Origin of the sequence: Luteococcus sp., from assembly GCF_043424415.1 — a bacterium.
Lineage (GTDB): Bacteria > Actinomycetota > Actinomycetes > Propionibacteriales > Propionibacteriaceae > Luteococcus.
This window is the reverse complement of the sequence record NZ_JBHWOO010000021.1, coordinates 1-45,891: the sequence shown is the minus strand read 5'-3', so window position 1 is coordinate 45,891 and position 45,891 is coordinate 1. Positions and strand designations below refer to the sequence as shown.

Genomic DNA, 45,891 nt, shown 5'->3' with positions numbered 1-45,891 from the left:
GTAGTGATCCAAAGCGATTCTGGACGGCCTTCTAGATCTAGGCGCTGTTCGTCCTTGGGACTTCCGTAAGGGCCTCGGTTACTTCCTGCGCACTCAGGACGATTATTCCGACGTGTTTCAACTCAAGCGATTCGCGTCAGTGCATGCGGATTGGAAGCCATACGTGGCTCACATCCTAGGTTTTGACGCTCAGCTAATCTCTGACTTCTACGAGCGAGAGGCGCGGATCGATACCCTTCGCGCGGATGAGAAGACGATTCAGTCCGAACTCGGGGGTTCCATTGAGGATCTTGGTCGAATCGAAGGGCTTTTGCTGCTCAAGCGACAGCAGGCAGAGAAGCAGCAGGTGAAGCTTGACAGTTTTGACTTTCGGGACCAAGACAAGGCAAAGACCAAGGATCTTGTCGACCAAATCGATCAGGAAATCGCCGATCTAAACGCCGAACGATACACGCTTATGTACAACAGGAAGAAGATACTGTCTTCCCTGGATGATGGCGAGATGGCGTTTGACCCGGAGCGTGCCGCGCGTCTCTTCGAGGAAGCTGGCGTGTTGTTCGACGGGCAGATTAAGCGTGACTACGAACAGTTGATCGCCTTCAATGCTGCGATTACTGAAGAGCGTCGTGGCTACCTGCTAGAGGAGAAAGCGGAAGTTGAGTCTCGGCTCAAGGAAGTCGGGACAGAGCTCAATCGACTCGGCAAAAGCAGATCCGAGACTCTGTCTTTCTTGAGCGACACCGACGTTGTGCGCAAGTACAAGGAAGCCTCAGATGAACTAGTCGAGCTACGTTCCGACGTCATCTCCCTGACCCGGCAACGCGAGCACCTCCAGACCCTCCAAAGGCTACGATCCGAGATCCGCGATGCTGTTGAAGAGAAGACGCACTTAGAGTCTGCCTTGGAAAGGGAGTTCGAGGAGAAGAACAGTCCAGGTACCGACAGCGTTTATAGGACTATCCGTCTGCTCTTTGACGAGATAATTGAGGAGGTGCTTGATCAGAATGCACTGCTCACGGTTTCGCTGAATCAGCAGTATCATCCGGAGTTCGAAGCCGAGATTCTTGATGAATCAGGAAATGCCACGAGCGCGCAACGGGGCCACACATATAAGAAGCTTCTGTGCATTGCGTTCGACCTGGCAGTGCTTAGGGCGCACCTCGGTAAAGGCTTCCCCGCATTTGTGTTCCACGATGGGGTGTTCGAGTCGCTGGATAAGCGCAAGAAGTCAAACCTTGTTGATGTGATGCGAGAATACTCAAATCTTGGGATACAGCAAATCGTCACGCTTATGGATACCGACATGCCCCCTGACGTCGACGGCACGCCAGTCTTCTCCGAGGACGAGATTGTGCTTAGGCTTCACGACGAAGGAACTGAAGGTCGGCTCTTCAGACTCCGGTCGTGGTAACGCGAAGCGTCACTAGCTACCTACCCGCCGGGTTCGCGGTTCAAAGCGTCAATTCCGGCCGGAGAATAGAAGTGTCGACTAGGCCTGCTTCTGAGGTTCCGCGTGCTGGTCGAGTTTGAGCCACGAGGTCCTTGGTGTGCGTCCACACCGTCATCCGATGCACTTCGAATCGCCGACAGATCGAAACCACGCTCTCGCCGTTCGCGCGGGCAGTTCGGATAGCGTCCACTTGGCTCTCCGTCAGGGGTGTTCTAGCTCGTCTCTTAGGGTTCGCGACCACCCCTGGTTCGTCGTCAGCGGCAGCTCCCGGCTCTTCGCAGACGCTGACTCTCGCCTGATTCCAAGCGGAACTTAGCCGTTCGAACCGATGCCAGGTGTTCGGTTTGAGTCCACCCGCGTCCACAACCGACGAGGGCCACGGCAGCTGCCGGGGCCCTCGTGATGTCTGCGTGGTCGTCTTCCCTTCCAGGGACTCGCTGGACCCATCGCCCGAAGCGAAAGCACTTCGGTTCGGCCGCGCCTGGCTGGCAGGCTGGAGGTATGGCTATCAAGGACAATGATGCGACCGAGCTGCACGACGAGAACGGCCAGATCGACGACCTGGACCGTGACCTCGACGGCACCGAGGACCCGGAGCACCTCGACGAGATGGCCGACGCCAACCGTCCCTACGGCGAGGTGACCGCCCAGGACCTGGGCACCCAGGACCTGGTGGACGACGGCGCCGATGCCGCCAGCGCCAGCATCAGTGACGACGAGGTCGTCGAGCACCGCGTCGCTGGCGTCGTGCCCGTCGACGAGGAGATCGTCTTCGACGAGCCCCGCAGCAGCGAGTCCCTGGAGGACCGCATCCAGCAGGAGGTCCCGGACCCGGCCACGGACATCGTGCCGCCGGACGCCGGGCGTCGCGCCTGACCCACGGCGCCCCGCGGCACGGGGAAGGGCTCAGGCCTCGCCGGCGCGCCACCACGGGGGAGCGGGGGCCTCGATCGTCGGCAGTGGCGAGTCCACCTGGCCGAAGCGGCCCTCCCGCTCGCGGTCGCGCCAGGCACGATAGGCCTCGTCGATCTCCTGGCGGTTGCGGGCGACGAAGTTCCACCACATCGAGATCGGCTCGGGCATGGGGGTACCGCCGATCAGAACCAGACGGGCCGGCTCGATGGTTTCGATGCGCACCTCGCCGCCCAGCACCACCAGGACGGTCGCCTCCCCGGTCTGGCGGCCGTCGGCGCGCAGGTCGAGCCGGGGCAGTTCGGTGAGGTGCTCGAAGGCGGCGCCACCACGACGGGTTCGTTCGGGCAGCGCCACCCACAGTCGGATGCCCTCCAGGCGTCCGCGATAGTGGCCGGTGGCCTCCTCCGAATGGGTGACGCCATCGCCAGAGGTCATCAGGTTGAGCTGTCCGGGACGCACCACCTGCTCCGAGCCGAGGCTGTCTCGGTGGAGCACCTGGCCGTCGAGCAACCAGGTGACGGTCTGCAGGCCGATGTGCGGGTGCGGGCCAACGTCGATGCTTGCACCCTCGGTGACGTCGGCGGGCCCATGTGGTCGGCGAAGCACCAGTGCCCTACCGTGCGAAGTCCCGACGGGGCAGGGCCCGGCGGATCGCCCCCCTGGCCAGCTGGGTGGAGTGCGCGTCGCTGATCTCCATCTCCACGCGCATCGCCCAGGTCCGTGCGTCATCCGCGGCAGGGATGGGACCGGGTGGGTTAGACTGACCTGCCGAAGTTCGGCAGAGGTCTTTCGAAAGGCAAGTACGTGGTCTCCACCAATGATCTGAAGAATGGCATGGTGCTCGACCTGGACGGCCAGCTCTGGCAGGTCACCTGGTTCCAGCACCACAAGCCCGGCAAGGGCAACACCGTCGTGCGGTCGAAGCTGAAGCACGTCCTGAGCGGCAAGGTCGTCGACAAGACCTTCAATTCCGACACCAAGGTGGACACCGCCACCGTCGACCGTCGTGACATGCAGTACCTGTACAAGGACGGCGACGACTTCGTCTTCATGGACAACACCTCCTACGAGCAGATGACCATCCCGGCTGCCGTCGTCGGTGAGGCGGCGGACTACCTGCTGGAGAACACGGTCGCGACCGTCGCCATCCACGAGGAGAACCCGCTCTACATCGACATGCCCGCCAGCGTCGAGCTCGAGGTCACCTACACCGAGCCCGGCCTGCAGGGTGACCGCTCCACCGGTGGCACCAAGCCCGCCACCCTGGAGACCGGCAAGCAGGTCAACGTCCCGCTGTTCATCACCACCGGCGAGAAGATCAAGGTCGACACCCGCACCGGCGAGTACCTCTCGCGCGTGTCCAACTGATGAGTCCAGTCTCCAGGGACGAGGAGTTGGTCGGGGAGCCCGTGCCCGGGCGCCCCGACCTGCTCAAGATCAGCCGCGAGCCCGTTCCCGTGGTGCCCGACCCGCGCCACAGCAGCCGCACCAAGGCACGCAAACAGGCCCTCGACATCTTGTTCGAGGCCGAGCTGCGTGACCGCGACCTGCTGGTGACACTCGACGAGCACATCGTCGTGGGCAATCCCGCGGTGCGGGAGTTCGCGCGGGAGATCGTGCGTGGCATCGACGAGCACATGGGTGAGGTGGACCAGCGCATCGCCGAGGCCTGCAGCGCCGAGTGGACGATGGAGCGCATGCCCCGCGTCGACCGCAACCTGTGCCGTATCGCCGTGTGGGAGATCGACCACTCCGAGACCGCCGACGAGGCGGTCATCGCCGAGGCAGTCGCCCTGGCCACGGAGTTCTCCACCGACGACTCCGCGAGCTTCGTCAACGGGCTGCTGGCCCAGGTGGTGCGCACCAAGCACTGACGCCTTCCAGCACGCTCCACCAGTGCCCGTCGCGAACCATTCCTGGCGGGCACCGGTGGTCCGGGGCAGCCAGCCCGTCCGCGCACGCTCACGCGGTGGGGGCGGCGGTACTGAGCTGATAGTGTTCCTCCGATCCACTCACCCGCTAGGCCTTGCCCGGCTCGGGCAGGGGAGGATGGCCATGACCTCGTCCCAGTTCGGCTCCCATTCGTCGGTTCCGGCGATCCTGGTTCTTGAGGATGGCCGCAGTTTCCGCGGCACTTCCTTCGGAGCCACCGGTACCACCTTTGGTGAAGCGGTCTTCTCCACGGGGATGAGTGGCTACCAGGAGACGCTCACCGATCCGAGTTACCACCGCCAGGTGGTCGTCGCCACCGCCCCGCACGTGGGCAACACCGGCTGGAATGACGAGGACGACGAGTCCGAGCAGATCTGGGTGGCCGGCTATGTGGCCCGCGACCCCGCCCGGTTGGCCTCCAACTGGCGCAGCAGCCGCAGCCTCGATGAGGAACTGGTGAAGCAGGGCATCGTCGGCATCAGCGAGATCGACACCCGTGCCCTGACCCGCCACCTGCGTGAGCGGGGCGCGATGCGCGTGGCGATCAGCACCGAGGTGCTCGACGCCGAGGCCCTGCGTCAGCAGGTGCTCGACCAGCCCGAGATGAGTGGCGCCGACCTGGTCGGCGACGTCACCACCCGCGAGACCGTCGTGGTGCCCGCCAAGGGCGAGAAGCGCTTCACCGTCGCCGCCCTCGACCTGGGCATCAAGTCGAACACCCCGCGACGGATGGCCGAGCGCGGCATCGAGGTGCACGTGATGCCCGCCACGAGCACCCTGGCCGACATCCAGGCAATCCAGCCCAATGGCGTCTTCTTCTCCAACGGCCCCGGAGACCCGGCCACCGCCGAACACGCCACCGCCCTATTGCGCGAGGTGCTGGCTGCCCGGCTGCCCTACTTCGGCATCTGCTTCGGCAACCAGATCTTCGGCCGTGCACTGGGCTTCGGCACCTACAAGCTCAAGTACGGCCACCGCGGAATCAACCAGCCGGTGATGGATCGCACCACCGGCAAGGTGGAGATCACCGCCCACAACCACGGCTTCGCGGTCGACGCCCCGAAGGACGGCGCCACCAGCACCGACTTCGGCAGTGCCACCGTCAGCCACGTCTGCCTCAACGACGATGTCGTCGAGGGCCTCGAACTGCGCCGCGATGGCGCCGAGGGGCCACTGGTCGCCTTCAGCGTCCAGTACCACCCCGAAGCCGCCGCCGGCCCCCACGACGCCGACTACCTCTTCGACCGCTTCGTGCAGATCATGAGCAGCAACAAGAACCAGGAGAACTGACCACATGCCGAAGCGCACTGACATCTCCTCGATCCTGGTGATCGGGTCCGGTCCCATCGTCATCGGCCAGGCGGCCGAGTTCGACTACTCCGGAACCCAGGCCTGCCGCGTGCTGCGCGAGGAGGGCTACCGGGTGATCCTGGTGAACTCGAACCCGGCCACGATCATGACCGACCCCGAGTTCGCCGATGCCACCTATGTGGAGCCCATCACCCCCGAGTACGTCGAGAAGGTGATCGCCAAGGAGCGCCCCGACGCGATCCTGCCGACCCTGGGCGGGCAGACCGCACTCAACGCCGCCGTCGCGCTGCACGAGAACGGCGTGCTGGACAAGTACGGCGTCGAGATGATCGGCGCCAGCTTCGACGCGATCCAGCGCGGCGAGGACCGCCAGAAGTTCAACGACATCGTCACCTCGCTCGAGGTGAGCGGGGGAGTGGCCGAGGTGGCACGTTCCGAGATCTGCCACACCATGGACGAGGTACTGGCCGCCGCTGACAAGCTCGGATACCCGGTCGTGGTGCGTCCCTCCTTCACCATGGGTGGCGCCGGCTCCGGCTTCGCCCACGACGAGGACGAGCTGCGCCGCATCGCCGGCACCGGGCTCGACCTGAGCCCCACCACGGAGGTGCTCATCGAGGAGTCCATCCTCGGCTGGAAGGAGTACGAGCTGGAGGTGATGCGCGACAAGGCCGACAATGTCGTGATCGTCTGCTCCATCGAGAACTTCGACCCGGTGGGCGTGCACACCGGCGACTCGATCACCGTCGCCCCCGCCATGACGCTGACCGATCGCGAGTACCAGTTCATGCGCGATGTCTCGATCGAGGTCATCCGCAAGGTGGGCGTCGACACGGGCGGCTGCAACATCCAGTTCGCCATCAACCCGACCAATGGCCGCATGGTCGTCATCGAGATGAACCCGCGCGTCTCGCGCTCCTCGGCCCTGGCCTCCAAGGCCACCGGCTTCCCGATCGCCAAGATCGCCGCCAAGGTCGCCGTCGGCTACACCCTCGACGAGATCGACAACGACATCACCGAGCAGACGCCGGCGAGTTTCGAGCCCAGCCTCGACTACGTGGTGGTGAAGGTGCCCCGCTTCGCCTTCGAGAAGTTCCCCAGCGCCGACGACACCCTCACCACCCACATGAAGAGCGTCGGCGAGGCGATGGCCATCGGCCGCAACTTCACCGAAGCGCTGGGCAAGGCGCTGCGCTCGCTGGAGGACTCCAAGGCGCCCTTCCTGCTGACCATGCCCGAGCGCTCCAAGGAGGAGCTGCTGGAGCTGATCGCGCGCCCCCACGACGGCCGCACCGGCGAGGTCTTCCAGGCCCTGATGGCCGGTGCCACCGCCGAGGAGGTCCACCAGATCACCGGCATCGACCCGTGGTTCGTCGACCAGCTCGTGTTGCTGGTCGAGGTCGCCCGCCAGGTGGCCGAGGCCCCCGAGCTGACCGCCGACGTGCTGCGCCTGGCCAAGCGCCACGGCTTCTCCGACGCCCAGATCGCGTCGGCCCGCCACATGGGCACCGACGTGGTGCGCGGCGTGCGCTGGGCGCTGGGCATCCGCCCCGTCTACAAGACCGTCGACACCTGTGCGGCCGAGTTCGCCGCCCGAACGCCCTACCACTACTCGTCCTATGACGAGGAGACCGAGATCGCGCCCCGCACCAAGGAGGCGGTGCTGATCCTCGGCTCCGGCCCGAACCGCATCGGCCAGGGCATCGAGTTCGACTACTCCTGCGTGCACGCCGCCATGGCGCTGAGTGCCGCCGGCTACGAGTCGATCATGGTCAACTGCAATCCCGAGACCGTCTCCACCGACTACGACACCTCCGACCGGCTCTACTTCGAACCGCTCACGCTCGAGGACGTGCTGGAGATCTACCACGCCGAGTGCCAGGCCGGTCCGGTCGTGGGCGTCATCGTGCAGCTGGGCGGGCAGACCCCGCTCAAGCTCGCCCAGCAGCTCAAGGACGCCGGGGTGCCGATCGTCGGCACCAGCCCGGAGGCCATCCACCTGGCCGAGGAGCGCGGCGCCTTCGAGGCAGTGCTGCACGATGCCGGCCTGCGCGCCCCCGCCCACGGCATGGCCGTCAGCTTCGACCAGGCCCGGGTCATCGCCGAGGAGATCGGCTACCCGGTGCTGGTGCGCCCCTCCTATGTGCTGGGCGGGCGCGGCATGGAGACCGTCTATGACGAGACCAGCCTGCAGCGCTACATCGCCAGCTCCACGCTGATCAGCGCCACCAGCCCGGTGCTGGTGGACCGCTTCCTGCTCGATGCGGTGGAGATCGACGTCGACGCCCTCTACGACGGGACCGAGCTCTACCTGGGCGGCGTCATGGAGCACATCGAGGAGGCCGGGGTGCACTCCGGTGACTCCGCCTGCGCCCTGCCGCCGATCACGCTCGGCAGCGAGGTCATCGACCAGATCCGCACCTCCACCGAGGCCATCGCCCGCGGCGTGGGCGTGCGCGGCCTGCTCAACATCCAGTTCGCCTTGGCCGGGGACGTGCTCTACGTCCTGGAGGCCAATCCGCGGGCCAGCCGCACCGTCCCCTTCGTCTCCAAGGCCACCGCCACGGAACTGGCGAAGGCGGCGACCATGATCATGATGGGCTCCACCATCGCGGAACTGCGCGTGCAGGGCGTCCTGCGCAAGACGGTGGACGGCTCCCACACCTGGCCGGGCGTCCCCATGGCCGTCAAGGAGGCCGTGCTGCCCTTCAACCGTTTCCGCACCCCGGACGGCCACAATGTCGACACCATCCTCGGCCCGGAGATGCGCTCCACCGGCGAGGTGATGGGCCTGTCAGGCACCTTCGGCGAGTCCTTCGCCAAGGGACTGGCCGCGGCCGGGCACCACCTGCCCACCTCGGGCTCCTTCTTCGTCTCCATGGCCAACAAGGACAAGCGGCACTCGATCTTCCCGGTCAAGAAGCTGCACGACATGGGCTTCACGATCCTGGCCACCGGCGGCACCGCCACGGTGCTCAACCGCCAGGGGGTCGAGACCACGGTCGTGCGCAAGCTCTCCGAGGGACGCGGCCCCAATGGCGAGCCCACCATCGTGGACCTGATCCGCAGCGGCGAGGTGCACGCGCTGTTCAACACACCCGGCAAGCCCACCGGCACCGAGCGCGCCGACGGCTACGAGATCCGCGCCTCCGCCGTGGTCAACGGCGCCGTGTGCATCACCACGGCCCAGGGCTTCGCAGCCTGCGTCCAGGCCGTCGAGGTGATGCAGCAGCAGCACGAGGGCCGTTCCGAGATCGCCGTGCGCTCGTTGCAGGAATGGGCCGCCGAAGTCGAGGCCGCCCTGGAGGCAGGCAAGTGACCGGCTCCGAGGCCCTGACCCGGGGCCTGCTCGCTGGTTACCAGCACCTGGTGCGCCCCGCGCTCTTCCGCGCCCGCGGCGGGGACGCCGAGAAGATCCACGAGGACATGATCCAGGCCCTCGGACTGGTCGGCCACGTGCCGCAGCCAGTCCTCGGCCTGGGCACGGCTGCCATGGCCCGTCGCTCCAGCACCCTGGTGGCCGGGATCGACTTCCCCGGACGGGTCGGCGTCGCGGCTGGCCTGGACAAGAACGGCGTCGCCGCCCGTGCCTGGGCCGGCCTCGGCTTCGGCTTCGCCGAGTTGGGCACCGTCACCGCCTTCGGTCAGCCGGGCAACCCCAAGCCGCGCGTCTTCCGCGCCCGCGAGTCCCGCGGGATCGTCAACCGGATGGGCTTCAACAACGAGGGCGCCACGGCCTTGGCCGAGCGCCTGGACGGATGGGGCGTGCGCCGCGGCAACCGGGCCCTGGGCATCCCGCTCGGCATCAGCTTGGGAAAGACCAAGGTGACCCCGCTGGAGGATGCGGTCGAGGACTACCTCACCAGCCTGCGCCTGCTCGCGGACAAGGCCGACTACGTCGCGATCAACATCTCCAGCCCCAACACCCCGGGCCTTCGCAGCCTGCAGGACGGCGAGGCACTGCGCGAACTGGTCACCGCACTGGTCGCCGAGACCCGCGAGCTCGACCCGTCCGACCAGGTGCCGGTCTTCGTCAAGGTGGCACCCGACCTCACCACTGAGGCCCTCGACGAGGTGCTCGCCACCTGCGTGGAGGCCGGGGTGCGCGGCATGATCGCCACCAACACCACCCTGGCGCGCGACGGACTGGTGGGTCAGGACCGCAGCCTGGCCACCGAGGCCGGGGGGCTGTCGGGAGCCCCGCTGACCGTGCGCTCCCGAGAGATGGTGCGCCACATCGCCGAGACCACCGACCTGCCGGTGATGGGGGTTGGCGGCATCATGACGCCCGCCGACGCGCAGGCCATGTTCGACGCCGGCGCCAGCCTGGTGCAGCTCTACACCGGGTTCATCTACCACGGCCCCGCCCTGGTGCGCGGCATCAACCGGCTCGGCTGAGCCCCGGAGAGGCAGACATGAACTACTTCGAGCGCCTGCAGGCCATCACCGCCGAGCGCGGGGCACTGTGCATCGGCATCGACCCGCACCCGCAGATCCTCGAGGCGTGGGGGTTGGTCGACGACGTCAAGGGCCTCGAGACCTGTGCCCGCGCCATGGTGGAGGCCCTGGGTGCCGAAGTGACCGTCTTCAAGCCGCAGTCTGCCTTCTACGAGGTGCACGGCTCGGCCGGCATCGCCGTGCTGGAAAGGGTCCTGGACGACATCCGGCAGGCTGGCGCCCTGAGCATCCTCGACGTCAAGCGCGGCGACATCGGCTCGACCATGGCCGGCTATGCCCGCGCCTATCTGGCCGAGGACGCCCCGCTGCGGGCCGATGCCATCACGCTGGCGCCCTACCTGGGCTTCGAGTCGCTGCGACCCGCGATGGACCTGGCCCACGAGACGGGACGTGGCCTCTACGTGCTGGCCCGCACCAGCAATCCCGAGGGTGGTGACGTGCAGTTGTCCACCACTTCGGCCGGGGGCAGCGTCTCGCAGTCGATCGTCGACGCGGCCGCCGCCGAGAACGAGCGGTCGGGCCAGTACGCCATCGGCCTGGTGGTGGGTGGCACCCACGCCGATCCCGGCTGTGACGTGAGCTGCTTCAACGGCTCGGTGCTGGTGCCCGGCATCGGGGCCCAGGGCGGCACCATCGAGGGCCTGCGCGAGATCTTCGGACAGGCCACCGATCGGCTGCTCCCGTCGGCCAGCCGCCAGGTGATGCGTGGTGGGCCGGAGCACCAGGGACTGCGCGCCGAGCTGCACCGGCTGCTCGGCTGAGGCCTGCTGCGTGGACGGGAGAGTGAAAAAGTAGCGTTCGACTGTCGAAAGGGGCTGCGGCTAGCCCTTTCTCACGCTATTTTGGGGATTGACCAGGCAACGGGGTGCCCGGCACCAAGGATTGGAGGCCCGTGATGGCGATTCCCACACTCTCACCCGAACAGCTCCAGGCGGCGCGCGAGGCAGCCACCCAGGCCCGTCGTGCCCGTGCCGACCTCAAGGAGAAGGTGCGCAGCGGCACCCTCACCCTGGGACAGGCCCTGGACATCGCAGCCCAGGACGACGTGCTGGCCCACGTGAAGGTCGTCGACCTGCTCAAGGCACTGCCGCGCGTCGGCGACAAGCGCGCCGGCGAGATCATGGAACGACTCGAGATCGCCAGCAACCGCCGCGTGCGCGGGCTGGGCCGCCACCAGGTGGCGGGTCTCAAGGCCGAGTTCGAGTGACGCAGCGCACGGAGTCCACCCTGGGGGTCCGAGCCCCCAGGGTGAGCGTCATCAGCGGCCCGACCGCTGTCGGCAAGGGCACCGTGGTGGCGCGCCTCAAGCAGCTGCATCCCGGTGTCTACGTCTCCACCTCGGCGACCACGCGTCCTCCTCGCCCGGGGGAGATCGACGGGGTCCACTACCACTTCCTCACCGAAGAGGCCTTCGACGAACTGGTCGCCAACCGGGGGCTGCTGGAGTGGGCCGTGGTGCACGGCCGACACCGCTACGGCACGCTGCGCCGCCCGGTCGACGAGGCTGTGGCCCGGGGCGAGGCCGTCGTCCTGGAGATCGACCTGCAGGGCGCCCGCCAGGTGCGGCAGAGCTATCCCGATGCCCAGCACATCTTCCTGGAACCGCCCAGCTGGGACGAACTGGTGCGCCGCCTCGTGGGCCGGGGGACCGAGACGCCCGAGCAGCAGGAGCGCCGCCTGGTCACCGCCAAGGAGGAACTGGCGCGGATGAACGAGTTTGACCACGTCGTGGTGAACCGTGAGATCGATCAAACGGTGGAAGATTTGGTAGGCTTGCTGGGCTTGTGACCTCAGGTCACGCTCGGCGGCCACTGCCGTCACACACCCGGACAAGAACGAAGGCTCACCTTGACCACAAACATCCCCGAGGGCGTCACCAACCCGCCTGTCGACGAACTGCTCGACAAGGTCGACTCGAAGTACCGCCTGGTGCTCTTCGCGGCCAAGCGCGCCCGTCAGATCAATGCCTACTACTCGCAGCTCGGCGAGGGCCTGCTCGAGAACGTCGGCCCCCTGGTGGAGACCGGCGTGCAGGAGAAGCCGCTGTCCATCGCCATGCGCGAGATCCAGGCCGACGTGCTGGAGTGCAAGGAGATCGATCCCGAGGCGGAGGCTGCTGCTCGCGCCGAGGCAGAGGCCGAGGTCGATCCCGACTTCGCCCTGATTGGCGACCCCTTCGGCGAGATCGATCCCGCCTGACGGATCGGCCACGACCATGTCTGACACCACGTCCGACGCCAGCGGTGCCACCGCCCCCCGGGTCGTCCTCGGGGTGGCCGGTGGCATCGCTGCGTACAAGGCCTGCGAGGTCGTGCGGCGCCTGCGCGAGGCCGGCTGTGACGTCACCGTCGTGCCCACCGCGAATGCACTGAAATTCGTCGGCGCCGCCGCCTGGGAGGCGCTCAGTGGCAAGCGTGTGAACACCGACGTGTGGAGCGACATCACCGAGGTCCCGCACGTGCGGCTGGGTCAGACCGCCGACCTGGTGGCCGTCGTCCCCGCCACCGCGGACCTGCTCTCGCGTGCCGCGACCGGCCGGGCCGATGACCTGCTCACCAATGTGTTGCTGACCGCGCACGGGCCCGTCGCAATGTTCCCCGCGATGCACACCGAGATGTGGCAGCATCCGGCGACCGTCGAGAATGTCGCCACCCTGCGTCGCCGTGGCGTTGTGGTGAAGGACCCCGCCGCCGGACGACTCACCGGCGCCGACACGGGGCCCGGACGGCTCCCGGAGCCCGCCGAGATCGCCGCGATCTGCCTGCAACTGTTGGCAGGAGGCCACGAGGCCACCGCCCGCATCGCAGCCCAGGACCTTGCCGGGCGACGTGTCGTCGTCTCGGCCGGTGGCACCCACGAGGCCCTCGACCCGGTGCGCTTCCTCGGCAACTCCTCCAGCGGCCTGATGGGCGTGGCCATCGCCCGCGAGGCCAGCCTGCGTGGCGCCGAGGTGGAGCTGGTCGCAGCCAACATGCAGGCCGAGCCTCCCTCTGGCGTCACCGTCACCCGCGTCGTTTCCACCGAGGACCTGCACGCGGCGATGCAGCGCGCCGCCGCCGACGCCGATGCCGTGGTGATGGCTGCCGCACCGGCCGACTTCACGCCGGCCAGCGTCAGCGAGGGTAAGATCAAGAAGGACGGCGACGGCGCCCCCGAGCTGCACCTGGTGCAGACGACCGACGTGTTGCGCTCGCTGGTCACGACCAGGACCGAGGACGCCACACGCAAGGGCCAGGTGATCGTCGGTTTCGCCGCCGAGACCGCCCCGGAGGCTGAAGAACTGCTGGAGCTGGGCCGTCACAAGCTGGCCCGCAAGGGGTGCGACCTGCTGGTGCTCAACGATGTCTCGGGAGGCAAGGTCTTCGGCCTGCCGAGCACCCGTGTGGTCGTGATCGACTCCGCGGGTGCGGTGGCGCAGGCCGAAGGGACCAAGGCCGAGGCCGCCGCCGTCATCGTCGAGGCCATCCGGCGAAGCCTGGCCGCGCGCGACTGAGCCGGGCCTGGACTGTCAGGTCGTCCTGTCAGGACCTCGCGTTAGGGTGGAGGTGCCCCGCACGCCAGGGGGCCGTGGTCGGGCATGTGGCCCGACGCATCACACGTCACGCGCCGGGCTTGTCGCCCGGACAGAATGGAGAATCCCATGAGCAGGCTCTTCACCTCGGAATCGGTCACCGAAGGCCATCCCGACAAGGTGGCCGACGCGATCAGCGATGCCGTCCTCGACGCCATGCTGGCCCAGGACAAGGGCGCCCGCGTCGCGGTCGAGACCCTCGTCACCACCGGACTGGTGGTGGTGGCCGGCGAGGTCACCACCGAGGCCTATGCCGACATCTCCGGCCTGGCCCGCAAGACCGTCCTTGACATCGGCTATGACTCCTCCGACAAGGGCTTCGACGGCCGCTCCTGCGGCGTCAGCGTCGCCATCGGCTCGCAGAGCCCCGACATCGCCCAGGGCGTCGACCATGCCTTCGAGAAGCGTGAGGGTTCGGGCGATGCGCTCGACCTGCAGGGCGCCGGCGACCAGGGCCTGATGTTCGGCTACGCGTGCAATGAGACCGAGAGCCTCATGCCGCTGCCCATCGACTTGGCCCATCGCCTGTCCGAGCGGCTGACAGCCGTGCGCAAGCAGGGCGTGCTGGACTACCTGCGCCCCGACGGCAAGACCCAGGTGACCATCGAGTACGACGATGCCGGCAAGCCGGTCGGTGTCGACGCGATCGTCGTGTCCACCCAGCATGCCGACGGCATCAGCATCGACAGGACCATCGCCCCCGACCTGCAGCGCCACGTCATCGGCCCCGTGCTGGAGGGCTATGACCTGCGCACCGAGGGCATGAAGACCTTCATCAACCCGACCGGCAAGTTCGTCATCGGTGGCCTGATGGGTGATGCGGGCGTGACCGGTCGCAAGATCATCGTCGACACCTATGGCGGCATGGCCCGTCACGGAGGCGGTGCCTTCAGCGGCAAGGACCCGTCGAAGGTGGACCGCTCGGCCGCGTACGCGCTGCGCTGGGTGGCCAAGAACGTGGTGGCGGCCGGCCTGGCCGAGCGTTGCGAGGTGCAGGTGGCCTATGCGATCGGCAAGGCCGCCCCGGTGGGCTTCTACGTCGACACCTTCGGCACCGGCAAGGCCAGTGAAGCCCAGATCCGCGACGCCGTGCTGGAGGTCTTCGACCTGCGTCCCGCCGCGATCGTGCGCGACCTCGGACTGCTCGACGTGACCTACTCCGACTTCACCGCCTACGGCCACTTCGGCCGTCAGCTGCCCGGCATGAACTGGGAGAAGCTCGACCGTGTCGACGCCCTGAAGCTCGCCCTGCGCTGAGCCCGTCCGGCTCATCGCCGGTGCCCTGACGCATCGTGGGCGTGGACTCCTCCGTCTGGAGGACTCCACGCCCACACCTGTGTTCGAACCAGCGTGGGTCTGGGCAGCTCAGCGACGCAGCATCCCGAGGTGGTGCATCCGTCGCGCGATCCGCTTGTAGGGCAGGGCCAGCGCCGAGCCGACCAGCAGACCCAGCGCGATCGACGTGACCAGGCCCAGGACGTCGTAGACGGCGGCCGCCTGGCCGGTGCCCAGGCCGACCGTTGTGATCCCCATCAGGCCGAGCGTGCCGGGCACCAGCAGCCAGAAGCTGGGCAGGAAGGTGATCAGGCGCGGCACATTGGCGCGGGTGGCCTCCACCAGCGTCGACAGGAAGCTCGCGACCACCGCCCCGAAGAAGGCCCCCACCGGCAGGGAGTGGCCGTAGTACTGGCCGGTGGTCTGGGTGAGGAAGGTGGCCACCAGCACCAGCGAGGTCCAGCCGAACAGGTTCCAGGGCACCGACTCACTCAACGTGATGCCCAGCGCGATGAAGGCCAGGCCCACCACATAGGCCCACCAGCCCAGACCGTCCAGCCGGGTATTGGTCAGGGTGCTGGTGGGCATCTGCACCACCAGCCCGGCCGCGAGCACGCCCAGGCAGAACAGCAGCAGCTGCACGATGCCCTGGAAGAAGCGGGCGGTGCCCGAGACCATCGAGCCAGTGGCCAGCTCGGCGATGCCCGTGCTCAACAGCGCCCCGGGCAGCAGCACGGCGATCGGGCAGATCAGGGTGCGCAGCGGGCCGTCGATGATCCCCATCCGGGCCGATCCCAGCACCACCAGCGAGACGACGAAGGCGGCGACGGTGGGCAGCAGCGCCCCGAGCAGGGCGTGGCGTGTCGAGCCGCGCATCAGGGCGCTGACCATCAACGAACACAGCCCGGCCAGCAGCACATTGGCGACCACCGGTTGCATGATCAGGCAGATGCCCATGCTCACCAGCACCAGGCCGCCGTAGAAGCCGGCCCGGCCGTAGCGGTGCGGGATGCGTCGGGCGTCACCCAGCGCCAGGACCGCCTGCGCGATGGTGATCCGGTCGGACATCAGGTCGCGGCGCACCTCTCCGACGGTCAGCGACTGGTCGAGCCGCAGGCCGCTGCTGATGCGCTCCACCGTCGAGGGCTCACCGGAAGCCAGGGACAGCGTGAGGGCGGTGGGGTGGGCGGAGACCTGGACGTCCGGGTGGCCCAGGTGGGTGCCGAGGCGTCGCACCTCGTTCTCGGCATCGGTGACGGTGGCGCCTCCTGCGATGAGGGAGGCTCCGACATAGGCCAGCAGGCGTCGCATGGAGGTGGCCTCGAGGGCCTGGTCGGGGATCACGCGAACACCCTAGTGCCGCGGATGGCCCGGCTTGTCGGTGGCAGCCCCTACCATCGGGGACGTGACTGATCTCCCGGTGGCCCGCTGCGCACTCGACGTGCCCTTGGCCCACCTGGACCGCTTCTTCGACTACGAGGTGCCAGAGGCCCTGGCCGACCAGGCGGTGCCGGGTACGAGGATCCGTGCGCGTTTCGCCGGACGGATGGTCGACGGTTTCGTCATCGAACGTCTCGCCAGCAGTGATGCCGGGGTGAAGCTGGCCCGCCTGGAGAAGGTGGTCAGCGCCGAGCCGGTGCTGCTGCCCCAGCAGGTGGAGCTGGTGCGGGCCGTCGCCGCCCACTGCGCAGGCTCCTTCAGCGACGTGGTGCGTCTGGCCGTGCCGCCGCGTCACGCCGCCACAGAGAAGGCCAACCCCAAGCCGTGGCCGGAGCCGACGCTGCCCGATGACGTCGAGGGCCCGCTGCCGCTGCACGAGCACGGCACCGACTTCCTCGACCGGGTTGCCGCCGGCGAGCCGGTGCGCGCCTTCTGGCAGGTGGCCCCGAGCGCGGCCGTCGACCCCTTCCAGGGACTGGTGCAGGCTTGCGTCGCCGCGCTGCGTGCCGGCAAGGGGGCGCTGCTGCTCGTCCCAGACGTCAAGGACCTGGAGGCGCTGCAGGCTCGGCTGGTGCCCGTGGTGGGGGCCGGTGCCATCGCGCTGCTGCATGCCGAGATGGGGCCCTCGGCCCGCTATCGCAACTACCTGGCCGTGGCGCGGGGGAGTGCGAGGGTCGTCATCGGCACCCGGGCCGCGGCCTTCGCCCCGGTGCACGATCTGGGGCTGGTGGCGCTGTGGGACGACGGGGACGACCTGTGGTCCGAGCCGCGCGCACCGTACTTCCACGTCCGCGACGTCGCCGCGATTCGTGCCACCCAGGAGCGCACCGCACTGCTCTTTGCCGCCCGGGGCCGCAGCGCCGAGGCACAGCAGTGGGTGGAACGCGGCTGGTTGGCGCCAATCGAGATGCCGACCGCGGTGGCGCGACGTACCGCACCGGCGGTGCGGGTGGCCGGGGACAGCGACCAGGCCCTGGAACGAGACCCGCTGGCGGCGAGCATCCGCCTGCCGAACCTGGTCTTCCAGACGATCCGTGCGGGCCTGGCCCAGGGGCCGGTGCTGGTGCAGGTGCCCCGCAGCGGTTACCTGGTGACACTGAGCTGCCAGACCTGCCGCACCCCCGTGCGCTGCCCCCACTGCCAGGGGCCCGTGCAGGGTAGACGGAGCGACGGACAACGCCAGCTCTCCTGCGGCTGGTGTGGTCGGCTGGTGGTGGGCTGGCGCTGCCAGACCTGCGGCGACGACCGGCTACGGGCCCCCGTCGTCGGGTCGGTGCGCACCACCGAGGAACTGGGCCGTTCCTTCCCCGGAGTGTCCGTCGTCGACTCCTCGGGCGACCACGTGCGCGCCAGGGTGGCGGGCGAGTCAGCTCTGGTCGTCGCCACCCCCGGAGCCGAACCGGTGGCCGAGCTGGGCTATGCGGCGGCGGTGCTGCTGGACACCACGATGTTGCTCCAGCGCCCCGACCTGCGGGCCAGCGAGGAGGCACTGCGGCGCTGGCTGAACGTGCTCGGCCTGGTGCGCGGCGGCGACCAGGGCGGGACTGTGGCCGTCGTCGGGCCGAGCGAGGACCGCACCATCCAGGCGCTGGTGCGCGTCGACCCGGCGGGCTTTGCCGCCCGCGAGCTCGCCGACCGGCGTGAGGCGCGGCTGCCGCCGGCCGTGAAGTTCCTCACCGTGGAGGGCAGCTCCGAGGCGCTGCGTGACTTCGTGCAGGTGGCGGAGCTGCCCGAGGTGGTCGACGTGCTGGGCCCGGTGCCCCTGCCGCCGTCGGCTGCCAGCGAGGAGCCGCTGGACCGGCTGACGCTGCGCACGCCGCTGGCCAGTGGCCGGGAGCTGGTCCGGGCGGCCCGGGCGGCGCTGGGGGTGCGCTCGGCCAAGAAGTCTGCCGGTGCGCTGCGGGTCCGGGTGGACCCGTCGCGTCTGGCCTGATCCCGGCCAGAGCTGTGGACTTGGCCGATCGAACACCTGTGCGATAGGTTCGCCGCTTCTGTTCGCCTGCCCTTGAAGGGATCCCACCCGCATGATGGGTCGCACCCACGCCCTGGCCGGGGTCGTCATGACCTTGGCACTGCAACCCCTGTTCACACCCTTGGGCATGCCCGACACCACCACGGGCACCTGCCTGGCGGTGGTGGGCGCGGCCGGGGGAGCGATGCTGCCCGACCTCGACCACCGCCACGCCACCGTCGCGCGCAGCCTGGGCCCGGTGAGCAAGGCCGTCACGGTCGTCGTCGCCGCGATCTCGGGTGGCCACCGCAACGGCACCCACAGCATCCTCGGGGTGGTGGTGTTCACAGCGTTGAGCTGGTGGCTCGTGGGCCTGGGTGGCTGGCCGGCGACGCTCTGGGCCGCCTTCGTGCTGGCCATCGGATCGGCGGCGCTGCACATTCGCTTCCGCAAGTCCAGCGCCGTGGCCCACACGCTGATGTGTCTCGCGGGGGTCGTCTGGCTGATCGACTCGGGGCGTACCGCGACCTTCCCGTGGCAGGCCCTGACCTGGGGTGTCGGCGTCGGTGCCTTCTCGCACGCCATCGTCCCCACCGACGCGTTGACCCGTCAGGGCTGCCCGTGGCTGTGGCCGGTCAGTCGCAAGCGTTTCCGGCTGGCGAACCTGTCCACCGACCACTTCATGGAGAACGGGCCGGTGTGGTGGTCGCTGTGCGCCGGGCTCACCTGGCTCGTCCTGCTGAGGGCTGGCGTGACCTGGGTCGACGTGGTGAGCTCGGTCGAGTCCTGGCGTCACACCGGACGGGACCTGCGGGCAGCCTTCACGCGCTGACGAGGACCTCGAGCCTGGCTGGAGGGTGTGGCCCTTCCGGTCAGGCGGCAGCTGTGCGCCGCAGGGCTCGTCGGATGGGACCGACGACCATGAGTGCGGCAAGAACGACCAGACCGACAAGTTGGGTGACGGCCGTCGGGGTCCAACCGGCGCGGTCAAGCTCTTCCGGGAACCAGTGGAAGGCCAGACGCCAACAGGCGAGCAGACCGATGACGGACAGCACCAGGCTGGCGGAGCGGTTGAACGGGCTCATCTTTGGGCCTCCTCGTCCTTGGGGATCTTCGGTATCGCAGCATGAAGGGGGCTGCCGCCGTGGTCTTGGAGGTACGGAAGGTGTCACGCACGACATGCGGCATCCCACTGGGCCAGCACTCCTTCACCACCGGCGAAGCTCACTGTGGGGATCGTGAAGTCGCGGGTGATCTCGCGGAATCCGATCCGTGCGTGGAGGGCGAGCGAAGCCCGGTTGCGGGTGTTGGCGAAGAAGCACACATGGCGGGCTCCCCGCTGCTGGAGCCCAGGAAGCCGGGCCACCGTCAGTGCCTCAGCGACCCCTCAGTGCACTGATCTTCGGCGGTGAACTTGGCGAACTCGGCCATGAACGCACGCGCGCAGAGGATGCGAGCAGGGTGAAGTCCCAATCGATCTCCGTGGCAAGAACCCAGCTGCGATCTGAGGGCCACATCAGAGACGCCGACTGCCCTGAACTGCCAAGCTCATCGCATCCGGGCCACTGACGCAGGTCTCCCGGTGGCCCAGAGAAGACCAGGTGGCGCCGCCCCGGCAGCTCCAGCATCGGGCCATCCCACCGCGGCTCCGGCCACCAGCCGAAGCCTTTGTTGAGGATGCTCACGCAGCTGTCGCGCGATGAAAGGGCGGACGGCGGGGCGGTTCCGTTCACCAGCTCTTCCTGCAGTACCTGCGTGAGCGCGCTTGCCATTCGGATCGCACGCCGAAGGTTTCCCCAAACACTTGTTTTCGATCACATGTTCGATAGAATGAAGTATCGAATCAGTCACTCGGGGAGGGGGCAGGTCATGACGCTGACGGTCACGAACGACCTGCCGCACGATGCCGTCTCCACGGTCGAGGCCTTCAAGCAGATCAAGGCCAGGCGGCGGTCCTTGGAGGTCGAGGAGCTGGTCCTTGCCGTACATTTCGCGGACCTCTACGGACACGTCGACGTGCCGATGCACGTGCTGCCCGGGCAGCAGCGGATGGTGGGCTTCGGTGGTGACGGCACCCCGCAGGTGGCCGAGTTCTGCACCTTGGAGCTGGCTGCAGTGCTCGACCTGCGGGACGTGACGGTGAAGTCACTCATCGCGGATGCCCTCGATCTTCGCCACCGGTTGCCGCGCGTCTGGAGCCTGGTCCTGGAGGGCCGGGTTCCGGTTTGGCACGGACGCCAGATGGCGAGCGCCACTCGTGTCCTGGACGCGCACGCGGCTGGTCTGGTGGATCTGCAGCTGGCCCGTCAGGTCGTCGGCATGACCTTGAGGCGAGTGCAGGAGCTCGTCGACGGGCTCGTGCTTGCACACCTTCCCGTCGAGGAGGCGGAGGAACGACGCCAGTCGGCCCTGGACTCACGTGGGGTGTGGATCGGGCAGATGGTAGATGGGGTGGCCGGCGTCGACGCCGTCCTGGACGCGCCCGACGGCCTGCGTCTGGAGGCTGCAGTCGAGAAGGTCTCACAGGTCCTGGCTGCCGGCGGTGCCCCGGGTGGCCGTGACGCCCGTCGCGCCCAGGCCCTCGGCCTGCTGGCCTCGCCTGCTCGTGCCTTGAACCTGTTGCAGGCTGACCTCCTGGACGAGCTGCCCATCGACCACTGTGCGGCCAAGGATCGCAGGAGCGATTCGGCCGCGGCGCCTAACCCTGAGCCAGTCGAGGGCACCCGAGAGGACGCCAGCTGCGACGGTGAAAGGGTTGCCCAGGTCGAGCCCGGCGAGGCGCCACTCGCCCAGATCCTGCACGACGCTCGGATGATCGACCTTCCGGCCCTCACACCGGCGCAGCTCACAGCTCTCGAACCACGGGCGGACCTCGTCGTCCACATCAGCGACGAAACGCTCGTCGCCGGCAGCGGCCCGGCCAGGGCAGCGAAACTCCAACCCTTGCTGGCCGAGTGGCTCGACCATTTGCTCCCCGGCCATCGCATCACCGTCCGGCCCGTCATTGACGCCAACCACCAGGTGCCGTCGGACTCCTACGAGTGCCCGCCGACGATGCGCGAGGCGATCGAGTACCGCAACCCCTATGAGGTTTTCCCCGGCTCCACCAGGCGCTCCGCCGGTCTCGACCTGGACCACACCATCGCGTGGACGCCACCGCCCAGCACCACGGGCCCAACCATGGCTCCAACCCGGTCACCGTCCGTGTCGGCGGGCGTGGGCACGGTCTCTGAGCTGGTCGGCAGGTCCAGAACCGGCCCGCCCGACGGGTACGGAACCCCGGCCAGTCCGCCCGGCGGAGACGCGGTCTCGAACAGCGCGCCGTCATCGCCGCCGTCGGCACCACCGGCACGGCCACTGACCAGGCCCGACAACCTTGGCCCGCTCACTCGGAAGGTGCACCGGGCCAAGACCCACGGCGGCTGGTCCCTGCACCAACCCCTCCCGGGTCACTTCCTGTGGCAATCGCCGCTGGGCTACCGCTACCTCGTCACCCCGTCGCGCACCATCGACCTCGGACGCCCCGACGCGCCTGCACGTCAACGCGTCACCTGACACTGCCCAAGCCCTGGCAACCGCCCAGCTCTGACAGACCCCACTGCCCAAGCCCTGGCACCGCCCTCGGTGGGCAGGCGGGCAGAAGGGGGGGCGGGGAGGCCAGTGGCTGGGCGGGTTGGAGCATTGAGCAGGTGCTCGCGGCCCATCACTGCCCTCGGTGCGGCGAGGGGTCGTCTGATGCCCGGTAGGTTGGAGCGGTGAGAATCGTCTTCGCCGGAACCCCGGACCCTGCAGTCCCCAGTCTGGATGCCCTCGTGGCCGCCGGGCACGAGGTGGTGGGCGTGGTGACGCGTCCCGACGCGCCGTCGGGACGCGGCAAGAAGCTGCGGCCCTCACCCGTCGCAGTGCGCGCCGAAGAGCTCGGCCTCGAGGTGGTCAAGCCCACCCACCCCCGCGACGAGGACTTCATCGCCTGGCTCACGCAGAAGGCACCCGAGGCCTGCCCGGTGGTGGCATATGGCGCGCTGGTGCCCCAGAAGGTGCTCGACATCCCCACCCATGGCTGGCTCAACCTGCACTTCTCGCTGCTGCCCGCCTGGCGCGGTGCGGCCCCCGTACAGCGCAGCATCATGGCCGGCGAGACCATCACCGGTGCCAGCGTCTTCGAGCTCGTCGCCGAACTCGACGCCGGGCCCGTCTACCGCACCCTGACCGAAGAAGTCGGCGAGCTGGACACCTCCGCAGACCTGCTGGAGCGCCTGTCCCACAGCGGTGCCGAGCTGCTGGTGCAGACCCTCGCCGACATCGCCGCGGGCGCCACACCGACGCCGCAGCCAGACGAGGGCATCACCCTGGCCCCCAAGATCACCGTCGACGAGACCCGCATCGACTGGCAGCAGCCCGCCGCGCGGATCGGCGCCCTCGTCCGCGGCGCCAACCCGAACCCCGGCGCCTGGACCATGCTGGAGGGCCAGCGCTTCAAGGTGCTGCTTGCCACCCCCGCCACCAGCCTGCCCGAAGGCCTCCAGGAGGAAACCCTGTCCCCCGGCGCCCTGCACGCCACCAAGCGCCAGCTGCTCGTCGGCACCGGCGACGGCGTGCTGGAACTGGTGCAGGTGCAGGCCTTCGGCAAGAAGCAGATGGCCGGCGCCGACTGGGCGCGCGGCATGCACGCCCTGCCCGAGGGATTCGAGCGCGACCACGAGGAGAACCGATGAACCAGCAGCGTCCCCGCAAGGACTTCCGTGGCCGTCGCGACCTGCCGCCCGAGCGCTTCATCGACTTGGCCCGGATGGCCGCCTTCGACACGCTGCGCGACGTCCACTCCTCAGGCGCCTACGCCAACCTGGCGCTCGCCGACCAGCAGCGCGCCCACGACCTGACCCCGCAGGAGGCCGGCCTGTGCACCGAACTGGTCAACGGTACCTGCCGCTGGGAGGGCACCTACGACCGGATCATCGAGGCCGCCGCCGGGCGCAGCCTCGACTCGCTGCAGCCCGCCATCGTCGACGTGCTGCGCCTGGGCACCCACCAGCTGCTCGGCATGCGCACCCCCACCCACGCCGCCGTCTCCACCTCGGTGGACCTGGCCGGTGTCGCGCTGGGGGAGCGCACCACCGGCGTGGTGAATGCCATCATCCGCAAGGTGGCCGCCAAGGACCTCGACGAGTGGCTCGACGAGCTCACCGAGGGCATGGGCACACTCGGCGCGCTGGTGCTGCGCACCGGCCACCCACGCTGGATCGTCGACGCCTGGGCTGCGGTGCTGCCCGCCGACGAGCTGGAGGCGGCACTGCAGGCCGACAACGTGGCCCCGGTGCCCAGCCTGGTGGTGCGACCCGGGCTGGCCGAGCGCGACGAACTGCTGGCCGACGGCGGACGCCCCACCCCGTACTCACCCTTCGGCGTGGTGCGCGAGGGCAACCCCTCCGACATCCCTGCGGTCCGCCAGCGTCGAGCCGGCGTGCAGGACGAGGGCTCGCAGCTGGTGGCCCTCGCCCTGACCCGCGTCGAGGCCGAGCAGGGGCGCTGGCTCGACCTGTGCGCCGGACCCGGCGGCAAGGCGGCACTGCTGGCCGGCCTGGCCCAGCAGGACGGCTCCACCCTGCTGGCCAATGAACTGCACGAGCACCGCGCCGAGCTGGTGCGCAAGGCGCTGATGGCCTATCCGGTCAACCAGTGGCAGGTGGTGGTCGGCGACGCCACCGCTGGCGACTGGGAGCCCGGCAGCTTCACCCGCGTGATGGCCGACGTGCCCTGCTCCGGGCTGGGCTCGCTGCGACGCCGCCCCGAGTCCCGTTGGCGCCGCAGCCCCCAGGAGGTGCATGAGCTGCACGACCTGCAGGCCCAGCTGCTGGATGCCGCGATCGAGGCGGCCGCCCCCGGCGGCGTGGTCGCCTACGTCACCTGCTCCCCGCACAAGGCCGAGACCAGTGCCATCGTCACCCAGGTGGCCGACGATCGCGTCGAGGTGCTCGACGCGCCGTCGCTGCTTCCCGAGGTGGACGGTGCCGCCGCGCACACCGACCCGCGCTTCGTGCAGTTGTGGCCCCACCGCCACGGCACCGACGCGATGTTCCTGGCGCTGCTGCGCCGACGCTGAATCACACCGTCCAGCTGCGCGGATGTGAGGCCCGCCCCGTCATCGCCTTCCAGAATCGCCTTCCAGACACCCCGCCGTCCCTGGGGGCGGGATGCCGTGTGGCCTGCCGTCCATCTGCAGGGATGCCAAGAGCGTGCGGGCAAGGGGACGTGGAGTGATGACGATGGACCATCCGCTGGACTTCGCGGCACGGCTGCGCGAGGCACTGGTGAACTCCGGCCTGACCCTGTCGCGGATCAGGGACCAGCTGGCCGAGCGCGAGCTGGCCGTCTCACTGGTCACGCTCAGTTACTGGTCCTCGGGACGCTCGGCCCCCACCCGGGGCCGCTCGGTGGCGGTGGTGGAGGCTCCGAAGGAGATCCTTGGAACACCGCCGGGCTGGCTCACGTCCAGCCTGTCACACACTGTGCGCGAGCATGGGCTCGACCGCGTCTTCGGCCGCGAGGACTTTCTGCGTGAGGCGATCGAGGAGCACGGCCTGGCAACCTCGGTGTGGTGGCGGCACCACACCGTGCACCACATCGTCACCATCGGCGCGGACCGCCGCGAGCGAGGATTCGAGACGCGCATGCTGCAGACGGCAGCGCGCGCAGGGGCCCAGCGCTGGTCCATCCTGCTGGAGAGCGGCGACACTGCCAGCGTCCGCCAGGACGGCCTGCTGAGCCAGCTGATCCGCACCGTGCCCCTGGCGGAAGACCTGATGGCCTTCGAGTTCGGCCTGCAGGAGCCGCTGGAGCGAGGCCAGAAGGTGCTGGTGGCCCACAGTGTCGAGCAGGCCCGCTCCAAACCCGCGCCGGGCATCGGCTACGGCCTCAAGCGGGTGGTGGAGGAGCGGTGCTCGAAGTCCACTTCGAGGGACAGATGCCCAGCGCGCTGCAGTACGAGCTGCGCGTGCCCGGCGGCGACGAGGACGTCGAACAGCCCACCCAGCCAGTGGTCTCCGGCCAGATGGCGCAGTTCATCATTCCCGAGGCAGCCGCCGGCATGCACCAGCTCAGCTGGCAGTGGTGACCCGGGCCTGAAGTGTGAAGCCCTGGACGCGCAGCCGCTCGACCAGGGCTGTGCCCAGCGCACTGGCCGGCGTTGCCACCCCGGCCCTGAGGGCCTCGCCCGCCGCCAGGGCCAGCGCGGCCTGGCTGATCATCACCGCCGTGCCCTCGTAGCCGGGGTCGCGCCGGTCGGAGACTGTGGTGACGATCCGTGCGCCACCGGTGGTCTCGGCGTGGACCTCGATGCTGAAGTGGCCGCGGGCCCGCTGTTCCGGGCTGGGGCCCTGGCCGGGCGCGGGCAGCACCCGGTCGGCCACCTGCCGCAGCCCGGGCGTCGCCAGTGCCGCGACGAAGGCGGGCAGGGCGGCGGCGATGCCGATGCCCCGGACCAGGCCCTTGAGGCCGCGGCCGGTGTCGTGCACCTCGCGGTAGCGGAAGGCTCGGCCATAGCGCCAGCCCATCAGGGCATTGCTGCGGCGCACCAGCTGCTCGTTGTAGCGGGCCATGAAGAAGGGGGCGCTGAACTCCTTCACCTCGGCCGAGGACTCCAACCAGACCAGGTTGTTGCGGTGCCGCAACGGCTGCGGCTCCGACGCCCGGTCGGGGCTCAGGGCATAGGGGTCGGAGGACGAGCGTCCTGGGGTGCGCACACCGTGGCGGGATGCGTCGATCTGGGTGCGCAGCGCGTCGATGGTGCCGCCGGACATTGCGCCGGAGAGCTCACGCAGGTGCATCGTGGTTCCCAGCAGCTGCTCCCCGCGCTCGGACGCGACCTCGGCGGCAAGCATCACGCCCAGGTCGGAGGGGATCGAGTCGAAGCCGCACGAGTTCACCAGCGTCGCGCGGCTGGCCCTGGCGGCCTGGTCGAAGGAGTCGGCGACATCACGGGCGAAGAGCACCTCGCCGTTCAGGTCGACGTAGTGGGTGCCGGCCCCGGCGCAGGCCCCGGCCAGGGCCATGCCGTACTTGACGTAGGGGCCCGCGACGGCGATCACCACCGCCGTGCGACGGGCCATCGCCGCCAGCGCGTCGGCGTCGAAACTGTCGGCCACCAGCAGTGGCAGATCGGCGTGCCCCAGCTCCTGGGCGACGACGCGCAGCCGGTCCAGGTTGCGGCCGGCCAGCGCGATCCGGGTGCCCCTGGGCGCAGAACGCACCAGCTCGGCGGCGATCAGGCGCCCAACGTATCCGGTGGCACCGTGCACCACGACGTCGAACTCGCGTCCGTGTTGGGGCCGGTCCGGCATTGCCGGTCCGTCCGTGCGGGGGGTGACTACCACCGCGCGCTCGTCGTCGGCCAGCAACAGCTCCGCGGCCTCCACCGGGCTCCCGGCGACGACAAGGTCGGCGCGCTCCCACGGCCGGTCCTCGGCGAAGAAGTCCAGCTCATGGGCCATCCACGCATGCCAGAAGGCGGTGGTCTCGTCGGCATCGCCGTTGACGCCCTGGGCGATGTCGCGCTCGATGCCGCGTCGCTCGGCCTCCTCGAAGTCGGACTGCACCCACACCACCGCATCCAGCAGGTCCGCCACGGCCCGCTGGGCGGCGCCGGTGCCCTCGACGACCACCAGCGGGCTTCCTGCCGGCACGTCGATCGATCCCTCCCGGCCGCGGGCCGTCCACTGCGGTGGCACCAGGTGGACCTCCTGGCCGGCGCGGGCGGCGGTGAGCAGCTGGTGCTCCAGGTGGGCCCAGCCGAACAGCGGCTCGTGCCAGGCCAGGTCGTCGGTGTGGACCACGACGGCACCCGGCACCCGCTCGGCCAGGTCGGACGCCAGGGTCGTCTTGCCCGCCGCCCCGCGGCCGTCGACGGCCACGATCCTCGGGCGTCCCTCGACCGCGCGGGCGGACAGGACTCGCAGGACCTCGTCGGTGGACATCGGCTGCCATCCGGTGAAGGGGATCTCCGGTGCGGGAAGGTGCATGGTTCCTCCTGTGTGACGGACCTCCATCGTGGCACGGCCGATAGGCTCCCCCCATGGCCATGCGCATCACACCCTCCGTCCTCAACGCCGACCTGTCGAACCTGTCCGGCGAGATCGCCCGCATCCCCAGCGCCGACGGCGTGCACCTGGACGTGATGGACAACCACTTCGTGCCCAACATGACCTTCGGACTGCCCGTCGTCGAGAGCATCCGCCAGCGCACCGAGGCCTTCCTCGACATCCACCTGATGATCGCCAATGCCGACCGCTGGGCGCCGGCCTATGCCGAGGCCGGCGCCGAGAGCATCACCTTCCACGTCGAGGCCTCCGACGCACCCATCCGCACCGCCCGCGAGATCCGCGCCCAGGGCGCGCGGGCGTCGATGGCGCTCAAGCCCGCCACCCCCATCGAGCCCTATGCCGACATGCTCGGCGAGCTGGACATGGTGCTGCTGATGACCGTCGAGCCCGGCTTCGGCGGCCAGAAGGTCCTCGACCTGGTGCTGCCCAAGATCCGCCGCACCCGCGAGCTGGTCAAGACCACCGGCCAGGACATCTGGCTGCAGGTCGACGGCGGCGTCTCACTGGAGACCATCGAGCGCTGTGCCGAGGCCGGAGCCGACACCTTCGTCGCCGGCTCGGCCGTCTACAGTGCCGGCGACCCCGACCAGATGGTCCGCGACCTGCGCGAACGGGCCGTCGAGGCCTGCCGGCACTGATCCCGGCACCCTCACTCAGCTCACTTGGTGTAGCCGATCTCCTCGGGCAGCGGCGAGTACATCAGCGTGGCGCCGACATTGGCCAGGTCCTTGCGCACCGCATAGGTGGACGGGCCGCTGTACATCGGCAGGAGGTTGTAGCTCTTCATCGCCTCCACCTCGACCTCGTTCACCTTGTCGAACTGCTCCTTCGGGTCGGACATGGCATTGACCTCGGCGATCTTCTTGTCGACCTCGGCGCTGCCGATGCGGGTGATGTTGTCGGGGCTGGTCGAGTCGTGGAAGGTCGACAGGTTGAGCACGCCGTAGGGGTTGTCATTGCGGTAGCCCGAGATGACCAGGTCGAACTTGTTGCCATTGATCCCCGTGGCCCACTGGGCGGGATCGGTGGGCACCGTCTTGATCTCGATGCCCGCCTCCTTGCCCGAGGCAGCCGGTCAGCGCATGCGGCAACCGGCCACACGGTCGTGGATGCAGGCACCCCCGACAGAGGGTGCATCGAGGCAGCCCACGCGGTCCAGGTGGATCATGATCACGCCAACAGAGATGGTCCAAGGCCGAAGTGTGGGCTCAGCCCTTGCGGTCCATCCGCAGCACGCCGGTCATGGTGCCCTGCCACCAGACCGACTGCGGGGTGATGGTGCCGACCATCTGCAGGCTGTCGCGCAGGCCGCTCCAGCCCACCGCGGTGCGCGAGGTGGTCGCGCCGGTGGAGGCGTCGATGCTGACGGCATTGAAGATGGTGCCGGTGATGCCCAGCGGGGCGGGCCGTTCGATGGTGTAGATGGTGTCGTCGGCCAGCGACCAGCGCGGCACCGCCGCGGACAGCACCGGCCTCGACCAGCGACGGTTGCAGCCCGATCCGTCGGGCGTGACTTCCCAACGCTCCATCCCGCCGACCGTGAACTGCGCCGACGAGGGCACCGATCGTCCGGCGCCCTCCGGTAGCGCCGGATAGGGGTAGCCGTAGGTGCTGGCGACGATGATGCTGCGGCCGTGGCCCATGGCGGAGTTCTCGGTGCCGGAGGCACCCCTGCGGAAGATCGCGGGCTCACAGACGGTCGACCCGTCGGCGGTGCGCAGCACCAGCAGGTGTTCCTGGCCGTCGGCATTGTCGGTGATGGTCAGGTACTCGTCGCTGCCGTCGGGGCCGAGGAAGGTGGGTGTGGCGCCGGTGCCCCAGCTCAGCTGTCCCGGCTTGCGTGCCGTGCCGCGGTCGTAGGCGCGGCGCCACCGGATCGTGGGCGTGCCGTCGGCGTCGTCGAGCAGGTAGAGGGCGTGCGAGGTGGCCACGGCCACGCCGCGGGGCGAGGCGGAGATCGAGTTGTCGATGCGCTCACCCGATGGCAGCGCCACCGTCGAGACCGCCCCGGAGGCGGGATCCAGGACGCCGACCTTGCCCTCGCGGGTGGCCAGCCAGACGTGGCCGCGACGATCCGGCACCAGGCCGACGACGGCATCGGTGGGCGTGCTGCCCGTGGCCGTGACGAAGGCGGACAGGTCGAGGCTCGCGGCTGTACTGAGTCGCGCCCGGCCGGCGACATCGGTGCTGGCGGCGATCCGTCGCAGACGATGCGTGCCGTCTACCAGGACGAGTCGGTCGGCGTCGTCGAGGTAGGCGTAGACGCCCCCGAGCAGGGCGCCCTTGGTGATGGGCAGCGAGGCGAGGGTGGCGCCGGTGGCTGGATCGAGCAGGTTCACCACGGGGGCTCGCCCGAAGACCTCGGTGCACAGTGACCAGATGCGTCCCTGGGAATCAGCCAGGATCGTGGGGCAGGCTGCCGCCTTGGCACGGAAGGTGGACCGAAGCGGACCGTGGCCGGGCCCGGGGTGGATGGTGGTGTCGCTGGACTGGGCATCGCCGTGCATGGTGGCCGTGCCGACCGGACCCAGGCCCTGGACGTCGTTGTCACCAGCCCGGGCGGTGGCGGCCATGGTCAGCGGTGCCAGGCAACAGATGGCCAGGGCCGTGAGGCGGGCGGTATGGATGGATCGGCGGGGCATCGGGACTCCTTGGTGGACTCTGGGTGGTGTGCGGCGTCGAACAGGAAAAGTGTCACAGGGATGTGGAAGAGTTGCGTGGCTGGCCCGAAGGGGCCGCGGGGACCCGGGAGGAGTGGCATGGCGCAGGTGGCCCAGCGGGCAGTGCAGGTACGCGCCCGCACCCGCGAGGACGCGTCGCTGTCGCTGCTGAGGGCCGACAACCTCCCCGCCATCAGCGCGGTGCTGGCCTCGCGCTTCACCCGGGAGCGCCGGGTGGTGGCCGTCAGCGACTTCCTGCTCGGGCTGGAGGAGGACCTGGCCGAGCTGCGCGATGCCGGTTTCGAGCTGCCCCAGTCGCCGCAGGAGTACCTGGCCGAATGGGTCAACGAGCGCCGCTGGCTGGTGCGACGTCCCAGCCTGGACGGCGACGAGACCGTCGAGCTGTCGGTGGGGGCCGCGACGGCGCTGGCCTACCTGGAGCAGTCGGCGACGCAGCGTTCGGCGCTGACCTCCTCGCGCCTGTCGAGCATCACCGATCAGGTGGGCCGCCTGGCCCGTGACACCCATCCCGACCAGAGCCGTCGCATCGCCGCGATGGTGGCCGAGCGCGACGCGCTGACCGAGCGCATCGAGCATGCCGAGCGGGTGGGGCTGGAACCGCTCGACGACCACACCGCCCGGGAGCGGCTGCAGGAGATCTTGTCGCTGGTGGTGGACCTGCCGCGCGACTTCGCCCGGGTCAGCGCCGACGTCGACCGTCTCAACCGGGAGCTTCGCGAACGCATCATCCGCAGCCAGGGCAGTTCCAGCGAGGTCCTCGAGGACACCTTCAGCGGCGTGGAGGCCGTCGACCATTCCGAGGCCGGGCGCACCTTCCGCGCCTTCTACGCGATCCTGCTCGACCCCAGCCGCAGCGAGGCCTTCGACGAGGCCGTCGACGAGGTGCTGGGCCGCGGCTTCGCGCGTGACCTGTCTCAGGAGCAGCGTCTGCAGCTGCAGGATCTGCTGGCCGACCTGCAGCGCGAGTCGGCGCAGGTGCGCGACACCATGACCTCCCTGTCGCGCAGCCTGCGCCAGTTCGTCCACTCCCGCGCCTGGGCCGACCAACAGCGGCTCGACCAGACCATCACGCTGGCCCAGGGGATCCTGCTGGACCTCACCAGTCGCCACGGCCCGCGGCATCCCAGCGGCGTCACGCTCGACCTGACCGCCGTCCCCGTCGACTCGATCGCTGCCCGCCGCCCCTACAGTCCCGGCACCATGCGCTCGGCCGCCGCGCTGACCAGCGCCAGCACCGGCCCGGTGGACATGGCGGCGCTGCGCGAGCGCGTCCGGGAGAGCGAGATCGACTTCGAGGAGCTGGGAGAACTGGTGGCGCGCACCCTGACGGTGCGACCCGGCGCGAGCGTGGCCGACGTGCTGAGTCTGCACGGCGCCAGCCAGGGCCTCGCCTCGGTGGTGGGCCTGCTGCTGCTGGCCCAGACCCACGGCGAGGCCACCGAGCAGACCGAGACGGTGCGCTGGACCAGCGCCGGCGGGGCGGCGCGGGCGGCCCAGGTGGTGCGCCAGGTCTTCACCAGCGCGCCGCCTTCCAGCCAGCACCATCCGCTCGAGGACGACGAGGAGAACCGGTGAGCGAGCCACGCACGAATGACGACGACCAGCTGGCCCGGCACCAGCTGGGCAGCCGCGACCGCGGACGGCTGGCCGACGACACCCGGCGTGCCATCATCGCCCTGGTCCGCGGGCCCTATCTCTCGGCGGCGCGCCAGCCGGAGTTGTGGCGGGCGTTGCTGCGCGACCGTGCCGCGATCGAGCTGCACCTGGGCAACATGTTCCTGGAGATGGTCGTCGACCTGGAGCGACAGCTCGCCTTCGTCCACAATGCCGAGCTGGAGGTGGAGACCCCGCGAGTGGTGCGCCAGCTGCGCCTGGGCCTGCTCGACACCGCGCTGCTGCTGGACCTTCGTCAGCGACTGCTGCACGATGTCGACGTCTCGGGCCGGGTCTTCGTCGACCGCGCTGAGCTGGAGGAGGCGCTGGCCGCCTACCGTCCGCAGGCCAGCACGAACCTGGCCGGTTTCGCCCGCGCGGTGACTGCTGCGATCGAGAAGATGCGCAAGGCCGCCGTCGTGCTGTTGACCAGCCAGCCGGAGCGCTTCGAGATCTCGCCGGTGCTGGCGGTGGCCTTCGACGCCGACGAGCTGGCGGCGGTGGCCCGCGACCTGGCCGAGCTGCGCGACCGCGGCGACGACGGGCTGGACCTGTCGGCCGAACCGGACGAGGCGGACGAGAACGACGACACCGACGAAACCGACGAAACCGACGAGGAGCTGCAGGGCTGATGCACCAGCAACACCGACTGCGCACCATCCAGGTGGCCAACTGGGGCACGCTGGACGGTTACCACCGCGTCGAGGTGCCCAGCAAGGGGCTCTTGGTCACGGGCGAGTCCGGTTCGGGCAAGTCGAGCCTGCTCGACGCGATGGCCACCCTGCTGGTGCCGCCGGCCAGTCTGCGCTTCAACGCGGCCGCCCAGCAGGGCGACCGCGGCGACCAGTCGCGCAATGCCGCCAGCTATGTGCGCGGCGCCTACCGCCGCGAGACCGACGAGGCCACCGACCAGATCGTCACCGGCTACCTGCGCCCGCAGGTGGCGACCTGGAGCGGGGTGGCGCTCACCTACGCGCACGCCGACGGCCGCATCACCTCGCTGGTGCACCTGCTGCACATCCCGGCCGGCACCAACAGCCCCTCCGACGTTTCCCACCTGTACGTGGCGGCCCACGAGGAGGTGGACCTGCGCTCACTGGCCCCGGCGATCGCCAATGGCGTCAACGTGCGCGCCCTGCACGCCGAGCATCCCGACTGGTTCGCCGACCGCAACCACCCCAAGTTCAGCGCGCGGATGCAGCGACGGCTTGGATTCCGCGACGAACAGGCCCTGCAGCTGCTGCACAAGACGCAGTCGGCGAAGAACCTCAACAACCTCAACCAGCTGCTGCGTGACTTCATGCTGGACCGGCCCGACACCTTCGCCCTGGCCGAGGAGGCCGTCAACCAGTTCGTCGAACTGTCCAGCGCCCATGCCCAGGTGGTCGACACCCGGCGCCAGGTGGAGTGCCTGCAACCCCTGGCCGAGCACGCCGAGGTGGCACGCGAGGCCCAGGAGCGCACGGCTCGCCTGGAGGAGCAGTCGCGCCACCTGGGCCAGTACGTGCTGCGCACCCGCCACCGGCTGGGTTCGCGCGCGCTGGACGAGGCCACCGAGCGGCTGGATGCCCTCGAGGTGGAGATGGGGCGCGTGGAGGACGAGCAGCAGAAGGCGCGGGAGGCCCGTGACCAGGCGCAGCGCCGGGTCGACGGGATCAGCTCCGACCTTGGCAGCCTGGAACAGATCGTCGCGCTGCGCGAGCAGGGCCTGCAGCAGGCCCAGGCCGCCCGGGCCCGGCTGGCCGCGCAGTGCGCCCGCGCAGGGCTGGAGATGCCCGACGATGCCGCGGCCTTCGAGCTGTGGCAGGCCTCGCTGGACGGCGACGAGCTGGCCAACCAGTTGGCCGCGTCGGAGGTGCAGGCCCGCGCCAGCGTCTCGCGCCGCAGCGAGGCCGAGCGGGAGCGGGACCGGCTGCAGGCCGAGCTGGACTCGCTGAGCACAGGCTCGGCGATGAGCCCGCACCTGCTGGCGGTGCGCGAGCTGCTGTGCCGCGAGACGGGCGTGGATGCCGCACGCCTGCCCTTCGCCGGGGAGCTGCTCGATGTCGACACCGCCCATGCCGACTGGCAAGGGGCGATCGAGCGGGTGCTGCGTCCGCTGGCCCAGACCCTGCTGGTGCCCGAGGAGCTCCACCGCGAGGTCTCGGCCGTCGTCGACCGCACCCACCTGGGAGGCAGGCTCGTCTACGCCCGCACCACGGAGACCGCAGAAAGCGGGACGCAGGACTGTGCTCCCGACTCGCTCGTGCGCCGCGTCCTGGTGGCTGACGGCGAGCACCACGACTGGCTGGCCGCCCACCTTGCCGAGCGCTTCGACTATGCCTGCGTGGAGGACAGCGCTGCCCTGTCCCGGGTGGCGCGGGGCGTCACCCGCCAGGGCCAGGTGAAGCACACCGCCAGCCGCCACGAGAAGGACGACCGGCGCAGCATCTCCGATCGCACCCAGTGGCTGCTCGGCAGCAGCGTCGAGACCAAGCGTGCCGCCGTCGAGGAGGCCTTGGCCGCGGCGCAGGAGGCCGTCGACGCCGCGATCGAGTCGTCCGACCGGGACTGGACCGCCCACCGCCAGCTCGCCGAGCGAATCCAGCTGCTCGGAGAGCTGCAGCAGGCCAGCTGGGCGGAGCTCGACGTCGTCACCGCAACGACCGCCCTCGACGAGGCCCGCCGGGAACTCCAGCTGCAGCTGGAAACCACCGAGGGACTGGTGGATGCGCAGCAGGAACTACAGCTGTGCACCGAGCGGCGGGAACAGGCAGAGCTGCGGGCGCGTCAGGTGGCCGCCGAGCACGCCCAGGTGCACGGCCGGGTGCGGCAGCTGGAGTTGTCGGTGGCCAGCTGGGAGCGCGAGCTGTCCGAATCGGCGGAGCTCCCCGACGAGGTCCTCGAGGAGCTGGCCGAGAGCCGGCCGCTGGGTGAGGACCTGACCCAGGTGGATGCCCGCGCGATGGAGACCACCCAGCAGCTGGCGGCCGAGCAGCTGCTCACCGGCCAGCAACTGGCCGAGGCCGCGGGCGCCATGACCCAGGCGATCAACAACTACCGACGCGAATGGCCCGCCGAGAGCGCCAACCTGGCCTCCGGCATCGCCGCCGCCGACGACTACCTGGCGATCCTGCGGCGCCTGCTCGACGACGGACTGCCCGACTTCGAGGGCCGCTTCTTCGGGATGCTCGCCACCCAGTCGCGCAACAATGTCGGCGAGCTGGCCAGCCGCGTGCGGGCCAGCCGGGAGCTGATCCGCACCCGGGTGAAGCCGATCAACCGTTCGCTGCGCGAGACCGAGTACGCGCCGGGCAAGCACCTGCAGGTGAAGGTACGCGACCGGCACCTGCCCGAGGTGCGGGCCTTCCTCGACACTCTCAGCCAGATCACTGCCGGGTCCCTGGACGACGTGATGGATGCCGACGACAGTCCCGAGTCGCGCCAGCGGGCCGAGCAGCGCTTCCTCACCATGAAGGAGCTGCTGGACCGGCTGGCCTCGCAGGAGCCGGCCGACGTGGAGTGGCGCAACCAGGTGCTCGACACCCGGCGCCACGTGGACTTCCGTGCCGTGGTGGTCGACGAGACCGACACCCAGGTGGACGCCTTCGAGGGGTCGGGTGGCCTGTCGGGAGGCGAGCGGCAGAAGCTGGTCACCTTCTGCCTGGCCGCGGCGCTGCGCTACCAGCTGGCCCATGACGGGACCGGGCTGCCGGAGTATGCGCTGGTGGTGCTCGACGAGGCCTTCGACAAGACCGATCCGCGCTTCACCCGCGCCTGCCTGCAGGTCTTTGCCGACTTCGGTTTCCAGCTGCTGCTGGCCACGCCGCAGAAGATGCTGCAGGCGCTGGAGGACCATGTGGGTGGTGTGGCGCTGGTGGTGCGCCCCGACGAGGGGCCGTCGTGGTTCCAGCAGGTGCTCTTCGACGAGGAGCAGGAGCCGCTGGTAGTTCCAACTGCGGTGCAGCGGGAATTGATCTGATCGGAAGGGAGCACGCGGATGAAGGCCGTCGACGAGGTGTGTGATGCCGCACGTGCGAAATACCGTCAGGTGCTCGCGGCGGTCCTCGAAAGTCCGCAGACTGCGCCCGACGTCAGATGGAGCCGCGGCTTGAAGCCCCCTACAACGAAGGAGTTTGAGAAGGACAGAGATGGAGCTGCAACATGGGTGAGTAGTTGGCGTCGGATTGAGCTAGAGGGATACCTTGTCAGCCCCGTGATCAAGCAGTTAGGTAGTTGGGGAAGCGAGAGACTTCCAAAAACCCTGTGCTTGGAGGGGATGGCGGAGCTGGCGCGTTTCTCCGGAATGGAGGCGCAGTGGAACTGACTCGCGACCTGTGCTGATTCCTTTCAGGCGGCTTGGCCGCAGGCGCCCTATCTGCGCGCGGCTCTCGCTTCCAATACCCGATCTGTCGAACGACTCTCCGGGCAAGATGTGAACTTCGTCATCAGCGCTGTGAATTGGTTTCGTGAGAATCCTGAGTCGGATCTCCATCCACGCGAAGTGCCTATCAGTGAGGCTGACAGCAAATGGCTGGAGAGGCATCGGAAACTCGTTGCCACTCTCACTGGCGCCGTCACAACAGAATTTCCCTTGGGGTGGTCCTCGCGGTCGCCATTGGCCTTCAGAGTGAGCTCCCTGCTCGACGACTGGCCCCATCAGCAATCGTTGACGATCGAGCAACTGTCAGGTCTCCGTCGTCCTGAGCGTGTCGTGGTCGTCGAGAACCTCGCGAGTCTGGCAAGGGTTCCTCTCACGCCGGGAACTCTTGCAATACACGGGAGGGGTTTTGCCGTCTCCCGGCTGGAGGGTATCGCTTGGCTGGATCAAATCGCAAAGGTTCTCTATTGGGGTGATCTCGACACTCATGGCTTCGCGATTCTCAGCAAATTTCGGGAGTGCGTCCCGCAAACTGAGTCGGTTCTGAGGTCACGTGGCGTGTTGGAGCAGTTCTCCAGTCAGTGTGTTCAGGAAAAGACGGCCTATCGAGGATGTATAGCTGGCCTGACCGCGTCGGAGACTGACTGTCTCATGGTCTTGAGGGAACGAGGTCTGCGACTGGAGCAAGAGAGAATCGATCCTCAGTATGCTTCGTCAACTTTGACGCGGTTGCTCGACTGATGACTCTCGTTGTGGCTGAGGGAGGGTGCGAAAGGGGGGATTTATGTGTCCGCAGTGGGAACAGGGGAACTGCTGCTCCGGTTGGAGACTGCATGGAGACCACAGTCGAGCCCACCATTGCCGTTACCGGCGCCACCGGACACCTGGGCGGTCTGGTGGCCCGCGCCCTGGCCGAGCGCGGCATCCCGCAGCGACTGGTGGTGCGTGACCCCTCGCGCGCCCCGCAGCTGCCGGGCGCCGTCGCGGTGCAGGCCAGCTATGAGGACGTCGCGGCGCTGACCGAGGCGGTGCGTGGCGTCGAGACGGTGCTGTTCGTCTCGGGGCATGAAGGGCCGCAGCGGATGGCGCAGCACCGCGCCGCCATCGAAGCCTTCGTCGCCGCCCGCCTCAAGCGGGTGGTCTACACCTCCTTCCTGGGCGGCGACCCGCAGGCCAGCTTCACCTATGCCCGCGACCACCACGAGACCGAACAGCTGTTGCGCGCCTCTGGGCTTGGCTTCACCTTCCTGCGCCCGAGCTTCTACCTGGACCACGTGGCGCAGTGGTCCGACGACCAGGGCGTCGTGCGGGGGCCCGCCGGCCACGGGCGCATCGCCTGGGTCTCCCGCGAGGACCTCGCCGAGGTGGCCGTCGCCGCCCTGTTCGACGACTCGCTGGCCGGCAGGACACTCGACGTCACCGGTGCGAGGCTGATGACCATCGAACAGACCCTCGTCGAACTGGACCGGGTGACGGGCGGCAATCATCGCTTCGTCGACGAGACGGTCGAGGAGGCCTACGCCTCACGCCGGGCCGCCTACCCCGAGGCTCCCGACTGGGAGCTGGACGGCTGGGTGGGTACCTATCTGGCGATCGCACGTGGCGAGATGACGGTGGCCAGTGACGTCGTGGCCGAACTCACCGGGCACCCTCCGCGCACCTTCGCAGACCTTCACCGGGCCTGACCCCTCGACGGGCTCGGGGATCGTGGAGGCAGGCTCGGGGATCGTGGAGGGGCGCTCAGCGACCCTGGTTGCGACGCCTCAGGTAGCGCTGGAACTCGGCGGCGATCGAGTCACCCGTCGCGGCGGGCAGGCCCTCCTCGTCCTGGGCGGCCTCCAGTCGGGCGATGTACTCGGCGATGTCCGGGTCCTCGGCGGCCAGCTCGTTGACGCCGCGTTCCCAGGCCAGTGCCATCTCGGGCAGGTCTCCCAGGTCGAGGCTCTCGTCGAGCAGGTCTTCCAGCTGCCCCAGCAGGCCAAGGGTTGCCTTGGGATTGGGGGAGTCTGCGACGTAGTGCGGCACCTGCGCCCACAACGAGACCACCGGCATCTTGGCGCGGCGCGCGGCGTCGGCCACCACGCCGACGATGCCGGTGGGGCCCTCGTAGCTGGACGGTTCCAGGCCCAGGCGCGAAGCCAGCACCGGGTCGTCGACGGTGCCGGTGACGGGCAGCGGCCGCGAGTGGGGGGCGTCGGTGAGCATGGCGCCGAGCACGACGACCAGCGCCGGCTGGATGCTGCGCAGCGCCGAGACGACGGTCTGGCTGAAGGACTTCCAGCGCAGGTTCGGTTCGGGACCACTGATCAGCACCAGGTCGCGTTCGGGCAGATGGGCCACGGCGAAGCGCACCGCCGGCCAGGTGATGGTGCGCTCGTCGGCATCCATGCCCTGCACGCGCGGCCGGTTCACCTGGAAGTCGTAGTAGTCCTCACCGTCGATCTCGAAGGCCATGGTCGCCCGACAGGTCTGGGCGAGATGCTCGACGGCATGGCTCGCGGCGTCGGCGGCGTCATTCCAGCCGTCGAAGGCGATGACCACGACCGGGTTGCGCAGCGTCGAGAGCGATTCCATGCCCGCCACCCTAGACCGTCCACGAAACCGAGCAGGTTGCCTGACGACCCTGAAGGGTCCGCACCGCCGGCGTCGTCGTGGTGATGGGCACGAGCCCAGCCCGTTCGAGGATGGGTCGGGAGAACTCCGTGCAGTCCGACTGCAGGTAGCGGTAGCCCTTGGCGCTGGCCGACGTGGCGCGGGCGGCGGTGATGGCCCGATAGAGCCCCAAGCCTCGATGCCGCTCATCGCACGCACCGCCCCACAATCCGGCAAAGTCGGTCCCGGCGACGAAGTCGACCCGCCCCGAGCACACGACCTCACCGGAGTCGTCCCTGACCAGCCACATCTCGAAGCTGCCCGGATCGTCCTCGAAGCGCCTGACGAGCTCATCGGCGCGTCGGGACGAGTGCTCGGCGGTGTCCCCGAAGACGCGACCGGCGAGCGTCTCTGCCTCCCGGATCGCGTCAGCCGTCGCGGCGCGCTCGACAATGTGGCCAGCTGGCGGGGGAGTGGCGGCGGTGATCGCAGCCTCCACCGGGCCAGCCATCACCGTCTCGGGCTCCTCGAAGCGGAAGCCGTGGCGCCGCAATGTCTCGTCCAGGGCGGGCAGGTCGTCGTGCCCTCGGGTCTTCCACTCGAAGTGGTCCACCCGCGGATCGCGCTGGTAGTGCTCGATGACGGCCTGGATCAGGGCGTCGAGATCGGTCCCGGCAGGGATGTGCGAGTAGGTGACGAAACCGCGCCCGCGCCCCGGGAAGGTCGCTGCCCACACCGGTCCCATCTTGGCGACTTCGTCGGCGTCGGCCACCTCGGCCTCGGCGCGGAGCTGGGAATCGTAGAGGGCAAGCAGGGCAGCGTCGGTCATGCCGGCCAGTCTCAGCCATACGGTGTGACCAGCGCCACGGGTTTTTGCAGTGGGGGCCCGGGGGTGTCAGTGACGTGCCACGGCCGGGTTCCACGGGCCGAGGTTCACCACGGCCACCAGGGCGACGGTGGCGAGGCTGGCGACGAGCGCGGCGAAACCCAACAGCAGCGTCCACGAGTCACCCTCCCACCGGAAGACCGTCGCGAAGCAGGTGGCCACGGCCAGCCAGACCACAGACCATGCCGCCAGCGGCGAGTGTGCGTGCAGGAAGCGCATGGCCAGGACCATGAGGGCGCCGACCGCGATTGTGATGGACACTCCGCCGTGGGTGAGGTTCAGGCCTGCCAGCACCGCCCAGGCAAGCGTCAGGGGAATCGTCACGATCCACGCAATCCTGTGGGGGCTCATGGCGTCTCCTCTGCTGGGGATCCTTTGCTGCATGCTAACCCCCCCGGACCGCTGTCGAGAGGCGTTGGGGTGTGTCGAACCGGGCCTGCGCGGGCAGGTGGGGCCGGCAACCTATGCTGGGACGCAATGCGCACTCGTCTGGCCATGCCGGCGGCGAGTGGCGCCCCGTCAGCAGTGAGTCCGAGCGCAGGAAGGGTGGCAGTGGCCCACAAGAAGCAGCCGGACGGTTCGAGCCCGACGATCTGGACGGTGGCAGAGCGGGCCGGGGTGAGCCACATGACGGTCTCTCGCTATCTGCGGGGGGATCGACTGCGCCCCCAGAACCAGCAGCGGGTGGAGCAGGCGATCGCCGAACTCGGCTACCGCTTCAACGACACGGCCAGCGAGTTGGCCTCCCGCCAGCCCCGGCGCATTGGTGCGTTGGTCTTCGAGGTGGACGACTGGGCGCCGCAGCGGGTCCTGGCGGGTGCCGCGGAGGCGGCGCGCGAGAGCGGCCACATCCTGGAGATGATCCGTGCCGAGGTGGGGGATGCGGACTCGTTCACCTCGGCCCTGCAGATGATGAATCGTGCCTCGCTGGCCGGTGTGGTCGTCCTGTCGCCGCCAGACCAGGTGATGGAGCAGATGGACATGGGCTCCCTGCAGACGCCGTGGGTGCTGGAGGTGGAGCCGCACCTTCCCAGCGGCCATCCGCTGGCGCTGCAGCATCCGCTGTCACTGGCCGTGCGGCATCTGGCAGGGCTGGGCCACGAGGACTTCTTCCTGCTCGGCGGGCCGGAGGACTGGGCGTCTGGACGCAACCGCGCCACCGCCTTCCACACCACCGTCGCGGTGCTCGGGCTCGAGGATCGTGGTGCCTCCCGCGGACCCTGGACGGCGGAGAACGGCTACCGGGCCATGGAGCAGTTCTCAGGCCGTGAGCTGCCGACGGCGATCGTGGCGGCCAGCGACCAGATCGCACTGGGGGCCCTGGCCTGGCTGCGCGAACGCGGGATCGCGGTGCCCGAACGGGTGAGCATCACCGGCCATGACGGGCTGCGCGAGAGCGCCTTCTACGCGCCGGCGCTGACCACCGTCGCCATCGACTTCGCCGCCATGGGGCGTCGTGCGGTGCAGGCCTTGGTGGGTGGCCAGTACCTGGGCGCCGGGCCCTCGGTGGAGCAGTACTCCTTCGCGGGGGAGCTCGTCGTGCGGGCGTCCACGGCCGCCGCGAAATCAGTGCGCTGAAACCATTGTTACCGGTAACAACCTTGCGCTACAGTCTTTCTTGTTACCGGTAACAGACCGCCGGTCATTCCAACGGAGGAAGAAGGTCACCATGGCGCGCCCCCTGCACTTCCAGACTCGCCGGGCGCGCCAGATCGTCACGGGCTGACCGCACCGCCGCGGCCCACCCGCCCGAACCATCCCACCCGGCGACGCCGCCGGACGCAGGGACGAGAAACAGCCAAGGGAGCACAGCGATGAACATCCCCCAGCACCACCAGGGCCTCGAGGTCCTTCACGAGAACACCCTTCCCACCCGCGCCTACTACCTGCCCGCCTCGCAGCCACTGCCCGACGTGGTGATGGCGCGGGCCGACTCCGACCGGGTGCGGCTGCTCAACGGGGCATGGGCCTTCCAGTACCACGCCAGCATGCGCGACCTGCCCGACGGCTTCGGTACCGACGGCTTCGACGCCTCCGGTTTCGAGACCGTCACGGTGCCCAGCACCTGGCAGCACACCGGCCACGACGCCCACCAGTACACGAATGTGCGCTACCCGATCCCGCTGGACCCGCCCTTCGTCCCCGCCGACAATCCCTGCGGCGCCTATGTCGTCGACTTCGAGCACACCACCACGGCACAGGCGCCGCACACCACGCTGGTCTTCGAAGGGGTCGACTCCTGCTTCTACGTCTGGCTCAACGGCCACTACGTCGGCTACAGCCAGGTCAGCCACGCCACCAGCGAGTTCGACGTCACCCAGGCCCTGCGCGAGGGCACCAACCGCCTGCAGGTGCTGGTCTTCAAGTGGTGCGACGGCACCTACCTGGAAGACCAGGACAAGTTCCGTACCAGCGGCATCTTCCGCGACGTCTACCTCATCGACCGTCCCGAACAGGTGCTCTTCGACTACTTCACCACCACCCGGCTCGACGGCGACGGCGGTGCGACGGTCTCGGTGCGCGGCAACTACCGCGGCGGGCCGGTGCCCACCGAGCTGACGCTGCTGGATGCCGACGGTTCGACGGTGGCCGCCGCCACCATGCGGCGCTCCGCGGATCGGCACGGATACAGCCACCAGGCCACGCTGGTGGTCGACCGCGCGCGGCTGTGGAACCCCGAGGACCCGCAGCTGTACACCCTGCTCATCGAGACCCCCGGCGAGGTGATCACCGACGAAGTGGGCATCCGCGAGGTCGCCGTGACTGACGTCGTCCTGACCCTCAACGGCGCGCCGGTCACGCTCGCTGCGCGGCGTCAACCGTCACGACTCCGACCCGGCCACCGGGCCGGTGGTGGACCTTGACCACATGGTGCGCGACTTGCGGATGATGCGCCAGCACAACGTGAACGCGGTGCGCAGCTCCCACTACCCGAACGACCCGCGCTTCTACCAGTTGTGCGACCGCTACGGCTTCCTGGTGATGTCCGAGGCCGACAACGAGAGCCACGGCACCCAGACGCAGTTCTTGGCCGACGACGAGTGGGACAACGTCGTCGAACACTGGAATGAGCGAATCGCCGACAACCCGGACTGGACCGAGGCCACCGTCGACCGGGTCCAGCTGTGCGTGCAGCGCGAGAAGAACCGCCCCAGCATCATCTCCTGGTCGGCCGGCAACGAGTGCGCCTACGGCTGCACCTTCGAGGCGGCGCTGGAATGGATGAAGGACTTCGACCCCACCCGGCTCAGCCACTATGAGAGCTCCTACTACCGAGACTCCAAGCGGCGCTACGACTACTCCAACATCGACCTGTTCAGCCGCATGTACCCCTCCCAGCAGGAGATGCGCGACTACCTCGACAGCGATCCCGACAAGCCGCTCATCCTGGTGGAGTACTGCCACGCGATGGGCAACGGCCCCGGCGACCTGGAGGACTACTGGAAGGTCATCCTCGACGAGCCGCGGTTGTGTGGCGGGTTCGTGTGGGAGTGGTGTGACCACGCCATCCTCGACGGCCACACCGACAACGGCCGCCCCCGCTACCTGTACGGCGGCGACTCCGGCGAGACCGTCCACGACGGCAACTTCTGCGTCGACGGGCTGGTGTGGCCCGACCGCCGCCCCCACGGCGGGCTGTTGGAGCTGAAGAACGTGCAGCGCCCCGCCCGCGTCGTCTCCTACGACCAGGCCCGCGGTCTGCTTCGGCTGCGCAACGACCTCGACTTCACCCACCTCGACCAGGCCGTGGACATCTCCTGGCAGTTGGTCTGCGACGGAGAGGTCGTCGAGTCCCAACCCCTCGTCCTGGACCAGCCGGTGGCGCCGCACGAGGTGGCCGAGGTCACCTGTCGGCCGCGGCTGCCCGAGGCGGGCCGCTGCCAGCTGCGCCTGGAGTACCGGTTGCGCCAGGGCGACGCGCTCCGCGAGGCCGGACAGGAACTGGGATTCGACGAGGTGGAGCTGGCGACGGCCGACCCGCGCAACCAGCACGCCGCACGGATCGCTGCCCCCGCCGACGGGCCGTCCCCGCAGGTGGTCGACGACGGCGACGACATCGTCGTCTCCGGCGAGACGTTCCGCTACGTGTTCGCGAAAGCCACCGGCCTGCCCACGTCACTGCAGGTGGCCGGCGCCGAGCTGCTGGAGCGGCCTGCCGAGGTGAACGTGTGGCGCGCCCCCACCGACAACGACAGCCGTATCCGCCTCGAGTGGCAGCGGGCGCGCTACGACCAGACCACCACCCGCGCCCATGACTGCACGGCCAGCATCGAGGGCTCGAACTGCGTGGTGCGAGCCCGCATGGCGCTGGTGGCCCCCACGATCCAGCCGATCCTGCGCATGGACACCACCTGGACGATCGACGGACAGGGACGGCTTCGCTGCCAGATGGAGGTGACCCGCAGCGACGGCTTCCCCACCCTTCCTCGCCTGGGTCTGCGGCTCTTCCTGCCGCAGCAGATGCAGCAGGTGGAATGGGCCGGGCTCGGGCCGCATGAGAACTATCCCGACAAGCGGCAGGCCAGCCGGCACGGCCGCTTCGGCTCCAGCGTCGACGAGCTGGCCGTGGGCTACCTCTTCCCGCAGGAGAACGGCAGCCGCGGCGGCTGCGACTGGATGGGCATCGGCGACGGCGGCTCCACGACGCTGCAGGTGACTGCAGCGCAGCCCTTCTCCTTCAACGCCTCCCACCACACGCAGGAGGAGCTCACCGCGGCCGGCCATGACGTCGAGCTCGAATCGTGCGGCCACACCGTGCTGTGCATCGACCATGCCATGGCCGGCATCGGATCCAACAGCTGCGGACCCGAATTGTTGCCGCAGTACCGCGTCGACGACGACGTGCACCACATCGACATCACCCTCATTCCCACCACCCGCTGAGCGCCACCGGCCAGAGCGTGAAAGGCACACCCATGAGCACCACACCCGCTGCGCTGGCGGCGCAGAAGACCTACCTCACCTGGGGCAACAAGATCGGCTACGGCTCCGGCGACGTCGCCGGCAACGTCGTCTACGCCTTCCTGTCGGCCTTCCTGATGATCTACCTGACCGACCAGATGGGCCTCAATGCCGGCGTGATCGGCACCCTGATGATGATCGCGCAGCTGTTCAACGGCGTCACCGACCTCGGCTTCGGCGCCCTGCTGGACCGCACCCACACCCGCATGGGCAAGGCCAGGCCCTGGATGCTGTGGCCCTATGTGGGCTGCGCCATCACCCTGGTGGCCTGCTATGCCATCCCCTCGGGGCTGGGTGACACCGCACAGTACGTGTGGTTCTTCATCGCCTACACCCTGCTCAACAGCGTCTTCTTCACCGCCAACAACATCGCCTACTCGGCGCTGACCGCGCTCATCACCAAGAACTCCGCAGAACGCGTCCAGATGGGCTCCATCCGGTTCATGTTCGCCTTCACCACCAGCATGCTCATCCAGACCTTCACCGTGCAGGGGGTCCGCGCGCTGGGTGGCGGCGCCGACGGCTGGCGCTGGATCGCGATCATCTACGCGGTCATCGGGTTGGTGGTGAACACCATCTCGGTGATGTCGGTCAAGGAGCTCCCCCCGGAGGAACTCGACGAGGGTCGCGAGACTGGTGTCGCGGACAAGTACACCTTCAAGGAGGGCGCCCGGATCCTGCTCAGCAACAAGTACTACCTGATCATCCTGGTGATCTTCCTGGTGCAGCAGATCTTCACCGCCACCCTCAACATGGGCATCTACTTCATGACCTACATCCTGGGCGACGCCACCAAGCTGGGTGTGTTCGCGTGGGCCATCAACATTCCGCTCATCATCGGCCTGCTGTTCACCCCCGGGCTGGTGAAGCGTTACGGCGAGATGTTCAAGGTCAATGTGTGGGGCTACGTCATCGCACTGGTGGGCCGGCTCGGCGTGGTGGCCAGCGGCTACCTTGGCAACATCCCCTTGATGATCGCCTGCTCCGCGATCGCGTCGTTCGGCATGAGCCCCCTGCAGGGAACCCTCAACGCGCTGATCGCCGAGGCCTCCGAGTACAGCTTCCTGCGCACCGGCAAGCGCATCGACGGAATGATGTTCTCCTGCACCACCCTCGGCGTGAAGATCGGCGGCGGCGTCGGGACCGCCCTGGCCGGCTGGCTCTTGGCGGCCAGCGGCTACGTCGGCAAGGCCACCACCCAGCCCGACTCGGCCATCACCATGCTCTACTTCATGTACCTGTGGATCCCGGCCATCGCCACCGGCATCATCCTGTTCTTCCTCACCCGACTCAACGTCGAGAGGGCCAATGCATCCCTTCGGGCCAGGCTCGCCACGGCGTGATGGCAGCGGCCCGCTG

The 45,891-nt window shown here is 69.0% G+C and carries 40 protein-coding genes and 1 pseudogene; 30 read left to right on the top strand and 11 right to left on the bottom strand.

Annotated features, from left to right (window positions below):
* Positions 1-163 precede the first annotated feature (163 nt).
* Both ACHFFZ_RS01125 and ACHFFZ_RS01120 read left to right on the top strand, forming a co-directional pair.
* Positions 164-1,411: a DUF2326 domain-containing protein gene (locus tag ACHFFZ_RS01125; RefSeq protein ID WP_394274825.1), complete on the top strand. Its 1,248-nt coding sequence runs from the start codon at positions 164-166 to the stop codon at positions 1,409-1,411.
* A gap of 540 nt (positions 1,412-1,951) precedes the next feature.
* A complete protein-coding gene (locus ACHFFZ_RS01120) occupies positions 1,952-2,326 on the top strand; it encodes a hypothetical protein (protein WP_394274824.1) in 375 nt (124 codons plus the stop codon).
* 30 nt (positions 2,327-2,356) lie between these two features.
* On the opposite strand, the gene ACHFFZ_RS01115 is transcribed toward ACHFFZ_RS01120, so the two are convergent.
* Complete coding sequence (locus ACHFFZ_RS01115) at positions 2,357-2,971, bottom strand: pirin family protein (protein ID WP_394274823.1); 615 nt, start codon at positions 2,969-2,971, stop codon at positions 2,357-2,359.
* A gap of 198 nt (positions 2,972-3,169) precedes the next feature.
* Between ACHFFZ_RS01115 and efp the strand changes: the two genes are divergently transcribed.
* The 11 genes from efp to metK all read left to right on the top strand — a co-directional run bounded on the left by efp (position 3,170) and on the right by metK (position 14,894).
* Complete coding sequence (gene efp, locus ACHFFZ_RS01110) at positions 3,170-3,733, top strand: elongation factor P (RefSeq protein ID WP_394274822.1); 564 nt, start codon at positions 3,170-3,172, stop codon at positions 3,731-3,733.
* Entirely contained in the window at positions 3,733-4,239 is a 507-nt protein-coding gene (gene nusB, locus ACHFFZ_RS01105; protein ID WP_394274821.1) for a transcription antitermination factor NusB, read from the top strand. Before efp ends, nusB begins: the two co-directional genes overlap by 1 nt.
* Before the next feature lie 181 nt (positions 4,240-4,420).
* Positions 4,421-5,587, top strand: a complete 1,167-nt coding sequence (gene carA, locus ACHFFZ_RS01100; RefSeq protein ID WP_394274820.1) for a glutamine-hydrolyzing carbamoyl-phosphate synthase small subunit — start codon at positions 4,421-4,423, stop codon at positions 5,585-5,587.
* Between the two features lie 4 nt (positions 5,588-5,591).
* A complete protein-coding gene (carB, locus tag ACHFFZ_RS01095; protein ID WP_394274819.1) occupies positions 5,592-8,927 on the top strand; it encodes a carbamoyl-phosphate synthase large subunit in 3,336 nt (1,111 codons plus the stop codon).
* Positions 8,924-10,006 (top strand): quinone-dependent dihydroorotate dehydrogenase, encoded by a 1,083-nt coding sequence (locus ACHFFZ_RS01090; protein WP_394274818.1) that lies wholly within the window; start codon positions 8,924-8,926, stop codon positions 10,004-10,006. Before carB ends, ACHFFZ_RS01090 begins: the two co-directional genes overlap by 4 nt.
* A gap of 17 nt (positions 10,007-10,023) precedes the next feature.
* Positions 10,024-10,827: an orotidine-5'-phosphate decarboxylase gene (gene pyrF / locus ACHFFZ_RS01085; protein WP_394274817.1), complete on the top strand. Its 804-nt coding sequence runs from the start codon at positions 10,024-10,026 to the stop codon at positions 10,825-10,827.
* A gap of 134 nt (positions 10,828-10,961) precedes the next feature.
* Positions 10,962-11,273 (top strand): integration host factor, actinobacterial type, encoded by a 312-nt coding sequence (mihF, locus tag ACHFFZ_RS01080; RefSeq protein ID WP_394274816.1) that lies wholly within the window; start codon positions 10,962-10,964, stop codon positions 11,271-11,273.
* On the top strand, positions 11,270-11,854 hold the full coding sequence (gene gmk, locus ACHFFZ_RS01075) for a guanylate kinase (RefSeq protein ID WP_394274815.1): 585 nt from the start codon (positions 11,270-11,272) through the stop codon (positions 11,852-11,854). The genes mihF and gmk overlap by 4 nt, the downstream gene beginning before the upstream one ends.
* Positions 11,855-11,914: 60 nt before the next feature.
* Positions 11,915-12,265, top strand: a complete 351-nt coding sequence (rpoZ, locus tag ACHFFZ_RS01070; protein ID WP_394274814.1) for a DNA-directed RNA polymerase subunit omega — start codon at positions 11,915-11,917, stop codon at positions 12,263-12,265.
* 16 nt (positions 12,266-12,281) lie between these two features.
* Positions 12,282-13,559, top strand: coding sequence for a bifunctional phosphopantothenoylcysteine decarboxylase/phosphopantothenate--cysteine ligase CoaBC (gene coaBC / locus ACHFFZ_RS01065; protein ID WP_394274813.1), 1,278 nt, complete (start codon positions 12,282-12,284; stop codon positions 13,557-13,559).
* 147 nt (positions 13,560-13,706) lie between these two features.
* Complete coding sequence (gene metK / locus ACHFFZ_RS01060) at positions 13,707-14,894, top strand: methionine adenosyltransferase (protein ID WP_394274812.1); 1,188 nt, start codon at positions 13,707-13,709, stop codon at positions 14,892-14,894.
* A 108-nt stretch (positions 14,895-15,002) separates the two neighbouring features.
* Here metK and ACHFFZ_RS01055 read toward each other — a convergent pair whose 3' ends face one another.
* Entirely contained in the window at positions 15,003-16,256 is a 1,254-nt protein-coding gene (locus tag ACHFFZ_RS01055; RefSeq protein ID WP_394274811.1) for a threonine/serine exporter ThrE family protein, read from the bottom strand.
* 61 nt (positions 16,257-16,317) lie between these two features.
* On the opposite strand from ACHFFZ_RS01055, the gene ACHFFZ_RS01050 reads away from it, so the two are divergent.
* Positions 16,318-18,285: a primosomal protein N' gene (locus tag ACHFFZ_RS01050; RefSeq protein ID WP_394274810.1), complete on the top strand. Its 1,968-nt coding sequence runs from the start codon at positions 16,318-16,320 to the stop codon at positions 18,283-18,285.
* Between the two features lie 91 nt (positions 18,286-18,376).
* The gene (locus ACHFFZ_RS01045; protein WP_394274809.1) at positions 18,377-19,135 is read left to right on the top strand and encodes a metal-dependent hydrolase; all 759 of its coding nucleotides are present in this window, start codon (positions 18,377-18,379) and stop codon (positions 19,133-19,135) included.
* Positions 19,136-19,175: 40 nt separating this feature from the next.
* On the opposite strand, the gene ACHFFZ_RS01040 is transcribed toward ACHFFZ_RS01045, so the two are convergent.
* Together ACHFFZ_RS01040 and ACHFFZ_RS01035 are read right to left on the bottom strand one after the other, a co-directional pair.
* The gene (locus ACHFFZ_RS01040; protein ID WP_394274808.1) at positions 19,176-19,388 is read right to left on the bottom strand and encodes a hypothetical protein; all 213 of its coding nucleotides are present in this window, start codon (positions 19,386-19,388) and stop codon (positions 19,176-19,178) included.
* 83 nt (positions 19,389-19,471) lie between these two features.
* Positions 19,472-19,669 (bottom strand): hypothetical protein, encoded by a 198-nt coding sequence (locus ACHFFZ_RS01035; RefSeq protein WP_394274807.1) that lies wholly within the window; start codon positions 19,667-19,669, stop codon positions 19,472-19,474.
* A 503-nt stretch (positions 19,670-20,172) separates the two neighbouring features.
* Here ACHFFZ_RS01035 and ACHFFZ_RS01030 point away from each other — a divergent pair.
* The 3 genes from ACHFFZ_RS01030 (at position 20,173) to ACHFFZ_RS01020 (ending at position 24,403) form a co-directional block, all read left to right on the top strand.
* The gene (locus ACHFFZ_RS01030) at positions 20,173-21,858 is read left to right on the top strand and encodes a DUF222 domain-containing protein (RefSeq protein WP_394274806.1); all 1,686 of its coding nucleotides are present in this window, start codon (positions 20,173-20,175) and stop codon (positions 21,856-21,858) included.
* A gap of 200 nt (positions 21,859-22,058) precedes the next feature.
* Positions 22,059-23,018, top strand: a complete 960-nt coding sequence (gene fmt / locus ACHFFZ_RS01025; RefSeq protein WP_394274805.1) for a methionyl-tRNA formyltransferase — start codon at positions 22,059-22,061, stop codon at positions 23,016-23,018.
* The gene (locus ACHFFZ_RS01020) at positions 23,015-24,403 is read left to right on the top strand and encodes an RsmB/NOP family class I SAM-dependent RNA methyltransferase (RefSeq protein ID WP_394274804.1); all 1,389 of its coding nucleotides are present in this window, start codon (positions 23,015-23,017) and stop codon (positions 24,401-24,403) included. The genes fmt and ACHFFZ_RS01020 overlap by 4 nt, the downstream gene beginning before the upstream one ends.
* Before the next feature lie 397 nt (positions 24,404-24,800).
* On the opposite strand, the gene ACHFFZ_RS01015 is transcribed toward ACHFFZ_RS01020, so the two are convergent.
* The gene (locus ACHFFZ_RS01015; RefSeq protein WP_394274803.1) at positions 24,801-25,166 is read right to left on the bottom strand and encodes a hypothetical protein; all 366 of its coding nucleotides are present in this window, start codon (positions 25,164-25,166) and stop codon (positions 24,801-24,803) included.
* 71 nt (positions 25,167-25,237) lie between these two features.
* Between ACHFFZ_RS01015 and ACHFFZ_RS01010 the strand changes: the two genes are divergently transcribed.
* Positions 25,238-25,414, top strand: a complete 177-nt coding sequence (locus ACHFFZ_RS01010) for a hypothetical protein (protein ID WP_394274802.1) — start codon at positions 25,238-25,240, stop codon at positions 25,412-25,414.
* On the opposite strand, the gene ACHFFZ_RS01005 is transcribed toward ACHFFZ_RS01010, so the two are convergent.
* A complete protein-coding gene (locus tag ACHFFZ_RS01005) occupies positions 25,398-27,317 on the bottom strand; it encodes a saccharopine dehydrogenase NADP-binding domain-containing protein (RefSeq protein ID WP_394274801.1) in 1,920 nt (639 codons plus the stop codon). The genes ACHFFZ_RS01010 and ACHFFZ_RS01005 overlap by 17 nt on opposite strands.
* Positions 27,318-27,370: 53 nt before the next feature.
* Between ACHFFZ_RS01005 and rpe the strand changes: the two genes are divergently transcribed.
* Positions 27,371-28,036 (top strand): ribulose-phosphate 3-epimerase, encoded by a 666-nt coding sequence (gene rpe, locus ACHFFZ_RS01000; RefSeq protein WP_394274800.1) that lies wholly within the window; start codon positions 27,371-27,373, stop codon positions 28,034-28,036.
* A 20-nt stretch (positions 28,037-28,056) separates the two neighbouring features.
* On the opposite strand, the gene ACHFFZ_RS00995 is transcribed toward rpe, so the two are convergent.
* Entirely contained in the window at positions 28,057-28,431 is a 375-nt protein-coding gene (locus tag ACHFFZ_RS00995) for a hypothetical protein (RefSeq protein WP_394274799.1), read from the bottom strand.
* 175 nt (positions 28,432-28,606) lie between these two features.
* Positions 28,607-30,040, bottom strand: a complete 1,434-nt coding sequence (locus tag ACHFFZ_RS00990) for a hypothetical protein (RefSeq protein WP_394274798.1) — start codon at positions 30,038-30,040, stop codon at positions 28,607-28,609.
* Positions 30,041-30,157: 117 nt separating this feature from the next.
* Between ACHFFZ_RS00990 and ACHFFZ_RS00985 the strand changes: the two genes are divergently transcribed.
* The 6 genes and pseudogenes from ACHFFZ_RS00985 (at position 30,158) to ACHFFZ_RS00960 (ending at position 37,777) form a co-directional block, all read left to right on the top strand.
* The gene (locus ACHFFZ_RS00985) at positions 30,158-31,654 is read left to right on the top strand and encodes a DUF3375 domain-containing protein (protein WP_394274797.1); all 1,497 of its coding nucleotides are present in this window, start codon (positions 30,158-30,160) and stop codon (positions 31,652-31,654) included.
* Complete coding sequence (locus tag ACHFFZ_RS00980; protein WP_394274796.1) at positions 31,651-32,364, top strand: DUF4194 domain-containing protein; 714 nt, start codon at positions 31,651-31,653, stop codon at positions 32,362-32,364. The genes ACHFFZ_RS00985 and ACHFFZ_RS00980 overlap by 4 nt, the downstream gene beginning before the upstream one ends.
* Entirely contained in the window at positions 32,364-35,693 is a 3,330-nt protein-coding gene (locus tag ACHFFZ_RS00975; protein WP_394274795.1) for an ATP-binding protein, read from the top strand. Before ACHFFZ_RS00980 ends, ACHFFZ_RS00975 begins: the two co-directional genes overlap by 1 nt.
* Before the next feature lie 18 nt (positions 35,694-35,711).
* Positions 35,712-36,266, top strand: a pseudogene (locus tag ACHFFZ_RS00970) (DUF3322 domain-containing protein); the annotation flags it as partial.
* A gap of 75 nt (positions 36,267-36,341) precedes the next feature.
* The gene (locus tag ACHFFZ_RS00965; protein ID WP_394274826.1) at positions 36,342-36,833 is read left to right on the top strand and encodes a Wadjet anti-phage system protein JetD domain-containing protein; all 492 of its coding nucleotides are present in this window, start codon (positions 36,342-36,344) and stop codon (positions 36,831-36,833) included.
* A gap of 92 nt (positions 36,834-36,925) precedes the next feature.
* Positions 36,926-37,777, top strand: a complete 852-nt coding sequence (locus tag ACHFFZ_RS00960) for an SDR family oxidoreductase (RefSeq protein ID WP_394274794.1) — start codon at positions 36,926-36,928, stop codon at positions 37,775-37,777.
* A 55-nt stretch (positions 37,778-37,832) separates the two neighbouring features.
* On the opposite strand, the gene ACHFFZ_RS00955 is transcribed toward ACHFFZ_RS00960, so the two are convergent.
* The 3 genes from ACHFFZ_RS00955 to ACHFFZ_RS00945 form a co-directional block, all read right to left on the bottom strand.
* Positions 37,833-38,666: a PAC2 family protein gene (locus ACHFFZ_RS00955; protein WP_394274793.1), complete on the bottom strand. Its 834-nt coding sequence runs from the start codon at positions 38,664-38,666 to the stop codon at positions 37,833-37,835.
* 10 nt (positions 38,667-38,676) lie between these two features.
* Positions 38,677-39,513, bottom strand: a complete 837-nt coding sequence (locus tag ACHFFZ_RS00950) for a GNAT family N-acetyltransferase (protein ID WP_394274792.1) — start codon at positions 39,511-39,513, stop codon at positions 38,677-38,679.
* 66 nt (positions 39,514-39,579) lie between these two features.
* Positions 39,580-39,921: a hypothetical protein gene (locus ACHFFZ_RS00945; protein WP_394274791.1), complete on the bottom strand. Its 342-nt coding sequence runs from the start codon at positions 39,919-39,921 to the stop codon at positions 39,580-39,582.
* Positions 39,922-40,122: 201 nt separating this feature from the next.
* On the opposite strand from ACHFFZ_RS00945, the gene ACHFFZ_RS00940 reads away from it, so the two are divergent.
* The 4 genes from ACHFFZ_RS00940 (at position 40,123) to ACHFFZ_RS00925 (ending at position 45,875) form a co-directional block, all read left to right on the top strand.
* A complete protein-coding gene (locus ACHFFZ_RS00940; RefSeq protein ID WP_394274790.1) occupies positions 40,123-41,148 on the top strand; it encodes a LacI family DNA-binding transcriptional regulator in 1,026 nt (341 codons plus the stop codon).
* Positions 41,149-41,384: 236 nt separating this feature from the next.
* On the top strand, positions 41,385-42,434 hold the full coding sequence (locus tag ACHFFZ_RS00935; protein ID WP_394274789.1) for a sugar-binding domain-containing protein: 1,050 nt from the start codon (positions 41,385-41,387) through the stop codon (positions 42,432-42,434).
* A complete protein-coding gene (locus ACHFFZ_RS00930) occupies positions 42,421-44,454 on the top strand; it encodes a glycoside hydrolase family 2 TIM barrel-domain containing protein (protein WP_394274788.1) in 2,034 nt (677 codons plus the stop codon). The genes ACHFFZ_RS00935 and ACHFFZ_RS00930 overlap by 14 nt, the downstream gene beginning before the upstream one ends.
* Before the next feature lie 32 nt (positions 44,455-44,486).
* Positions 44,487-45,875, top strand: coding sequence for an MFS transporter (locus ACHFFZ_RS00925; protein WP_394274787.1), 1,389 nt, complete (start codon positions 44,487-44,489; stop codon positions 45,873-45,875).
* Positions 45,876-45,891: the final 16 nt, after the last annotated feature.

Excerpts from the sequence above, each read along its gene's own strand:
- ACHFFZ_RS00955 (WP_394274793.1), bottom strand. The coding sequence starts at position 38,666 with ATGGAATCGCTCTCGACGCTGCGCAACCCGGTCGTGGTCATCGCCTTC.
- ACHFFZ_RS00960 (WP_394274794.1), top strand. The coding sequence starts at position 36,926 with ATGGAGACCACAGTCGAGCCCACCATTGCCGTTACCGGCGCCACCGGA.
- ACHFFZ_RS00945 (WP_394274791.1), bottom strand. The coding sequence starts at position 39,921 with ATGAGCCCCCACAGGATTGCGTGGATCGTGACGATTCCCCTGACGCTT.
- pyrF (WP_394274817.1), top strand. The coding sequence starts at position 10,024 with ATGAACTACTTCGAGCGCCTGCAGGCCATCACCGCCGAGCGCGGGGCA.
- coaBC (WP_394274813.1), top strand. The coding sequence starts at position 12,282 with ATGTCTGACACCACGTCCGACGCCAGCGGTGCCACCGCCCCCCGGGTC.
- metK (WP_394274812.1), top strand. The coding sequence starts at position 13,707 with ATGAGCAGGCTCTTCACCTCGGAATCGGTCACCGAAGGCCATCCCGAC.
- ACHFFZ_RS00935 (WP_394274789.1), top strand. The coding sequence starts at position 41,385 with ATGAACATCCCCCAGCACCACCAGGGCCTCGAGGTCCTTCACGAGAAC.
- carA (WP_394274820.1), top strand. The coding sequence starts at position 4,421 with ATGACCTCGTCCCAGTTCGGCTCCCATTCGTCGGTTCCGGCGATCCTG.
- rpe (WP_394274800.1), top strand. The coding sequence starts at position 27,371 with ATGGCCATGCGCATCACACCCTCCGTCCTCAACGCCGACCTGTCGAAC.
- ACHFFZ_RS01120 (WP_394274824.1), top strand. The coding sequence starts at position 1,952 with ATGGCTATCAAGGACAATGATGCGACCGAGCTGCACGACGAGAACGGC.
- nusB (WP_394274821.1), top strand. The coding sequence starts at position 3,733 with ATGAGTCCAGTCTCCAGGGACGAGGAGTTGGTCGGGGAGCCCGTGCCC.
- ACHFFZ_RS00925 (WP_394274787.1), top strand. The coding sequence starts at position 44,487 with ATGAGCACCACACCCGCTGCGCTGGCGGCGCAGAAGACCTACCTCACC.
- ACHFFZ_RS01040 (WP_394274808.1), bottom strand. The coding sequence starts at position 19,388 with ATGAGCCCGTTCAACCGCTCCGCCAGCCTGGTGCTGTCCGTCATCGGT.
- ACHFFZ_RS01045 (WP_394274809.1), top strand. The coding sequence starts at position 18,377 with ATGATGGGTCGCACCCACGCCCTGGCCGGGGTCGTCATGACCTTGGCA.
- ACHFFZ_RS00990 (WP_394274798.1), bottom strand. The coding sequence starts at position 30,040 with ATGCCCCGCCGATCCATCCATACCGCCCGCCTCACGGCCCTGGCCATC.
- mihF (WP_394274816.1), top strand. The coding sequence starts at position 10,962 with ATGGCGATTCCCACACTCTCACCCGAACAGCTCCAGGCGGCGCGCGAG.
- ACHFFZ_RS00975 (WP_394274795.1), top strand. The coding sequence starts at position 32,364 with ATGCACCAGCAACACCGACTGCGCACCATCCAGGTGGCCAACTGGGGC.
- ACHFFZ_RS01030 (WP_394274806.1), top strand. The coding sequence starts at position 20,173 with ATGACGCTGACGGTCACGAACGACCTGCCGCACGATGCCGTCTCCACG.
- ACHFFZ_RS00985 (WP_394274797.1), top strand. The coding sequence starts at position 30,158 with ATGGCGCAGGTGGCCCAGCGGGCAGTGCAGGTACGCGCCCGCACCCGC.
- ACHFFZ_RS00950 (WP_394274792.1), bottom strand. The coding sequence starts at position 39,513 with ATGACCGACGCTGCCCTGCTTGCCCTCTACGATTCCCAGCTCCGCGCC.
- ACHFFZ_RS01005 (WP_394274801.1), bottom strand. The coding sequence starts at position 27,317 with ATGCACCTTCCCGCACCGGAGATCCCCTTCACCGGATGGCAGCCGATG.
- carB (WP_394274819.1), top strand. The coding sequence starts at position 5,592 with ATGCCGAAGCGCACTGACATCTCCTCGATCCTGGTGATCGGGTCCGGT.
- ACHFFZ_RS01020 (WP_394274804.1), top strand. The coding sequence starts at position 23,015 with ATGAACCAGCAGCGTCCCCGCAAGGACTTCCGTGGCCGTCGCGACCTG.